We start from the raw sequence: 49,877 nt of genomic DNA, 5'->3' as shown, positions 1-49,877 counted from the left end.
GCCCGAGCCATCGGCGACGAAATAGAGGTCGCGGGTGCGGGCCGGGTTGGCGGCGGCCTCCAGCGAGGCGCGGCCGGGATTGGAGATCGGCCCCGGCGGCAGGCCCTCGATCACGTAGGTGTTGTAGGGCGAGGGCTGCGTGATCTCGCTGCGCTTGATCGGACGTCCGAGCGTCCCCTTGCCGCCGACGAGGCCATAAATGATGGTCGGGTCGGACTGCAGCTTGATCTTCTGCTTGAGGCGATTGACGAACACGGCCGCAACACGGCTGCGCTCGTCCGGCTTGCCGGTCTCCTTCTCGACGATCGAGGCCAGCGTCACCAACTGCTCAGGAGTCTTGACCGGCAGGTCCTGGCTGCGCCGTTCCCAGATCTCGGCGAGCACGCGCTTGTGCGCCTGCTGCATGCGCTGGATCACCTGGTCACGCGGGGTCCCGCGCGGGAACTTGTAGGTCTCGGGCAGCAGCGTGCCTTCCCGCGGCAATTCATGCACGCTGCCGGTGAAGATGTCGTTGTCGGTGAGCCGCGCCACGATCTGCTCGGAGGTCAAGCCCTCGGGAATTGTGACGGCGTGCTGGACCACCTTGCCCTCGACGATGGTGCCAATGACGTCGCGCAGGCTCGCGTTCTTCTGGAACGAATATTCACCGGGCTTGAGATCCGAGCTCGCCTTCAGCGCAGCCACAGCGCCGATGAACACCCATGGATTGACGTCGGTGACGCCTTCCTTGTTCAGGGTCTCGGCGATGTCGCGCTTGCCCGCACGCTGCGGGATGTTGACGACCTTGTCTTCCTTCAGCGGCCCCGGCGACTCCAGCACCTGCCGGCCGTAATAATAGGCCGCGCCGGCGCCGATCATGCCGATCAGGAGCAAGGTGATGATGGCGTTGCCGACCACGACGAACGGATTGCGCGCCCGCTCCGAACGCTTCGGCGGCGGCGGGACCTGCTCGGGCTCGAGCGCTGCCCGCGGACTCCGGGGCGAAATGGGCGGCCTTTCACTCATCGAAGCAACCTGAATCCTGCTGGTTCAATCGCAGCCTGACAATCGCTTGCCGAGCCAAATGCACGCGCCCACAGACATGACTATCGCCGAATACGGCAAAACGGTGGATTCGTCTCAAACGCAAACTATTGGGCCAGACGCCGGACGATCACCGACGCATTGGTACCGCCGAAACCGAAAGAATTCGACAAGGCGACGTTCACCTCGCGCTGCTTGGCTTTGTGCGGCACGAGATCGATCGCGGTCGCCACCGACGGGTTGTCCAGGTTGATGGTCGGCGGCACGACATTATCGCGAATCGCGAGGATCGCGAAGATCGCCTCGATCGCGCCGGCCGCGCCGAGCAGATGGCCGGTCGACGATTTGGTCGAGGACATCGCCACCTTGGAGGCGGCATTGCCGAGCAGCCGCTCCACCGCGCCGAGCTCGATCTCGTCGCCGAGCGGCGTCGAGGTACCGTGCGCGTTGATGTAGTCGAGATCGGACGCGGTCAGGCCGGCGCGCTTCAGCGCGGCCGACATGCTGCGGAAGCCGCCATCACCATCGGGCGACGGCGACGTAATGTGATAGGCGTCGCCCGACAGGCCGTAGCCGATCACCTCGGCATAGATCTTCGCGCCGCGGCGCCGGGCATGATCGAGCTCCTCGAGGACCAGGACGCCGGCGCCCTCGCCCATCACGAAACCGTCGCGGTCCTTGTCGTAGGGACGCGAGGCCTTCTCGGGCGTCTCGTTGAAGCCGGTCGACAGCGCGCGCGCGGCGTTGAAGCCGGCAATGCCGATGCGGCTGATCGGCGACTCGGCGCCACCGGCAACCATCACGTCGGCATCGCCGAGCGCGATCAGACGGGCAGCATCACCGACCGCATGCGCGCCGGTGGAGCAGGCCGTGACAACGGAATGGTTGGGGCCCTTCAGCCCATGCGCGATCGAGACGTAGCCGGAGGCGAGATTGATCAGGCGGCCCGGAATGAAGAACGGCGACACCCGGCGCGGTCCGCGCTCCTTCAGGAGGATCGCGGTGTCGGCGATACCGCTGAGGCCGCCGATGCCCGAGCCGATCATGGTGCCGGTCGCGCATTTGTCCTCTTCGGTCTCGGGATGCCAGTTGGCATCGTCGAGCGCCTGGCCGGCCGCGGCCATGCCGAAAATGATGAAGTCGTCGACCTTGCGCTGGTCCTTCGGCTCCATCCAGATATCAGGGTTGAAGCTGCCGTTGCTGCCATCGCCGCGCACCACTGTGCAGGCGTATTTGGTTTGCAGATCAGAGACGTCGAAGCTCTCGATCGCGCGAGCACCGCTTTCGCCGTTGAGGATACGTTTCCAGGTCGGCTCGACGCCGCAGCCGAGTGGCGACACCATGCCGAGACCAGTGACGACAACCCGCCTCATATCCGAAAACTCCGCATCGAAAGATTCACGGCCAATAACAAGAAACCGGCTGACCGCTGGGAAGCGGCCCGTCCGGTTTCAATGTTGTCCCCGCGAAAATGAAGAGCCTTAGCTCTTCGCGTTCTTCTCGAGAAACTTCGTGGCGTCGCCGACGGTGAGAATCGTCTCAGCGGCGTCGTCCGGAATCTCACAACCGAATTCTTCTTCGAACGCCATCACCAGCTCGACGGTGTCCAGACTGTCGGCGCCGAGGTCATCGATGAAGCTCGCTGCGTCGACAACCTTTTCGGGTTCAACACCAAGGTGTTCGACCACGATCTTCTTAACCCGCTCGCCAATGTCACTCATTGCATAACCTCGTGTTGTTCCCTGTAGACCCGACCCCCCGGGACGATACGAGCCGTCGTGGTCGTTGACTGCCTTCGCTTACGAACTTTGATTTGGCCCCATCTTAACCGATAGAGACCCGGCGAACGACGGCCAAGGCTCCGCATCGCCAATATACAGGGTTTCAAAAACCTGCAATGGCGTTCTTTGCCCATCCGTTGAAGGTCCGGTTATCATACTTCAACTGCCTTGACTACACGCCTCAATTCGCTCCGGAAACGGCCGTTTGCCGCATCCACACCAGCCATGTGGGCAGTGCGGAACGACGCGTCAGATCATGGCCATGCCGCCGTTGACGTGGATGGTCTGGCCGGTGACGTAGGCTGCTTCGTTCGAACTCAGGTAGACAGCGGCGGCCGCGATGTCCTCGGGGGTGCCCAGACGGGCTGCCGGAACCTTGGCCAGGATGGTCTCGCGCTGCTTGTCGTTGAGCGCATCCGTCATCGGCGTCTTGATGAAGCCGGGCGCGATGCAATTGGCCGTGACGCCCCGCTTGGCGTATTCGGCGCCCAGCGTCTTGATCATGCCGATCAGGCCGGCCTTCGACGCGGTGTAATTGCCCTGGCCGGGATTGCCGGTCACGCCGACGATCGACGTGATCGCGATGATGCGGCCGAAGCGCTTGCGCATCATCAATTTGGTGGCGGCGCGCGCCAGGCGGAAGGTCGCCGTCAGGTTGACGTTGATGACCTCATCCCAATCCTCGTCGCGCAGTTGAACGAACAGATTGTCGCGCGTGATGCCGGCATTGGCGATGAGGATGTCCACCTGGCCCATGGCGGCTTCCGCAGCCGGCACCAGTGCCTCGACCTCATCGGCCTTGGACAGATTGCAGGGCAGCACATGGGAGCGCTCGCCGAGCTTGCCGGCAAGCTCATCCAGCACTTCCTTGCGCGTCCCTGAAATCGCAACGGTCGCGCCCTGCGCATGCAGCGCCTGTGCGATCGCGCCGCCGATGCCGCCGGTCGCGCCGGTGACGAGCGCCTTTTTGCCAGTGAGGTCGAACATTGAGAAACTCCTCTAGCCCTGCATCGCAGCGGCCAATGCATCCTTGGCGGCGGCAATGTCGTTGGGACCGCCCACCGACACGCCAACAGCGCCGTCGGCGATACGCTTGACGAGACCCGTTAGCACCTTGCCGGCACCGATCTCGAAGAAACGGGTGACGCCCTGCCCCGCCATATAGGCAACCGACTCGCGCCAGCGCACCGTGCCGGTCACCTGTTCGACCAGCCGGCGGCGAATCTCGTCGGGATCCGTGATGGCGCTGGCCAGCACGTTCGACACCAGCGGCGCGGCCGGCGCCTTGATCGTGACCTTGGACAGCGCTTCGGCCATCGCGTCGGCCGCGGGCTGCATCAGCTGGCAATGGAACGGCGCGGACACCGGCAGCAGCATCGCGCGCTTGGCGCCCTTGGTCTTGGCGATCTCGACGGCGCGATCGACTGCGGCCTTGTCGCCGGAGACGACCACCTGCCCGCCACCATTGTCATTGGCGGCCTGGCAGACCTGCCCCTGAGCCGCCTCCTTGGCGACCTCCATGGCCGCGTCGTAGTCGAGGCCGAGCAGCGCGGCCATCGCGCCGGCGCCGACCGGTACGGCCTTTTGCATTGCGAGACCGCGGGTGCGAAGCAATCGCGCGGTGTCCGAAATCGTCAGGCTGCCGGCCGCAGCCAGCGCCGAATATTCACCGAGCGAGTGGCCTGCCACGAAGGCTGCATCCCGCCCCACGGAAAATCCAGCCTCAGCCTCCAGCACGCGCAGGGTCGCCACAGACACCGCCATAAGGGCCGGCTGGGCGTTCTCGGTGAGCTGAAGGGTTTCAGCCGGACCTTCCCAGATCGTCGCGGTCAGCTTCTCTCCAAGCGCGGCATCGACCTCGTCGAACACGGCGCGCGCCACCGAAAAAGCGTCAGCCAAGGCCTTGCCCATGCCAACCGCCTGGGAACCCTGCCCTGGAAATGTGAATGCTGCCGTCATCGGCGCGCTCCTGGATCACTCAAGTCGTGTGCTTCGAGAACCCGGCAGCCGTTGACGTCCGGCCCGAGCCTTGGTTCCCGACCATGCTCCGAAAGGGGCCGTAGACACTGTCCGGGGCCGGAATGTCAAGCCAAGATAGGAACTTCCGCCAGTCTTCGACCGGGGATGCGGCCCCCTAAAATCCGCCGTTGGTCTGGTTGGCGTCGACCGCCGCCCCCGCCCGCGCGCGTCGCGCGCTATTCACGAGCTTGCCAGGACGGTCATCCCGATCGGGCTTTGCGGTCGCAAGCCGCAGCACCGCGGCATAGCCCGGCTGCACCTCCATGCGGCCGGCGTGCCGGCTCTCGCTGAGCAGGCGGTGGACTTTCGGCAGATTGTAGCAGGGCACGTAGAACAGCAGATGATGCTCGAGGTGGTAGTTCACGTAATACGGCGCGATGAACAGACGCTCGAGAAAATTGGCGCGCGTGGTGCGCGTGTTGCGCAAGGGATCGCTGCTGTCGGGCACGACGGCGTGTTCGGCGATGTTGCGGATGCGGGTGATCACCATCATCCAGGTCAGAAGCGGCACCAGCCAGAGCAGCGGATAGGCCCACCACACGCCGGCAGCAACGCACGCGGCGAACATTGCAGCGTTGACGAGGCATTGCGGGCCGAGCTTCTCCCAGACATGAGCGGCGCGCTGGCGCCACGGCCAATTCGTAGGGCCGAGCGCATTGAGCAATTGCGCCTTGCGCTGCTGGTAGCCCGTCTGCCCGGTGAGGTCGCGAATGAACTTGCGGCGGTAGCTCAGCTTCGTGATCGGAAACGGCGCCGACAGCACCAGATCGGGATCATCCTCCTGCTGGGTGCGCGCGTGATGCTGGAGGTGATAACGCCGATAGCTGCGCGTCTCGGCAAAGAGCGGGTAGGCGCAGAACCACTGGCTCAGCATCAGGTTGGTTTTCTCGTCCGCGGACAGACAACCATGCGCACCGTCGTGCATCAGGATTGCAAGGCCGAGCTGGCGTGAGCCGATGATGGCAACAGCGAAGACGTAGGTCAGCGGATTGGGCCACCACGCGACCAATGCGATCGCGGCAACGATCAGCGCCCATGCGTGGGCGATCATCGCGACACCCTTCCAGGTCACGCGCTGCCGCACGTCGGCGAGTTGATCGTCGGTCAGGAAATCGCGAGCTCGCATCCGAAGCGCGGTCATGACCTAGCCCTCCTCGTTCCGCTGACTTGATGTGTCGCGCTCGTCGACGAGACGCAGGCGTGCCGCATCACCGGCGGGTTTCGCCTGCTCGCCGAGCACGCGCAGCATCTCGGCGCACAGCGCCTCGGGCGAACGGCCCATGGCATAGCCTTCGAGAATGATTCCGATGGCGACGGCCCAGAACCGCCGCGAGCTTTCGTCGGGCGCGCGCAGCGAGCGCCAGCCGTGGCGCTCGACCTGGCCCGCATAGGCGCGCGCGCCCTCAGCATGCAGGCGCTCGATGGTGCGCTCGACCAGCGGCGCCAGATCCTGGCGTCGCCGCGTCAGCGTCAGCGCCTCGGCAAAAAAGGCGATCGAATCGCTCGCCGTAACGGTCTCGGCCAATGCGTGGGTGTATTCCCGCGGCGTGCGCGCCTTCAGCGCCGCCTGTTCGGTCGCGCGCGCCAGATACAAGAGATCACGGCAGGCGCATTCGACGAACAGCGCCTCCTTGGTGCGGAAGTAATAGGTGATCTGGCTTGGGAACGCGTCCGCCGCGGCTGCGATGTCGGTGATCGCGGTGCCCGCCAGCCCCCGCTCCCGAAACAGCGGGCTCGCGGCATCCAGCAGCAGGGACCGCATTTTGCGGCCAGCCGAACGTGTCGCCCGCGCGGCGTGCTTGGGGTCTGCTGCCGCCTCAAGCGGCTCCTGCGCAGGCTTTTCCGCCATCAGATCCTCTCCCTGATTTATTTGTATGTCATACAAACAAATAGATCAAGCGCGATGTGGTATGGGAGGACCGGCCCTAGACAGCCGCCCCGCGGCAATCCGGACCGAAAGCATGGCCCGCAACCTTGCCAAGCCGGCCAAAATCCGTATAACGCGCGCATCCGCAGACCCCGGCCGGGAGCTGAACGGACGGTCTCAGCAAATCCTCAGTGATTTTGGTGTGGCAGGGCCAGTCGGCCCGTCGTCCCGTGTTTCCGCCTTCTGAGCTTGATCCCAGAGTCCTTTCCGAAGGTCTCTTAAGGGCTTGACGCCGGGTGATGCGCCAACACGAGGAAAGGACGACAATGGCTCTCTATGAGCATGTTTTTCTCGCGCGCCAGGACGCGAGCACGCAGCAGGTCGAAGAGCTGACTGCGCAGATGACCGGCATCGTCGAAGGTCTCGGCGGCAAGGTCACCAAGACCGAGAATTGGGGCGTTCGCTCCCTCACCTACCGCATGAACAAGAACCGCAAGGCGCACTTCGTGCTGCTCAACATCGACGCGCCGTCCGCGGCGATCGCCGAGATCGAGCGTCAGGAGCGCATCAGCGAGGACGTGATCCGCTATCTCAGCGTCCGCGTCGAAGAGCTCGAGGAAGGCCCGTCGGCGATGATGCGCAAGGCGGATCGTGATCGCGAGCGTGACGACCGTGGCGGTGGATTCCGCGATCGTGAAGGCGGCGGCTTCCGTGGCGACCGCGAAGGCGGTTTCCGTGGCGGTGACCGCGACGGTGGTGGCTTCCGCGGTGATCGCGGCCCGCGCCGTCCGCGCGAAGACGCTGAAACCACGACGGATGGGGAGTAAGAACAATGGCTGAAGCTGGTGCACGCCGCCCGTTTTTCCGTCGCCGCAAGAGCTGCCCGTTCACGGGAGCCAATGCGCCGAAGATCGACTACAAGGACTCCAAGCTGTTGATGCGTTACGTCTCCGAGCGCGGCAAGATCGTGCCGAGCCGCATCACCGCGGTGTCCGCGAAGAAGCAGCGTGAGCTCGCCCGCGCCATCAAGCGCGCGCGCTTCCTGGGCCTGCTGCCCTACGTCATTCGCTAAGACGAATCCGGCCGGCGGCGATCGCGCCGCCGGCCGCACTCTCTGGATTTCATAAGGCTTCCGGGTCGTCCGGTCGCCGATGGTTGGGGCGAAACGCCTCTAACCGCTCGAAGGGAGCGGGACAGCTGATGATCGTATTTGGACTGATAGCCCTGATCGCCGGCGCTGCGTCGGCCCTGATGTTCGCGTCGATCGTTTCGGGCGCGCTGATCTCGCTCGTCCTGTTCTATCTCGCGCCGCTGCCGCTGATGGTCGCCGCGATCGGCTGGGGGCCGCTCTACGCGAGCCTCGGCGGGATCGCCGCCGCTGTCGGCCTCGGCGCCATCTTTGGCCTACCCTATTGCCTTGCCTTTGCCGTCACCGTCGCATTGCCGGCCTGGTGGCTGGGCCATCTTGTCCTGCTCGGTCGGCACGTGGCGAGCGTGACAGCTGCCGCGGCCATCGCCGCGCCTGCCGAACCCGAGATCGAATGGTATCCGGTCGGCCGCATCCTGTTGTGGATTGCGGGCTTCGCCGCGCTGACCACGATCGCCGCCCTTCTCACGCTCGGCACCGATGCTGACAGCATTACCGGCACGCTGCACCGTGGCTTGACGCGCATCCTCCGCGCCACCGATCCGCAGGCTACAAGCGAGGCCGACCAGTTCATCGACGCACTGGTCCGCATCGCGCCGGCTGCCGCCGCCATCGTCTCGATGATGACGCTCACCCTCAACCTGTGGCTCAGCGCCAAGGTGACGGCGACATCGGGCCGGCTGCGCCGCTCCTGGCCGGATCTGAAGACGGCCGAATTGCCGGCGATGACGCTCGCGGTGCTCTGCATCGCGCTCGCCTTCTGCTTCACCGGCGGCCTGGTCGCGATCGTCGCGCAGATCACCACGGCGGCATTGATGATTGCCTACGCGCTGACCGGCTTCGCCGTGCTGCATACGCTGACACTCGCGCTGAAGAGCCGGACCTTCTGGCTCGGTTCAACCTATGCCGTCGTCGTCGTGTTCGGCTGGCCTGTGATCGCGATGGTGATCCTCGGGCTTGCGGATGCCGTGTTCGGCTTCCGCCAGCGTTTCCTGCGCAGCCATCAACCGCCCCCATTGCCGACCTCTTGAGTTCAACCCGAAACCTGAAAACCCAGAGCACTTCAAAGGAGAACGAATATGGAAGTCATTTTGCTGGAACGCGTGAGCAAGCTCGGCCAGATGGGCGAAGTCGTGAAGGTTCGCGACGGCTATGCCCGCAATTTCCTGCTCAAGCGCGGCAAGGCGCTGCGCGCCACTGCCGACAACAAGGCCAAGTACGACGGCATGAAGGCCGATCTCGAAGCGCGCAACCTCGCCTCGAAGGGCGAAGCCGCCAAGGTCGCCGAGAAGATCGAAGGCAAGAACATCATCGTGATCCGTCAGGCGTCGGAAGCCGGCCAGCTGTTCGGCTCGGTCACCGTGCGTGACGTCGTGATGGCGTTCGAGGCTGATGGCGTTTCGCTGTCCCGTCCGCAGGTGCAGCTCGATGCGCCGATCAAGACCATCGGCAAGCACTCGATCACCGTTGCGATTCACCCCGAGGTCGAGGTCGAGGTCACCGTGACCGTCGCGCGCAGCCAGGACGAGGCCGAGCGCATCAACCGCGGCGAGGACATCTCCACCCGCAACGAGGACCGCGACGCGGCAGCCGAGGCGATCGCCGCCGCCGGCGAGTTCTTCGATCCGGAAGCCCAGCACGACGAGGTCGCTCCGGCCCCAGCTGAGGAAGAGAAGTAAGGCCATAGGTCGTCATCCCGGGATGGTCCGATGGGCCGAACCTCAGGTGCGCAATTGCGCACCCGGGAATCTCGAGATTCCGGGTTCTCGCTTCGCGAGCCCCGGGATGACGGCCGTATAAATCAGCCCGGCTGCCTCAGGCGGCCGGGCTTTTCGTTTTTGTACCAACAATCTTCGCTCAGCATCGCGATCGCGGCGAGCGCGGTCGCGGTGTGCTTCTCGACGCCGCCGCGCAGTCAAGACGACGAAGGCCGCGCGGGACGCGGCCTTCGGGATCGATGGGATGTGCTGCTTAGCGCGAGATCGGCGGCGCCGGCGGGCCGGAGGATTCGGCCGGTGCGGGCGATGGAGCAGCAGTAGGCGCCGACGGCGCCGGTTCTGCCGGCTTGGCTGCCGGCTCGGCGCTGGGCGCGGGCTCGGCCGGTTTCGAAACGGCAGCTTCCGCAGGCTTCGGCGCAGCCGGTTCGGCCGGCTTGGCGGCGGCCGGCGCAGCCGGTGTCACCTGCGGTACCGGATCAGGGCGCAAAGCCGGTGTCTCGCTGGTGCTCGGCTCGACCTTGGCGCTCTCGGGCTTGGCCTCGGCCGGCTTCGCGCTGTCGGGCTTGGACTCGGAATCGACCTTCGCGCTCTCGCTCTTCGGCTCAATCTTGGGCTCGGTCTTAGGCTCGGTCTTGGGCTCGATCTTGGAGTCAACCTTGGGCTCAACCTTAAGCGCGCCGGCGTCTTCGCTCTCCGGCTTGGCGCGCTTGCTCAGCCGCTTGCCCTTGCGGCCCATCGGCGGCTGTTCGGTGGTCGCCTCGGGCTTTGCACCCTCTTTGGCGCCCTCCTCGCTCGGCCGCGCTGCGCGCTTCTGACGTCCCTCGGGCGCCGCCGTCGCGGCGCCTTCGCCCTCGGGCTTGGCAGCTTCCTGTCGCTGGCGGCGGCCCTGATGCCCAGGCGACTGTCCAGGATTCGTGTTGGCGTCCTTCTCCTTGGCGCCGTCCTTCTTCTCCTTGCCGTCCCTGCCGTCTTTCCCGTCCTTGGACTGATAGCGGGTGTCGGCGGCACCGTTGGAGACGAGGTAGGAGGCGAGCACGCCGGCCATGTCGGGGCTCGTGGTGTAGTGCTGGCGCAGGAAGCCTGGCAGCGAACCGGGCGCGACGGTCTTCAACAGCCCCCGTGGGCTCTTGTGGCAGGCATTGCAAGTCTGCGCGAAGATCTGGGATGGGGCCTTGCCGGCCTCGAGGTTCGTCGCCTGCGCCAGAACGGCATCGGAGGCGCCGAAGCCGATCAGAAACAGCACCGTGGCGAGGCTGAGCGCTCGGCTCGACATTCCCATCATCTCCATTGAAATCCGACAGATGCGGCCGGCATCCAGCGCGGCGGCGGTCACCTTTTAGCCGATTGCGCTGCGAATGGAAGCAGGCTCCAGGCGCAAGGATGTGATTAAGCGCCTCGGGAATATCTGCCGTGAACACAACGCAATAGCAGGGCTCGGACGCCCTCCCCAGATTTAGATGCAAACGCATAGGAACCCGAGCGGGCCCTGGGCGTCAGATGAACACAGGCCGGGTTAGTCACATCCCTTCGGGTTCGCTCGAGAGGAAGGTGTGGATGGACCGATTGTTGCGGAAATTCCTGTCTCAATTCATTCGCCGCGGGTCGATGACCGTGACCACGGCAACAGGATCGAAATTCACTGCCGGCAACGGGTCGGGCGAGCCGATCGCCGTGCGCTTCGTTACTGCAGACGCAGAGCGAAAGATCCTCGTCAATCCCGAGCTCGGGCTTGGCGAGGCCTATATGAACGGCGAATTCGTCGTCGAGCAGGGCAACATCGCCGATGTCCTCGCGATCCTGCTCGATCAAGCCGACCTGTTGCCGCGCTGGGCAAAACCCTGGTGGCATTTGCGCTATCTCGTCCGACACTTGAGACAGTTCAACCCCCGGGCGCGCTCGCGCAGCAATGTCGCCCATCACTACGATCTCGACGCGCGGCTCTATTCGCTCTTCCTCGACGCGGACAAGCAATATAGCTGCGCCTATTTCGAGACGCCTGACACCACGCTCGACGACGCGCAACTCGCCAAGAAACGCCACATCACCGCAAAGCTGCAGGTCAAGCCCGGCCAGCGCATGCTCGACATCGGATCGGGATGGGGCGGGCTCGGCCTCTATCTCGCCGAGATCGCAGGCGCCGATGTCACCGGCGTGACGCTGTCGACGGAGCAGTTGCAGGTTGCGAGTGCACGTGCCGCCGAAAAGGGGCTGACCCAACGAGCGCGCTTCCTGCTGCAGGATTATCGCGACATCGAGGGGCCATTCGACCGGATCGTGTCGGTCGGCATGTTCGAGCATGTCGGAGCCGGGTTCTACGATACTTATTTCCAGCGCTGTGCCGAGCTGCTCAGCGATGACGGTGTCATGTTGCTGCACTCGATCGGCCGCTCGCAGGGACCGGATTCGACCAATCCCTGGATCGCCAAATACATCTTCCCCGGCGGTTACATCCCGTCACTTTCGGAGGTGTTGCCCGCGATCGAGAACGCCGGGCTGTTGGTCTGCGACATCGAGATCCTGAGGCTGCATTACGCCGAGACGCTGAAGGCCTGGCGGGAGCGCTTCATGGCGCGGCGCGAGGAGGCCGTGCAGCTCTACGACGAGCGCTTCGCGCTGATGTGGGAATTTTATCTCGCCGCCTGCGAGATGACGTTCCGCAAGCAAGGCATGATGAACTTCCAGATCCAGCTCACCAAGCGCCAGGGCGTGGTGCCGATGACCCGCGACTATATCGCGCACGACGAAGCCCGGCTGCGCGCCCGCGAGAGCGGCGCCGAGCCGAAGCTGAAGCTCGCTGGTGAATAGGTTCTAGTGACGCAGGGTCGATATCTGGCAAGAGCGGTAAGACGCTGCCAACGCCAATTGCGCGCGCAGTTCGACGATGATCTCGGGTGCGACCGGCTGGCGCCTGACGTCGGGCCGCTCGGCGTGCTGCATGGCGGCAACCAACCCGGACAGCCACCGCCGGCTGCCTGCCTCGCTTCGCCAGATATGGTGCTGCCGTTCCGGCCGCATCGCTTGCCTCGCCTCCCTATTGAGCGGGTTCGAGATAATCCCCGGCCCGCCCGCCTGTTCCTCTCCTACCCCCGAAAGAATCCGGGGAGATGTGATCTGCTTCACATTCCCAAGGTCGGACCTGGCCTAGACCGTCGTCATGAGAAAGCAGACCCAAACCTCATTCGACGTCCAGGATGACCTCCGCACCGACTACGCGCTGATCGCGACCGGCGTGGGCGCGGCCCTGGTTGCGCTGGTTTATCTCCTGCTGGTCTGATTCCCGCACCGAAAACGCCAGCGCAGCGTTTCGCGCACCTGCAAATAGGTCTGCGGCGGGATTCATTAGGTTCACCCTATCCGGATTTTTCCGTGGCACGGTCGCAGCCAGTTCCGGTCCGGCGTTGAGTTCCGTGAAATTCCGTCAAGCGCGGCGACTGCCGTGGCCGCCAATCATCCACCGCTTTTAAGATCGGTTGATAGTGACGAAGTTTTAGCTTCCGCTTTGGCTTGCGGCGGCGCTTTATCCCGGCCCCGCATCCGCCGCAGAAAATTGCTATCGGTCGACCATGGCCCTGACTGATTCGAACGTCCTCAAACTCGCGCCCGAGCCCGGAACGCCCGCCTACCGAAGCGCGCCGCACAATATCGAGGCGGAACAGAGCCTTCTGGGCGCGATCCTGGTCAACAACGACGCCTTCTACCGGGTCTCTGACTTCCTGGAGTCGAAGCATTTCTTCGAGCCGCTGCACCAGACCATTTTCGAGACCGCCGGCAGCCTGATCCGGATGGGCAAGATCGCCACGCCCGTCACGCTGAAGACCTTCCTGCCCGCCGACACCGACGTCGGCGGCATGACCATCGGTCAGTATCTGGCGCGGCTCGCGGCCGAAGCGACCACCATCATCAACGCCCAGGATTATGGGCGTACCGTCTACGACCTGTCCTTGCGCCGCGACCTGATCGGCATCGGCGAAGACATGGTCAATGTCGCCTATGACGCCCCGGTCGACTTCCAGCCGCGGGCACAGATCGAGGACGCCGAGCGAAAGCTTTACGAGCTCGCCGAGTCCGGCCGCTATGACGGCGGCTTCCAGAAATTCTCGCAGGCACTCGCGGTCGCGGTCGACCTCGCGGCCAAGGCCTTCCAGCGCGACGGAAAGCTGTCCGGCATCTCGACCGGCATGCGCGACCTCGACACCAAGATGGGCGGCCTGCAGCACTCCGACCTCATCATCGTCGCAGGCCGTCCCGGCATGGGCAAGACCTCGCTGGCAACCAACATCGCCTACAATGTCGCACGAGCCTACGTTCCGGAACTCCAGGCCGACGGCACCACGAAGGCCGCCAATGGCGGCGTGATCGGCTTCTTCTCCTGCGAAATGTCGGCCGACCAGCTCGCCACGCGTATCGTGGCCGAGCGCACCGGTGTTCCCTCCTCCCACATCCGCCGCGGCGGCATCTCGGAAGCCGATTTCGACAAGATCCGGGAGGTCTCGATCGAGCTGCAATCGCTGCCCTTCTATGTCGACGCGACTGGCGGCCTGTCGATCGCGCAATTGATGGCGCGCGCACGCCGGCTGAAGCGGCAGAAGGGGCTCGATCTCCTGGTGATCGACTACATTCAGCTGCTCTCGGGCTCCAGCAAGCGCGCCAACGACAGCCGCGTGCAGGAAATCACGGAGATCACGACCAGCCTGAAGGCGCTCGCCAAGGAGCTCAACGTTCCCGTGATCGCGCTGTCCCAGCTCTCACGCCAAGTCGAATCCCGGGACGACAAGCGTCCGCAGCTCTCCGACCTGCGTGAATCCGGATCGATCGAACAGGACGCCGACGTCGTGCTGTTCGTGTATCGCGAGGAATATTACCTCGCGATGAAGGAGCCCCGCCCGGGCACGCCTGAACACGAGAAGTGGCAGCTGGACATGAGCCTTGCGCACGGAAAAGCCGAGGTCATCATCGGCAAGCAACGCCACGGCCCGACCGGTACCGTCGATCTGGCGTTCGAAGCCTCGGTCACGCGGTTCGGCGACCTCGCGCCTGATAGTCAGATGCCAGCTCGCAGCGGCAGCGACTACTAGCCTCCGGGTTGAACCGGACCTGCCTCTTGCGTAAAACGACGCCATGACCATGGCGTCCGACCCGAACATGATCCCGCAATCCGGCCTTCTCTCCGCGGAAGCCAACCAGGCTGCCGCGCTCGCTGCCTATGGCGGCGTGCTCACCGTCGATCTCGACGCCATCATCGCCAACTGGCGCAAGCTGGAGAAGACCGCCGTGCCGGCCGAGTGCTCGGCGGTGATCAAGGCCGACGCCTATGGCTGCGGCACAGCGCAGGTCGCGCAGGCGCTCAACAAGGCCGGCTGCAAGACCTTCTTCGTCGCCACCATCGAGGAGGCGCGCACCGCCCGCGCCGCGGTGCCCGACGCCACCGTCTACGTGCTCGGCGGCTATTTCCAGAACACCGGCGAGCACTACGCCAAGATCAACTGCCGTCCTGTCATCGGTGACCTCAACGAACTCGCCGAATGGGACGTGTTCTGCCGCCGCACCGGCTGGTCCGGCGGGGCCGCAATCCATATCGACACCGGCATGAACCGGCTCGGGCTGACGCTGACGGAGGCGCAGGCCATCATCCCCCGCATCAATGCCGGCGATCACGGCATCACGCTGGTGATGAGCCATCTGGTCTCCGCCGAGCAGCTCAACAGCCAGATCAACGCCAAACAGCTCGCGGCCTTCCGCGGCATCGCCAGCGAATTCTCCGGCGTGCCGGCTGCGCTCGCGAACTCCTCAGGCATCTTCCTCGGCGCGCCGTTCCAGTTCGACCTGGTCCGGCCGGGCGCCGCGCTCTACGGCGTCAATCCGACGCCGGAGGCCGACAATCCGATGCAACCGGTGGTCGACCTCAAGGCCCGCATCGTGCAGACCCGCTCGATCGAGCGCGGTGAGACCGTCGGCTATGGCGGCACCTGGTCCGCACGGCGGCCGACCAAGCTTGCGATCATCGCGGTCGGCTATGCCGACGGCTATTTCCGTGCCGCCAGCTCCAATGACGGCACGCGCGGCGCCGAGGTGATCGTCGCGGGCAAGCGCTGCCCGGTCGCGGGGCGCATCTCGATGGACCTGATCGCGATCGATATCACCGATCTGCCGCCGAACGCGGCGCGCCGCGGCCATATGGTGACGCTGCTCGGCGAGGGCCTCACCGTCGACGAGCTCGCGCATCATTTCGGCACGATCGGCTATGAGGTGCTGACCAGCCTCGGCCACCGCTACGCCCGCGTCTACAAGGGCGGCAACGTGGTCGAGCCGCTGGTGAAGCCGGAGCCCGCCAAGGCAGTCGAACAGCCGCCCTCCCCGCCACCGCTCGAGCAACCGCCGGCTCCGCCGCCACTGCCGAGCTGAACTTCTCGCCGCCTACTTCTTCCGGCTGTCCAGCGCCGCCTTGCAGGTTGAGGTGAGCTGGTCGCGCTTGCCGTTCAGGCAGGCGATGATCTTGCCGCCACCGGGCGCAATGCCGGCGCAGAATTTGTCGTAATCCGCCTTGCACGCACCGCGTGGATCGGCCGATTGTGCCGAAGCGGCCCCGGAGAACGCGACGACGAAGGCGAGAACGGCAAAGCTCAATTTGGACATTGGATCTCCGGTATGGGGCGGCAGGAGCCGGTAGCTCTACATGAAGATTGCGACATTCAACATCAACAACATCAATCGCCGCCTGCCCAATCTGCTCGCATGGTTGCGCGCGGCGAAGCCTGATGTCGTCGCGCTTCAGGAGTTGAAGGCAAGTGATGGCGAATTTCCGGCAGAAGCGATCGAAAAAGCCGGCTATGGCGCGGTCTGGCGCGGACAAAAGACCTGGAACGGCGTCGCCATCCTCGCCCGCAATGCCGAGCCCGTGCTGACGCGCGACCGCCTGCCGGGACGGCCTGATGACCATGAAGCGCGCTACATCGAGGCTGCCGTGCGCGGCGTCATCATCACCTCCATTTACCTGCCGAACGGCAATCCGCAGCCAGGGCCGAAATTCGACTACAAGCTCGACTGGTTCGCGCGGCTGAAGCGCCACGCCAAGACCTTCATCAGGCAGGATCTGCCCGTGGTGCTCGCGGGCGACTACAACGTTGCGCCCACGGAGATCGACATCTATCCGACGCGCTCGTGGGACAAGGATGCACTGATCCAGCCGAAGAGCCGTGCGGCCTTCGCCTCGCTTGTCGAACAAGGCTGGTGCGATGCGATCCGCTGTTTGCACGGTGAGGAGCGCATCTACACGTTCTGGGATTACAAGCGGAACCGCTGGCCGCGCGATGCGGGCTTGAGGCTCGATCATCTGTTGCTGAGCCCTGCCCTCGTCTCACGCCTGGCCAAGGCCGGTGTCGACAAGAAGGTTCGCGGCGAGGATGGGGCGAGCGATCACGCGCCGGCGTGGGTGGTGCTGAAGTAAGCGCGGGCCGCGCGCTCACCACAAATTGTTGCCGTCGATCATGTTGACCGGCACCGCTTCCAGATCGAAATCGTCGAACAGGCGGGCATTCACCGCCACCTTGGGGTTGTCGAAATCCGGCTTGCCGGTCGACCAGTCCGGCGACTCCGAATACGTGCCGCAGCCGCAATTCGCGCAATAGTGATGCTTGACTGCGCGGCTCCCCCACAGATAGGTCGCGACGTTGTCGGGGGGGGCGACAGCAGGCGAAACTGCGCCGGCGTGTAATAGGCCCACAGCGCGCCGCGTTTGGTGCAGAGCGAGCAGGTGCAGCGCGTCACGCTCGCAGGCGCTTCTGTCACCTCGAACACTGTCTCACCACAATGACAGCTCGCCTCGACCGGCATGACCCACTCCCCTTTTGTCAGGAGGTGGTCATAGCCCGCCCCTGCTGCCAACATGCTGTCAGCAGCAGGCAGCCTCTCACTTCGGGCGGGCCGCTGCCCGGGCAGAGGCCTGAACGCTGCCTTTCGAGGCCTCGCAGCTTGCGCTCGCGACCCTCAGCCGCGCGAACGGTGGCAAGCTGTTGGTGTTGGTGATGGAAATCCCGCCCTCCCCCGCCGTCATGATCTCGCCCTCGACCACCAACGTCTCGAAGCCGCTGATCTCGCCATGCGATGTTGTTGCCGAGGCGCCAGCGGACGTCGATCTGGACTTGGTCACAGTGCTGAACGAGCCGGAACCCGTCACGTCCTTTTTGGCCGCTGCCAGCACCCCGGTCAGCTCCCAGCCATAACCGATACCCTTGAAATCGATCACCAGATGCACGCGGTCGCCGGATGCGAACGAGCCGCTCAGGACGGCGTTGTCCCCCTTGTCAAACAGACTGCCGGCATCGCCGGCGAATTCACTGCAGCTGGTTGCGATCACGGTCCGGCGATCGCGGTTCGGCGCGTCGAGCAACAGCAGCCCGCCCGCGAAGACAACGGTCACCGCCAGGAGCGCAATCGTTCGGGCCGCCCAATCCAGCCGCTTGGATGTCACGCAATACCGCCTCCGCCAGGGTCACCTTCATCGTCTGTCGCCTCTGCGCCGAAGCCGGTTCATGGGACGACTGGCGACCGGTTGGCGGCCGGCGCTACACGTTTTGGCTCGTGGACAGGCGCTTTGCGTTGGCAGCCACGTGCTCGCGATAGCGCTGGACGACCGCAGCCGGCGTAGCGCCCGCAAGCACGCTGGCAATCGCCTCGAAAGCGGCCGCGACCTTCTCGCTGACCATCAGCACCGCCTCTTGTCCGGCAGCCTCATCGCCATGGCTGAGCCTTTCGCAGCGGAGCCGAACAACCTCGCCCGCTTCGACTGCGAGCATCGCGCCGGCAACCCAGGGAAAACCATTGTCGGATCCGCTAAGCACCGCGTGGCGATCGAGCGCGGAGAAGGAATGGTGGTCGGGCATCACGAACCTCAAGTTCTTTGAGCGAGGCTCGCATCAATACGCTTCAAATTCTAAGGATCACGCCGATGAACCGGTCGGATTGGCGATCGGCGTGACACCCGCAGTTAACTACGGAACTGCCGCCAGCTCACCATTCGCACTCGACCTCGGCGGCCGCTAAACTCTGCCGATTCTCGGAGCCCCGCCCTTGGCCTTTCTCTTCGTGCTCAGTGTCGGTCTGATCGCAGGCACCATTTCCGGCATCGTCGGCACGGGCTCGTCGATCATGCTGATGCCGGTGCTGGTCTATGCGTATGGACCGAAAGAGGCCGTGCCGATCATGGCGGTCGCCTCGGTGATGGCGAATTTCTCGCGGATTCTGGCATGGTGGCGCGAGGTCGACTGGCGCGCGTGTGCAGCCTATTCGGTCACGGGCATTCCGGCTGCTGTGCTGGGCGCACGGACGCTGCTCGCCCTGCCATCGCACGCGGTCGATCTCGCCATCGGCGTCTTCCTGATCGCGATGGTACCGGTGCGGCATTGGCTGGCGCGGCACGACCTCAAGGCCAACCTCTGGCATCTCGCCATCGGCGGCGCGGTCATCGGCTATCTCACCGGCATCGTAGTCTCGACCGGGCCGCTCAGCGTGCCGCTATTCCTGTTCTACGGCCTCTCAAGGGGCGCCTTCCTCGCGACCGAGGCCGCCGCCTCGCTTGGCCTCTACTTCGCAAAATCAGTGACGTTCGAGCGCTTCGGTGCACTGACACAGGAGGTCTTCGTCAAGGGCTTGATCGCAGGTTCCTCGCTGATGGCGGGCGCCTTCGTCGCCAAGCGCTTCGTGCTGCACCTGAAGCCGGAGATGTTTCGCCAGGTGATGGATGCGATCATGATCGCGGCTGGCCTGTCGCTGCTTTGGAATGCCGCGCAGCCGTAGCACTCAAGCGGCAAATTCCGGCGCGATCGACGGACTGTCCGTCAACAGCCGATCTCCGTTACCGCCAGCTTCCGCGAGCCCGCGCAGCACGGCGTCGAGCGGCTGCGGCTTGTGGTACAGAAAGCCCTGGCCGAGCCTCACGCCCATCTCGCGCATGGCCTGCGCCTGCTCGACCCGTTCGATGCCTTCCGCAACCAGGGTGAGTCCGAGCGTGCCCGCGAGCGAAGCGATGACGCCGACGATCGCCTTGTCCTCGGCACTCTCGGGGATTTCGCGGATGAACGCCTTGTCGATCTTGACCTTGTCGAGCGGAAACCGCCTGAGATGCGCGAGCGAGCTATAGCCCGTGCCGAAATCGTCGAGCGCAATGGTCGCGCCCAGGCGCCGCAGCCGGCGCAGCGTGTCGGATGCGCTGGCAATGTTGTTGATCAGCGAGCCCTCGGTGATCTCGAGCTCGAGCAACGAGGGCGCAACCGCGTAGCGCTTGCAAGTCTCGCGCAGCTCGGCGGCGAGCGAATGGTCGGCAAGCTCCGATGGCGGCAAATTGATCGCGATCCGTATCTGCGGCATGCCGGCTGCTGCGAGGCGTTGCAGCGCACGACAGGCGTCGGTCAGCACGTAGCGCGTCAGGCGCGCATTGTTGCCGCTGCGCTCGACCAGCGGCAGGAATTCGCCGGGGCCGATCACGCCGTGCTCGGGATGACGCCAGCGAATGAGCGCCTCGAGGCCGATGACGTCCTGGGTCACCAGGTCGACCTGGCTCTGATACCAGACCTCGAACTGCCCCTCTGAGAAGCCGGTCGGAATGGCAAGCTCCAGATCCCTGCGGCGGCGATAGTCGCGCTGGAGTTCTTCGTCCAGCACAGCGACGGTGCCAGGCGCCTTGCTCTTGGCGTGGTAGAGCGCGATGTCGGCGAGCGCGGGCAGGTGCGACAATTCAGGATCGCCGGCGCGGCGCACGGCAAGGCCGATGCTGGCGCGCGGCACGACCTGCTTGTCATGCAGCATGATCGTATCGGAGATCGCCGCCAGCAATTGCTGCGCGAAAGCCCGTGCGACCGCTTCGTTACTGACCTCAGGCCTGATGACCACGAACTCGTCGCCGCCGAGCCGCGCGACCCAATCTTCCGCTTCGACCGTGCCACGAAGCCGCTCCGAGATCTGGACCAGAAACTTGTCGCCGGCGTCGTGACCAAAAGTGTCGTTGATGCCCTTGAAATCATCGAGATCGATGAAGCAAAACGCGATCAGCGCATCCGGAGAGCCTGCATCCCGGCTCAACGCCACCAGGCGCTCGGACAGGGTGCGGCGGTTGGGCAGCCCCGTCAGTGGATCGTGCGAAGCCATGTGGCCAAGGCGATCAAGCGCGCCCGAGGTCGTGTGCTGCATCGCGTTGAAGGCGATCGCGAGCTGGCCGAGTTCATTGGACGATTTGACATCGGCGGGATAAGCGCGGCCATCCTGCTTGCTGCGCTGGATCGCCGACATCATCGCAGCCAGCGGCTTGCCGATGAAAATGTTGGCGGAGATTCGCATCGCGATCACGGTCGCGAGCGTTCCGAGCAGACCGACGACGAGAAGCAACCCCAGCCTGCCGCCAGCGCCCATATAAAGGCTCGCGTAGGAATAGGCGATCACGATGCGACCGGCCTGGACGGCCATGTTGCCGTTGCTGTAGTTGATCGGGCGCGAGACTTCCGCGAGCGCCTGGACCGCGGGCCGCGCCACCACGCGGGCGATCACGACGCCGGTGTCATCGTAGACCGCGGCAGCGGCTATGGTTTCGTCGTGCATGATCTCGTTGAGCACGCCCGTGACCTGGTCGTAGCGCATCTTCCAGAGCGGCTCGGCGATCAGCCCGGCGCGGCTCTCGGCGACGCGGGCAATGCGGGCATCGAGCTGCCTGATCTGCGACCAGAAGCTCGAGACCTCGACGCCGGCCGACGCGAGCAGCTGCACCAACAGCAGCACCGGCACGGTCGCCCAGATCATCGCGCGAACGACCGAACGGGATGGCGGCGGCTTGGTCGGATCGTTCATTCCGTCAGCGTCCAGCATCATTCACCGGCGCTGCCTGGAGGCGATAGCGAGGAGATCAGAGCCTCCACGGAGAAGTCGTATTGGCCGCAACGTCCTGCCTTGGCCCTGAACTGCGCAAAGTCGATCCGGTCGAAGGCACGAGTGGCGATCAGCGCAGCGACGGAGGTGAGATTGTCGCGCGTGATCGCCGACGTCTTGACCTCGACATGCGACGAGGTGGCCGCGAAATCGCAACCGTCGGCAAAGTCGCGGAGCAGCACGATCGACCAGCCGCCAAGCAGGAAGTGGCCGCCATCGGTCAGCAGCAGGCGACCGGCCTTGATTTCGCGCAGCGCGTCCTCCGACCAGTTGAGGCCAACCACCTGGATATCTTCGCCCGGCCCGATGCCGGCGGCTGCGACAGCCTTCAGCGCGCCGAGCGCCATCGGGTCGTTGCCGGCCCAGATCCCTGCGGGACGAATGCCCTTGCGCTGCGCCCAGCCGAGATAATTGGCAGCGACCTGCTCCGCTTCCGACTGCGTCCAGTTGGCGAACAGCATCCGATCCAGGACCACGTCGGGCGCGGCAGCGATGGCGAGCTGGAGGCCGGCGTTGCGGGCGATCGAAGCCGGCGTGATCTCGTCACCACCAATCGCGAGGAGATGGATCTTGCCGTCGGGGCTCTGCCATTTTTCGTTGCGGGCGGCGCCGATCAGTGCATTCGCCATCCGCGCGCCGGCGGTCGTGAGGTCGGTCGTGATGTCGCCGAGCCAATTCTTGAGAACGCGGCGCGGCGGTCCAAGACGTTTGGCATCCTCGCCGATCAGCGAATTCGACAGCAAAAGCGTCTTGATCCCCGCGGCTTCGGCGGCCTCCAGGATCGGAACGGCGGCAGATTCTTCGTTCGAAAGAATGAGGAAGTCGGGCTTATCCGCGCGCGCGACCACGCCAAGGCCGAGCTCCTGCATGGTGCGGTAATTGCGCTCGCTGGTCAGCACCTCGACCTTGGCGTCAAGCTTGCGGCCGGCGGCCTGCATGGTCTGGGCGACCATGTCCCAATAGACCTCGCCGGTCTTGCCGGGGCTCACGAAGACGATGTTGAGGTGCTTTGCATCGGACGCGACGGCGCTGCCGATCGGCACGCACAAGCCGCAAGCCATGCCCATTGCGAGCAATATGCGTAAGACTACCGACATTCTTACCGCCACCCCATCTTGGTTCCGAAACTGGACCCGGGGCGACTAACATTTGGCAAAGTCTGAAGCAGCACGGCTCCGTAGAGCTAACAAAGGGTGTACCGGCTATCCGGAATTTCGCGCATTGAAGCGCTTGTGGGCGCGCTCGCAGCCCACCGTTCCGTGCTATCAGCACGTCTGAAACCTGGACTCACCATCCTCATGGCCAAGAACACGCTTTCCTTCGTCTGCCAGAACTGCGGCGCGGCCTATAACCGCTGGCAGGGCAAGTGCGAGTCCTGCGGCGAGTGGAATACGCTCGCCGAGGAGGACCCGACCGGCAGCGTGCCGGTGTCGATCCGCTCAAAGCGCAAGGGCCGGACCTTTGCGCTGGAGAGCCTTGCCGGCAAAAGCCCGGATGCGCCGCGAATGTCCTCAGGGATGACCGAGCTCGACCGCGTCACCGGCGGCGGCTTCGTGCGTGGCTCGGTGCTGCTGGTCGGCGGCGATCCCGGCATCGGCAAATCGACGCTGCTGACGCAGTCGACCAGCATGATGGCGCGCGCCGGCCACCGCATCGTCTATATCTCCGGCGAAGAAGCCATCGCCCAGGTGCGGCTGCGCGCCGAACGGCTCGGGCTGTCGGATGCGCCGGTGCAGCTCGCGGCCGAGACTTCAGTGGAAGATATCATCTCGACGCTGTCCGAAGGCACGGTGCCGCGGCTGATCGTGATCGACTCGATCCAGACCATGTGGACCGACACGGTGGAATCGGCACCCGGCACCGTCACTCAGGTGCGCGCCTCGGCGCAGGCGCTCATTCGTTTCGCCAAGAAGACGGGAGCTGCCATCATCCTGGTCGGTCACGTCACCAAGGACGGCCAGATCGCGGGCCCCCGCGTGGTCGAGCACATGGTCGATGCCGTGATGTCGTTCGAGGGCGAAGGCTCGCAGCAATTCCGCATCCTGCGCGCAGTCAAGAACCGCTTCGGTCCGACCGACGAGATCGGCGTGTTCGAGATGACCGGCCTTGGCCTGCGCGAAGTCACCAACCCCTCCGAGCTGTTCCTGTCCGAGCGCGATCTCGGCACGCCCGGCACCGCAGTCTTCGCGGGCATCGAAGGCACGCGGCCCGTTCTGGTCGAATTGCAGGCGCTGGTGGCGCCGACCTCGCTGGGTACGCCGCGCCGGGCCGTGGTCGGCTGGGACCAGAGCCGGCTCTCGATGGTGCTGGCGGTGCTGGAGGCCCATTGCGGGGTCAAGCTGTCCGGCCACGACGTCTATCTGAATGTCGCGGGTGGGCTGCGCATCCACGAGCCGGCGGCCGATATGGCCGCGGCCGCCGCGCTGGTGTCGTCCCTGGTTAATGCGCAGTTACCCTCCGACGCCGTTTATTTTGGCGAGATTTCGCTCTCCGGCGTGATCCGCCCGGTGGCGCAAACCCCTGCAAGGCTCAAGGAAGCGGCCAAGCTGGGCTTCAAGCGCGCCGTGCTGCCCGAATCGGCCCGCGGCGGCGATGCTGGCGGTGACGCCGGACTGACCCTGAACGCGGTCAACAGCCTGACGACCCTGGTCGCAGAGATCGCCGCAAAGGGCTCTCGCCGCGGCGACTCAGCCCCGGCAGCAGAGAAAAATGCCACACCGGCAAGATTCCGCCGTGGAGAGGGTTAGGTGGAGGTGACGCCAAGCGCCCCCGCCGCTATACAGCCGTCACAAAAGCAGCATGGGATTGCGTGGTTGCGGCCTTGCCGGGAACGTCGTCTGGCCTTCTGTTAGGGCGGCGGCCAAACACCGATTCGCTGAGCACCCTTTGAGCGTACGAGCGGACCAGACCAGCCGATGCCAGTTACACTCCTCGACCTGATCCTGCTCGGTGTGATGCTGATTTCGGGCCTGCTCGCCATGGTCCGCGGCTTCATGCGCGAAATCCTCTCGATCGCAGCCTGGGGCACTGCGGCGATCGTGACGCTGTACTCGTTTTCCAAACTGCTGCCGACCGCCAAGACCTATTTCAACAACGACATGGTCGCGAGCGTGGTCGTGGTCGCCGGCGTGTTCATCGGCACCCTGGTCGTGGTCTCCGTGATCACGGTCCGGATCTCCGACATGATCCTGGATTCGCGCATTGGCGCGCTGGACCGCACCCTCGGCTTCCTGTTTGGCCTCGCTCGCGGGCTTTTGATCGTCGTTGTCGCCTTCCTGTTCTTCACCTGGCTGGTGCCGGACAAGCAGCGCCCAGACTGGGTCAGCGGGGCCAAGTCCCGCGTGGTGCTCCAGGGAACCGGGGATTGGCTGATGTCCCTCTTGCCTGACGACCCCGAGAACACCATCTTGAAGAGATTCAAGAAAAACAAACCAGATGATGATCAAGCTGATACCGACCAGCAGCCTTCGGGCAGTGGCGACGGCTACAGCAAACCGGCTCGTGACAGCCTGAAGAAGCTGATCGAGAAACCTGCGGCGCGTTGATTGAGCCCTAAAGAGAGGCGCGGACGAGATGCGACACCCTGATCAGGACGCCCACACTGAACTCGATCCCGGCTCCGCCGCGCTAGAGCTTCAGGACGACCTGGATGGGGACACGGTCCGAGAGGAATGCGGCGTCTTCGGCATTTACGGACATCCCGAAGCTGCCGCCATCACGGCGCTCGGCCTTCATGCTCTTCAGCATCGCGGACAGGAAGCCGCCGGCATCGTCTCCTATGACGGCAGCCGCTTCCACAGTGAGCGCCGCCTCGGTCTCGTCGGCGACACCTTCTCCCGCCGCGAGGTGATCGACCGCCTGCCCGGCAATACGGCGGTCGGCCACGTCCGCTACGCCACGACCGGCGCCACCATCCTGCGCAATGTGCAGCCGCTGTTCGCCGAGCTCAATGCCGGCGGCCTCGCCGTCGCTCACAACGGCAACCTCTCCAACGGCCTGACGCTGCGCCGCGAGTTGGTCAAGAACGGCGCGATGATGCAGTCGACCTCCGACACCGAGGTGATCCTGCACCTGGTCGCGCGCTCCAGGCGCGCCCGCTTCATCGAGCGCTATATCGACGCGCTGCGCGAGATCGAAGGCGCCTATGCGCTGGTCTCGCTCACCAACAAGAAGCTGGTCGGCGCGCGCGATCCGCGCGGCATCCGCCCGCTGGTGCTCGGCGATCTCGACGGCTGCCCGATCCTGACGTCGGAGACCTGCGCGCTCGACATCATCGGCGCCCGCTTCGTCCGCGACATCGAGCCGGGCGAAGTCATCGTGTTCGACGAGCACGGCCAGGACATCCACAAGCCGTTTCCGCCGATAGCGCCGCGCCCCTGCATCTTCGAATACATCTATTTCTCGCGCCCGGATTCCATCGTCCACGGCCGCTCGGTCTACGAGGTGCGCAAGGCCTTTGGCGCCCAGCTCGCGCGCGAGAGCCATGTGCCTGTCGACGTCGTGGTGCCGGTGCCCGACTCCGGCGTCCCTGCCGCGGTCGGCTACAGCCAGCATTCGGGCGTGCCGTTCGAGCTCGGCATCATCCGCAACCATTATGTCGGCCGCACCTTCATCCAGCCGACGCAGGCGATCCGTGAGTCCGGCGTGCGCATGAAGCACTCGGCCAACCGCGCCGCGATCGAAGGCAAGCGCATTATTCTGATCGACGACTCGTTGGTGCGAGGCACCACCTCGAAGAAGATCGTGCGCATGATGCGCGATGCCGGCGCCAAGGAAGTGCACTTCCGCCTCGCTTCGCCCCCGATCCTCTATCCCGATTATTACGGCATCGACCTGCCGGATCGCGGCGGCCTGTTGGCCGCGACGCATTCGCTGGAGGAGATGCGCGAGCTCATCGGTGCCGACTCGCTCGCCTTCCTGTCGATCGACGGCATGTACCGCGCGATGGGCGAGCCCGGCCGCGACCCCGCCAATCCGAAGTTCGCGGATCACTGCTTCACCGGGGCCTATCCGACCCACCTCACCGACCAGACCCAGACCGAGCCGCAACCGCGGCAGCTGTCGCTGCTGGCGGAGGCAAGCTGACGCGGGAGCGCGCCGATGCAGACGATCATCGCTATTCTCTGCGGAGTGCTTTTGGTCGGCTTCATTGTCTTCGCCTTCAGGCAGGGTATGAAGGTAACACCCAACAGGTCGGAAAACGGAACGAGCAACGATATTAAGCAACTGACCCGCGACAGCTAAGGCTCAGAGACAATAATTATGTCATGCCGGGCTTGTCCCGGTTACGCATGTCTGTAAAACCCGCCGCGAAGACGTGGATACACGGACATGACCAAGCCCCTCGCCAATCGCATCGCTCTCGTCACCGGCGCCTCGCGCGGCATCGGCTTTGCCACGGCCCTCGCGCTGGCAAAGGCCGGCGCGCATATCGTTGCCACCGCGCGCACGCAAGGCGGGCTTGAGGAGCTCGACGATGAGATCCGGAAAGACGGCGGCAGCGCCACCTTGGTGCCTCTCAACCTCACCGATTCCGACGGCATCGCGCGGCTGGGCGCCGGCCTGCACGAGCGCTACGGCAAGCTCGACATCCTCGTCGGCAATGCCGGCGTGCTCGGCCCCTCCTCGCCGATCGGCCATATCGAGCTGAAGACATTCAACGACGTCATGGCCGTGAACGTCTCCGCGAACTTCCAGCTGATCCGCTGCATGGAGCCGCTGCTGAAGCAGTCCGATGCCGGGCGCGCCGTTTTCATCACCTCGGGCGCCGCCAACAAGGCGACCGCCTATGTCAGCCCCTACGCCGCCTCGAAGGCTGCGCTGGAGACGCTGGCGCGCGCCTGGGCGCAGGAGACCGCGAACACGGCCATCCGCGTCAATTTGTTCAATCCGGGCCCGATCCGCACCCGCATGCGCGCCACGCTGATGCCGGGCGAGGATCCCGCCACGCTCGACACGCCCGAGCAGGTCGCCGAATTCATCGTTCCGATGTGCGCGCCCGATTGGACCGAAACCGGCAAGTTCTACGATTACAAGACGCGCAGCTTGATGAGCTTCCGCGCGCCGGTATGACGCTGCCCCCACGTCGGCATCCGCTGAAATAGCGTCTCAACGCATCTTGCCCAAAAGTTAACCGACGGATGACGCTACGACGCAGCGTCATCCAGCTTTAGGTGCATTGCCGCCGTCCTCGGGACAGGCTACGGAACTTGCCGGACCAAGGCTCCGAAAGAGAGCCGTCCCATATATTTGACATCGGAGGAAACCCTTTATGACGACGACGTTCGCGCGCCGCTCTGCGGCCTTTCTGGCCTGTGCCGCCGTTTTCGGTTTTGCATCATCCGCCTACGCCCAGGACAAGACCGTCACGATCGGCGTGCTCAACGACATGTCGAGCCTCTACGCCGATATCGGTGGCCCCGGCTCCGTGGTGGCGGTGAAGATGGCGGTGGAGGATTCCGGTCTGGCTGCCAAGGGCTGGAAGATCGAGGTCGTCAGCGGCGACCACCAGAACAAGCCGGACATTGGCGTCAACATCGCGCGGCAGTGGATCGACACCCAGAAGGTCGACATGATCACCGACACGCCGAACTCCGGCGTGGCGCTGGCGGTCAGCAATGTTGCCAAGGAAAAGAACGTCGTCCTGCTCAACAATGGCGGTGCCAGCGCCGACCTCACCGGCAAGGCCTGCAACGCCAACACCATCTCCTACACCTACGACACCTACATGCTCGCCAACGGCACCGGCAAGGCGCTGACCAAGGCCGGCGGCGATAGCTGGTTCTTCCTGACCGCCGACTATGCCTTCGGCGCCGCGCTCGAGCGCGATACCAGCGCAGTTGTCACCGCAAACGGCGGCAAGGTGCTCGGCGGCGTCAAGCATCCGCTCAACACGTCGGACTTCTCGTCCTTCCTGCTCCAGGCGCAGAACTCCAAGGCGAAGATCGTCGGGCTTGCCAACGCCGGCGGCGACACCACCAACGCGATCAAGCAGGCGGCCGAATTCGGCATCGTCGAGGGAGGCCAGAAGCTTGCAGCGCTGCTGCTCTTCATCAACGACGTCCACTCGCTCGGCCTCAAGACCGCGCACGGCCTGACCTTCACCGAATCCTTCTACTGGGACCTCAACGATGCCACGCGTGCCTGGTCGAAGCGCTTCCAGGAAAAGACGGCCAACAAGGCGATGCCGTCGATGACGCAGGCAGGCAACTATGCCGGCGTGATCCATTACCTCAAGGCGCTCGAGGCGCTCGGCGGCAATCCGCATGACGGCGCCAAGGTCGTCGCCAAGATGAAGGAAATCCCGACCGACGATGCGCTGTTCGGCAAGGGCCCACTGCGCGAAGACGGCCGCCGCATCATCCCGGCCTATCTGTTCGAGGTGAAGAAGCCTGAGGAGTCGAAGGGTCCCTGGGATTATTACAAGCTGGTCGCGACCATCCCGGCAGAGGATGCCGCCCGTCCGCTCAAGGACAGCGAATGTCCGCTGGTGAAGAAGTAACCGCGCAGCGGTCGCGTATCGCCTCTACAACACGGTGCCCGGGTTTATCCCGGGCATCTACGTTTCATGCCAGGGAACATCTACCGTAGGCTGGGCAAAGCGAAGCGTGCCCACGTTCACTCTCGAGGTCGAGGAGGTGGTGGGCACGGCGCCTAGGCGCCTTTGCCCACCTTACGAGATCGGCCTCGTGACTGCGAGTGCCCGCACTGCAATCGCCACGCACACCACCATCAGCGCCGCTGCAAGCAGGAACGGCGCGCCAGGCAGATGCAGCGGCGCGCTGGCGCCGATGAAATACGAGAACGTCAGCGTGAACAGGAAAGGGCCGACGAGCTGCGACACGCTCTGGACGCTCGTGTTGGCGCCCTGCAACTGGCCCTGCTGATCGGGCGCAACGAGCCGCGTCATCAGCGACTGCATCGCGGCGCCGGAGATGCCCCAGAGCGACAGCACGGGAATGCCGAGCCAGGAAAGCGGTCCGGTCGGCGCAGCGCCCAGGATCACGAAGCCGATCGCCCCACAGCACAGGCCCATCACCAGCGCATTGCGTTCGCCGAACAGGCGCACGATCGGCCCGATCGCGAGCCCCTGCACCACCATGGCGCAGATGCCCACCATCGCGAGCGTCAGGCCGACGGTCTTGGAATCCCAGCCGTAGCGATAGGTCGCATAGAGCACGAAAGTCGAGGGCAGCACGACGTGCGCCACTTGTGCGATGAAATTGACGATCGACAGCGCCGCCAGCGTCGCATTGGAGCGCAGCAGGCGCAGCGCGCCGACCGGATTGGCGCTCCGCCAGTGAAACGAGGCGCGCTTCTCCGGCGCGAGCGATTCCGGCAGGATCATCAGGCCGTAGAGCGCGTTGGCGAAACTCAAGCCGGCCGACGCCCAGAACGGTAGCCGCGGATCGATGTCGCCGAGCAGACCGCCCAGCGCCGGGCCGAGAATGAAGCCGGCACCGAATGCCGCACCGATCTTGCCGAACACCGCGGCACGCCGCTCCGGCGGCGTGATGTCGGCGATATAGGCAAAGGCAGTCGAGATACTGGCCGAGGTGATACCTGATATCACGCGGCCGACAAACAGCCAGGTCAGCGACGGCGCGAGCGCCATCAGCACGTAGTCGGCAGCGAGCCCGAAATTCGACAGCAGCACCACCGGCCGACGCCCGAACCGATCCGACAGAGCCCCCAGCAGCGGCGAGAATACGAACTGCATCAGCGCCCAGGCGGTACCAAACAAGCCGAAGATTCGGGCCGCGTGCGCGGTGTCGTTGTCGACGAAGCCCTCGATCAGCCTCGGCAGAACCGGCATGATGACGCCAAGCGCGACCATGTCGAGCAGGATGGTGACGAAGATGAATGCAACAGCACCGCGCCGGACGGGCGCAGCGCCCTGCGCTATCGCCTCACCGGCCTCGCGGTTCACGACGGCCGCTTGCGCTTGTGGGCAAACGGATTGGCCTTCTCGCGCAGGGTAATGCGCACCGGCGTGCCCGGCAGGTCGAAGGCCTCACGCATCGAGTTGATGAGGTAGCGCAGGTAAGACTGCGGCACCGCGTCCGCGCGCGAGCAGAACAGGACGAAGCTCGGCGGCCGCGCCTTGGTCTGGGTGATGTAGTTCAGCTTCAGCCGGCGACCCGACACGGCCGGCGGCGGATTGGCCTGGATCGCCTGCTCGAACCAGCGATTGAGCGCGGATGTCGGCACGCGCCGGTTCCAGAGCGCATAGGCGTCCTGGATCGCCTGCATCAGGCGATCGATGCCCTCGCCCATCAGGCCGGAGACGGCGACGATCGGCACGCCCTTGAGCTGTGGCAGCCAATGGTCGGCGTCGCGGCGCAGACCCGAAATCGCGCCGCCACCCTTGGTTTCCATCAGGTCCCATTTGTTGACGGCAAGCACAACCGCGCGGCCCTCGCGCTCGATCAGATCGGCGATTCGCAGATCCTGTTCCTCGAAGCGATTCTGCGAATCCATCACCATCACGACGACTTCGGCGAAGCGCACCGCCCGCAGCGCATCGGCGACCGAGAGCTTCTCCAGCTTTTCCTCGATGCGCGAGCGCCGGCGAAGGCCTGCGGTGTCGAACACTCTGAACTCGCGGCCCTTCCAAACGATCTCGACGGCGATGGAATCGCGTGTCGTGCCAGCTTCCGGGCTCGTCAGCAGGCGCTCCTCGCCGAGCAGATGGTTGATCAGGGTCGACTTGCCCGCATTGGGACGACCGACGATGGCCACCCGGATCGGGCGCGTCGCGGCCTCTTCCTCGGAGATCGGCTCGTCGTCCTCGGTCTCATCCTCCTCGACAGGCTCCGGCATCAGCTTGGCAAGCGCGTCGTAGAGTTCGCCCATGCCCTCGCCATGCTCGGCGGAGATCTGGATGGGATCACCCAGCCCAAGCGCAAAGGATTCCATCGCCCCGGCATCGCCATGCTTGCCTTCGCTCTTGTTGGCGATCAGCAGCACCGGCTTGTTGGCCTTGCGGGCGAAATCGGCGAATGCACGGTCCGTCGGCGTGAGCCCGATGCGGGCATCGATGACGAAGAACAACGCGTCCGCTTGCGCAATTGCGGTCTCGGTCTGCTCCTGCATGCGTGCAGTCAGCGAGCCCTTGGCGCCTTCATCAAGTCCGGCGGTGTCGATGATGGTGAATTCGAGGTCGCCGAGCCTGGCATCGCCCTCGCGGCGGTCGCGGGTGACGCCGGGCAAATCATCGACAAGCGCGAGCTTCTGTCCGACCAGGCGGTTGAACAGCGTCGACTTGCCGACATTGGGCCGGCCTATAATGGCGATCGTAAAGGACATCGGTCATTCGTGCGCCGCGGAGGCTGCGCCTGTCAATTCGGTGAAAAATATCAGCGCGAGAAACTGCCGCTGGGCATCGGCGCCGGGAAGGCCCCCTGCGTCTGCTGTTGCTGGGTGGTCTGCGCCGGTTGTGCCGAAGGCTGTGCGGCTTGCTGATCCGGCGGGGGCGCAGTGGTTCGTTTGCGAACGATCTTGTGCTTCGGCGGCGGGGCGGCCTGCGCCGGTGCTGCCTCGGGCTGGGCCTCGCCGTCGACCTCGCCGGCCGGCGCCTCAGCCGGAGCGGCAGCGGTGGAGGCCGGTCGCGTGGTCTTCTTGCCCTTGGCCGATTTTGACGATTTCGCGGGCTCGGCGGGCGGCGGCTCTGCCGGCAGTGCCGCGACGCCCGGGGCATTCGCGTCCTGTTGCTGCTGCGCCCCCTTGTACAATTCCTTCGGCACACCCTGCTCGAGACCCGGCACGCCCTCAGGGAAGACAGGCTTGCGGTCGCCCGGCAGCTTCTTCTTGGTGTCGAGCCAGTCCATCAGATCGCTCGGATCAAATCCGCCGCTGGAGCAGCCGCCCAGGAGGCCCGTGAAGGCGATCAGGACGGCGGCTGCAGTCAAACGTGGCGTGCGGCGCATATCAGTATCTCGTCTCAGCTCTCGGGACCGTCAGCTCAGCTGCTCTGGTTCAGCTCTTGGCGACGGGCGGCAGCAGGGCCTGAAGCGCCTCGGAACGCGAGCGCAGGCTTGGCGGCGTTTCGCCGTCCTCGGCGATTGCGTCGACCCATTTGCGGGCCGCGGCCATGTCGTTGTTGCGCCAGGCCGACAGCGCCAGCAGCTCGCGGGCGCTGTGGCGGAAGGTCGACTTGGGTTCGGCGGATGTTTCCAGCCGCTGCTGGATGTCGGCGTAGCTCGCGCTGTCCACCAGCAGGCTCGCCGCGCGGATCTTCGCCACATCCTGCCACTCGCTGCCGACACTACGGTCGGCGGCGATGTCGTCATACATCTTCGCCGCCGCCTTGGGATCGCGGGCCGATGCCTCCGCAGCGGCGCGGAGCCGCGACAGGGTGCGATAGCCAAACGGGGCCTTGGCAGCGAGATCGGCGAAAGCGGTTTCGGCCTCCGCGTGCTTGCCCTGCTCCGACAGCTCGACAGCCTTTTCGAACGTAGCGCCGGCCTCGGCGGCCTTCTTGGCCTCCAGATACTGGTAGCCGCGCCAGCCGCCGACGGCCGCCACGATCAGCACCATCAGGGCGATGAAATAGAGGGAATATTTGTCCCACAGCTTTTTGAGCTGCTCGCGACGTACTTCCTCGTCGACTTCGTCAAATAATTCAGACACTTAAGATAATCCCATGCCCGGCCGGGAGCACGCGCCAGATCGCGCGCGCCGAAAGCCCGTCCCCACGTGGCGGCGGCGATACCCTATCGATATGGCGGTGGCAAGGCAAAGCAAGGCCGATCAAGGCGTTAACGCGCGATCCGGGATAGTCCAGGGATGCGGGAAGTCCCTACCAGAGCTCCCGCAACTGCCGCTTCAGCACCTTGCCATTGGCGTTACGCGGCAGGGGATCGGCGGTGATCACCATCGTCTCCGGCACCTTGTAATCGGACAGCCGCTCGGCGCACCAGGCCCGCAAGTCGTCGCTGCCGACCGGTGTGCGCGTGACCACGACCGCGTGGACGCGCTCGCCAAGCACCGGGCATGGCTTTGCGATGATTGCGCTCTCGACCACGGCGGGATGGCCGGCCAGCACCGATTCGACCTCGGCCGAATAGATCTTGAGGCCACCGCGATTGATCATGTCCTTCTGCCGATCGAACACGCGGACGAAGCCATCGGCATCCACAGAGCCGAGATCGCCGGAGTGCCAAAAGCCGGCGGTAAAGCTCTCGGCCGTCGCTTTTGGGTTGTTCCAGTAGCCCTTGATGACAGAGGCACTCTGGATCCAGAGTTCGCCGATCTCGCCGGGTGGAAGTTCGCGGCCATCCGCTCCCATCGCGATGATCCGCGCCCCCGGACACGGCAGTCCGACGCTGTCGATATGGCTTGCCGTCAGCTCGCCCGGCATGATGGTGGACGGCGACGTCGTCTCGGTCGCGCCATAGCAATTTGCAAGCTTGAGACCGGGAATTGTCGCCTTGAGCTTCTCGATGGTCGCAACGGGCATCGGCGCGCCACCGAAGCCACCAATGCGCCAGCTCGAGAGATCATAGCTGTCGAAATCGGGCTGCAGCAGGCAGAGATTGTACATCGCCGGCACCATCACCGTGTAGGTGACGCGCTCGCGCGCCGCGAGCTTGAGGTAATCGGCCGCCTTGAATTCCGGCATGATGATCAGCGCGCCACCGCAGCAGATCATCGTCGTGATGTTGGCGACGACGCCGGTCACGTGACCGAGCGGGACGGCAGCAATCGAGCGATCGGCCGCCGTCAATTCCAGGCAGGACACGAATACCATCGAGGAATGTACGATGTTGCAATGGGCCAGCATGGCGCCCTTCGGCTTGCCTGTCGTGCCAGAGGTGTAGAGGATCATCGCGGTGTCCTCCTCGCGGACATCCACCGGCGTCGGGGCCGGCGCATTGTCCGCCAGCACGGAGAAGCGCGAAAGCTTCGTATCATCAGCGACGGCGATGCGGTGAATCACATCAGGGACATCGCGCGCATCCGGCAGCCGTTCAGCGAGCGCCATCTCGTGGATCAGGAGCTTGGCACCGCAATCGGCGAGCACATAGGCGATCTCCGGCTTCTGCTGACGCGTGCTCAGCAACACCGTCACCAGCCCTTCATGCGCGGCGGCGAACAGCAACAGCGGAAATTCGATGCGATTGCCGAGCAGGATCGCAACGCGGTCGCCGCGTTGCAGCCCGAGCTTGCGAAAACCTGATGCAATCCGCGCCGCCTGCTCCACCGTTTGCCGCCAGCTCAGCCGGACATTGCCGCAGACAAGCGCTTCGCCGTCGCAGTTGCGCGCCGAAACGTCCGCTATCATGGCCCACAAGCTGGAAGGCCGATCGACGAAGGCCGGCACCACCCGATCGCCGAAACGCGCCTCGGACCGCATCGGCGGAATCTGAGATCGTGACCAGTCCATCGCAGAGCCCTCGTCTTGTTGCTTTTGTCACCTCCCGCACACGGGCAGGAGGTGATGTCTTCCACTGATCGGCCTTTATTGTTTGCGTATGATCTTGTCGGAAAACCGCTGCACGCTTTGCGCTAACGCGGCCCTCCGGGTCCGGATCATGCTCTAGCCACCCATGACGGGAACGCCGATCACGACAGGGTGGAACGCAAAGGCGAGCGCCAGATAGGCGACGATGCCGACCGCGAGCGCAATCAGATCGTTGGTGACGCCGCCCACCGGAATCGGCGGGCCGCCGGGGTCCTTGCGATGCTTCAGCGAAATGCGGTCATACACGCCCCACCCCAGGAACGAGCCGAACAGAATGATCGAGCCAAGATCGCCATTGGCGAGCAGATGCGCGAACGCCCATAGCTTGATGCCGGCGAGCATTGGATGCTTCAGCGTCGCATAGATGCGCCCGCGCAGGTAGGAGGCGACCACCAGGATGACGGCAGGCAGCATCAGCGCGACCGTGATGTGCTTCATTGCCTTGGGCGGATGCCAGATGTCGATCCAGCCGGTCGCGCGATAGTGTGCAAAGCCCCAGACGATCAGCGCCAAGCCCGCAAGCGAGACGACCGAATAGAGGATCTTGTAGGTCCCCTCGCCGAGCTGCGCGATCGCCTGCGCGCGCGCGTCTCGCTTCGTTGTGAAAACATGGGCGGCGAAAAACAGCACCAGCCCCAGGATCATGACCACCAGATCCACGACATCCTCCCCTTAACCAGCGCCCCCGCCTCTGAGGTATCATCGATTGGCCGCCGGTCGCAACTGATGCGCTATTTGCCGAGCTCGCGATTGTCGACATAGCGGATCGCGATCGGGCGCCCGGCTAGCGCTCCACCGAGGCCGCTGGTGAATTTCAACGGCAGACAGGCGTTCAGCGATGAATTGATCGCGTCGAGATAGGAGGTCCGCGTATCGGCCGGAACGCCCGCGGTCACGTATGTCAGGCGTGGCGGGCCGATCAGGCCGCCGGTCTTGTTGAAGCTGAATCGCACCGACATCTGCAGCCCCGTCCGCGCATGATCCGACGGCGGCGACCAGCAGGTGCGCAGTTCGGCGAAGAGGTCGCCGATCGTATCGAGATCATGGTCCGGCTTTTGATACTTGGCTCGATCAGCCTCCGCGGGCACGCTCTCGATCGTGAGCTGAAGGTTCTGGCCGTAGGGATAGTCCATCTCGGGAATGCACGGCCCGGGCTCGAGCGGGCTGCAATAGGAGGGCGTGCATGGCCGGCCGTCGAGCACACTACACGGCTCTTGCGCAAACGGGATCGGATTGATCTGGCGGCGCTGCGCGTCGGCGGCGACGGTCGAAATCGCCAACAGTGCAAAAAAGAGAATGCCGCGCCACATGCTTCGAGCCCGCGATATCACGCGAACAAACGTGGCATCGTTGCTGGCAGCGTCAAGCCTGCGCGCGTTCACATGCTCGCGCTTAAGCCGTCGGGCTCGGCCCTAGCCCTTCTTCTTGACGTCCTTGACGTTGGTGAACTCGATGCCCTCGGCGCGCTCTTTGGTGTAGCCGAGGTAGAACTCGTTCCGCGCCAGGTACACGGGATCGCCGTCGACGTCGTCGGCGATGCTGGAGGTGTTGGCGGCGATGAAAGTGTCGAGTTTCTTGCGATCCTCCGAGGAGACCCAGCGCGCGAGCTGGAACTCGCTCACCTCGAACTCGACCGGCAATGAATATTCCGCTTCGAGCCGCGCCTTGAGCACGTCGAGTTGCAGCGCGCCGACCACACCGACCAGCGCCGGCGCGCCGTCGCGCGGACGAAACACCTGGACGACGCCCTCTTCCGACATCTGCTGAAGCGCTTCCTTCAGCTTCTTCGCCTTCATCGCGTCGGTGAGACGGACGCGGCGGACGATTTCGGGTGCGAAGCTCGGCACGCCGACGAAGTTGAAATCCTCACCCTCGGTCAAAGTATCGCCGATGCGCAGCGTGCCGTGGTTGGGAATTCCGACGACGTCGCCGGCAAAGGCCTCGTCCGCCACCGAACGATCCTGGGCAAAGAAGAATTGAGGGCTCGACAGCGGCATGCTCTTGCCGGTGCGCACCAGCTTGGCCTTCATGCCGCGGCTGAGCTTGCCGGAGCAAAGGCGCGCGAACGCAATGCGATCGCGGTGGTTCGGATCCATGTTCGCCTGGATCTTGAACACGAAGGCGCTCATGCGCGGATCGGTCGCCTCGACCTTGCGCTGGTCGCTGTCCTGCGCGCGCGGCTCGGGCGCGAACTTGCCAAGGCCTTCGAGCAGGTCGCCGACGCCGAAATTGCGCAGCGCGCTGCCGAAATAGACCGGCGTCAGGTGGCCCTCGCGGAACGCCTCAAGCTCGAATGGCTTTGAGGCTGCGGTGACGAGCTCCAGCTCGTCCTTCACGGCGGCGGCGTCGAGATTGGCATTAAGCTTGGCGAGCTCGGCGATTTCGATCTGCTGCGCCGCGCCAGTCTTGGCGCCGCCGCCTTCGAGCAGGCGGACGCCGCCGTTGATGACGTCATAGGTGCCGAGGAAGTCCCGGCCCCGGCCGACCGGCCAGGTCATCGGCGTCGTGTCGAGCGCCAGCGTCTTCTCGATCTCGTCGAGCAGCTCGAACACGTCGCGGCTCTCGCGGTCCATCTTGTTGATGAAGGTGATGATCGGGATATCGCGAAGACGACACACCTCGAACAGCTTCCGCGTGCGCGCCTCGATGCCCTTGGCGGCGTCGATCACCATGACGGCGGAATCGACCGCCGTGAGTGTGCGGTAAGTGTCTTCCGAAAAGTCTTCGTGGCCGGGCGTATCCAGCAGGTTGAAGACGAGGCCCTCGAACTCGAAGGTCATCACCGAGGTCACGACCGAGATACCGCGCTCGCGCTCGATCTTCATCCAGTCCGAACGGGTGTTGCGCCGCTCGCCCTTGGCCTTGACCTGACCGGCGAGGTTGATGGCGCCTCCGAATAGGAGGAGCTTTTCGGTCAGCGTGGTCTTGCCGGCGTCCGGGTGCGAAATGATCGCAAAGGTGCGCCGCCGCGACACTTCTGCGGCAAGCGTGGAACGGGCCGGCGATTCGGCTGTGGTGGCTGCAATGTCGGACATGGCGGGAGCGTTTGGCAGGGAAAATGGGAGGGATCAAGCCTCATTTGGTGATTGCGCGGCCCTTCGGCCAGCCCCATATCGGCCTTGGCCATACTGGCCTTGGGGGGAGGACGACCTCCCTGCTCATCAGCATATCGGTCCGCGGGGACGACCCTGCCTTGATTGGAGGGTCGTCATGGCCTGGAGCGTCCTGTTCGTCGCCGGTCTTCTCGAGATCACCTGGACGATTGGCCTGAAATATACCGAGGGCTTTTCCAGGCTGGTTCCATCAGTCATCACGCTCGCAGCCATGGCCGGCAGCGTGATCCTGCTCGGCATTGCCCTGAAGTCCCTGCCCGTCGGAACGGCCTATGCGGTCTGGACCGGCATCGGCGCGGTCGGCACCGCCACGCTCGGAATCTTCCTGTTCGGCGAGCCGGCCACGGCGCTTCGCCTTGCCAGCATCGGGCTGATCGTGGCCGGCATCGTCGGGCTGAAGCTCGTTACTTGAAGATCTGGACCGCCCACCAGCTCAGCGCTGCGACGATCGCCGAGGCCGGGATCGTGATCACCCAGGCATAGACGATCGAGCTCGCCACGTTCCAGCGCACCGCCGAAACACGACGAGCCGCGCCGACGCCGACGATGGCACCGGTGATGGTGTGGGTGGTCGAGACGGGAACGCCGAGGAAGGTCGCGATGAACAGGGTCGCCGCGCCGCCGGTCTCGGCACAAAAACCCTGCATCGGCGTCAGCTTGGTGATGCGCAGGCCCATGGTGCGAACGATGCGCCAGCCACCCATCAGCGTGCCCAGGGCCATGGCCGCCTGGCAGGACAGCACCACCCAGAACGGCACCGAGAATTCGCTGCCGAGATGGCCCTGCGAATACAGCAGCACGGCGATGATGCCCATCGTCTTCTGCGCGTCGTTGCCGCCGTGGCCGAGCGAATAGAGCGAGGCCGAGGCGAATTGCAGGATGCGAAAGGCGCGGTCGACCGCGAACGGCGTCGAGCGTACCGAGAGCCATGACACGATCGCGACCAGCATCATCGCAAGCAGGAAGCCGACCAGCGGCGAGAGCACGATCGCCAGCACCGCCTTGGTGAGCCCACCCCAGACCGCCGCCGATAGTCCGGCCTTCGCCATGCCGCCGCCGACGAGGCCACCGATCAGCGCATGCGAGGACGACGACGGAATGCCAAGCCCCCAGGTCACGAGATTCCAGACGATAGCGCCGACCAGCGCCGCGAAAATCACCTGGGCGTCGACGATCGCGGGATCGATGATCCCGGTGCCGATCGTCTGGGCGACATGCAGGCCGAACACCATGAAGGCGACGAAATTGAAAAACGCCGCCCAGAACACCGCGAATTGCGGCCGCAACACGCGGGTCGAGACGATGGTCGCAATCGAATTGGCAGCGTCGTGCAGGCCGTTCAGGAAGTCGAACAGCAGCGCGACGGCGATTAGTCCGACCAGGACGGGAAGACCCAACGCAGCATCCACGGCGCGGCCCCGCCCTATACTTGCTCGATGACGATGCTGTTGATCTCGTTCGCGACGTCGTCGAAGCGATCGGCCACCTTTTCAAGGTGATCGTAGATCTCGACGCCGACGATGAAATCCATCGTGCTGCCGTTGCGGTGCTTGAGGAAAAGCTCCTTCAGGCCGATGTCGTGAAGGTCGTCGACGCGGCCCTCGAGCTTGGTTAGCTCCTCCGTGATCGCGGTCAGCATCGCCACGTTCTTGCCGATCTCCTGCATCAGCGGCAGCGCACGGCCCACCAGATTGGCGCACTCGATCAGCAGCGCACCGATCTCGCGCATCGGCGGCTCGAAGGTGCGGACCTCGAACAGCATCACGGCTTTGGCCGTCTGTTGCATCTGGTCGATGGCATCGTCCAGCGAGGTGATCAGGTTCTTGATGTCGCCGCGGTCGAATGGCGTGATGAAGGTGCGGCGCACCGCCGTCAGCACCTCACGGGTGATGTTGTCAGCGTCGTTCTCGAACTGGCTGACGCGCTGGCAATAGACCGGCGTCTCCTCGCCACCGTTCAGCACGCCCTGAAGCGCGATCGCCCCCTGGATCACCGTCTTCGCATGGCGGTCGAACAAGTCGAAGAACCGTTCTTCCTTGGGCAGGAAAGCGCGAAACCAACGCATCATGGGGATAGACTACCGGTTGGAAATGGTCCGGCCCAAGGGGCCGTCATGAAACTGTCATAGACCATTTTCGAGCCGCGCGCGTGCCACCTCACGCCCGCGGAGCCGGATCATCCACCGCTTTCACGAGACGATTATTTTTACATCAAATCAACGACTTAGAGGGATCGGCGGAAGTAATGCGCGATTTCACCGATCACGCCGCGGCGGAAGGTGAGCACGCAGATCACGAAGATCGAGCCCTGGATCACCGTCACCCACTGGCCGAAGCCCGCCAGATATTGTTGCATGGCGATGATCACGAAGGCGCCGACCACGGGACCGAAAATGGTCCCGAGACCCCCGACCAGGGTCATCAGCACGACTTCGCCGGACATCGACCAGTGCACGTCGGTGAGCGAGGCGTTCTGTGCCACGAACACTTTTAGCGCGCCGGCGAAACCTGCCAGCGTCCCCGACAGGACAAACGCCAGGAACTTGTACTGGTCGGTCCGATAGCCCAGTGAGATCGCACGCGGCTCGTTCTCGCGGATCGATTTCAGGACCTCGCCGAACGGCGAGTTGATGATCCGGTAGATCAGCAGGAAGCCGGCGAGGAAGCCGACGAGCACGACATAGTAGAGCACGGTCGGCTTGGACAAATCGAGCACGCCGAACATGTGCCCCTGCGGAATGCCCTGGATGCCGTCCTCGCCATGCGTGAACGGCGCCTGGAGGTAGATGAAATAAAGGAGCTGCGACAGCGCCAGCGTGATCATCGAGAAGTAGATGCCTTGGCGGCGGATCGAGATATAGCCTGTGATGATCGACAGCACGAACGCCGCGGCGATGCCGACGAGGACGCCGAGCTCCGGCGGCAGCGCCCACACCTTCAGCGCATGCGCACTGCAGTAGCCGGCCGTGCCCATGAACATCGCGTGGCCGAACGACAACAAGCCGCCATAGCCGATCAGAAGATTGAAGGCGCAGGCCAGCAGCGCGAAGCACAGCGCCTGCATCACGAAGAAGGGGTAGATGCCGCTGAATGGCACGGCCGCGAGCAGCACCGCCATCACCACGAACAAGACCATCTCGTCACGCATCGCGCGCGGCGTGACCGGCAGCGTATCGTCCGTCAAGGCTGTCATATCAGGCTGCCCTTCCCGTCAATCCCGTTGGCTTCACCAGGAGCACAAGCACCATCAGCACGAACACGACGGTGTTGGAGGCCTCAGGGTAGAAATATTTGGTCAGGCCCTCGATCACACCGAGCGCAAAGCCGGTGATGATGGAGCCCATGATTGATCCCATGCCGCCGATCACCACCACCGCAAACACCACGATGATGAGGTCGGCGCCCATCAGCGGCCGCACCTGGTTGATCGGCGCCGACAGCACGCCGGCGAGCGCGGCCAGGCCGACGCCGAGGCCGTAGGTGAGCGTGATCATGCGCGGCACGTTGATACCGAAGGCGCGCACCAGCGTCGGATTTTCCGTGGCGGCGCGCAGGTAAGCGCCAAGCCGCGTCTTCTCGATCAGGAACCAGGTTCCTAGACACACGACCAACGAAAATACGACAACCCAACCGCGATAGATCGGCAGGAACATGAAGCCGAGATTCATGCCGCCCTTGAGCTGGTCCGGAATGGCGTATGGCAGCCCGGAGGAGCCGAAATAGTTCTGGAACACGCCCTGCACGATCAGCGCGATGCCGAAGGTCAGCAGCAGGCCGTAGAGATGATCGAGCCCGGTCAGGAATTTCAGCATGGTCCGTTCCAGGATCATGCCGAAGATGCCGACAATAATAGGTGCCAGCAACAGCGCCCACCAGTAACTGATGCCGCCGACGTTCAGCAGGAAATAGGCGGCGAACGCGCCCATCATGTAAAGCGCGCCATGGGCGAAATTGATGATGTTGAGCATGCCGAAGATGACGGCGAGCCCGAGACTGAGCAGCGCGTAGAACGAGCCGTTGATCAGTCCCACCAGTAGCTGTGCGTAGAGAGCCTGCATCGATCCAGCACCCAGTCCCTTCGGCGTTCCCTAAAGTCATGCCCGCCGGCTCACCGCCGGCGAGCTGTTGGTCTTACTTCTTGAGCAGCGCGCACTTGCTCTCGGACAGCGGCGTGAAAGCCTGGTCGCCCGGCACCGTGCCGACGAGCTTGTAGAAGTCCCACGGTCCCTTGGACTCGGAGGGCTTCTTCACCTCGAACAGATAGGCGTTGTGGATGGTGCGGCCGTTGGGCTGGATCTCGCCCTTGCCGAACAGATCGTCTTCGGTCGGCATCGACTTCATCTTCTCGACCACCTTGACGCCATCATGCGGATTGCCGCCGAGCGCTTCGAGCGCCTTGAGATAGTGGCGCACGCCCGCGTAAACGCCCGCCTGAACCATGGTCGGCATCGCACCGTTCTTCATCTTCTCCGAGAAGCGCTTGGAGAAAGCCCGGGTCTTGTCGTTCATGTCCCAATAGAAGGTCTCGGTGAAGTTCAGGCCCTGTGCGGTCTCCAGCCCGATCGCCTTGACGTCGGTGAGGAACAGCAGCAACGCCGCGAGCTTCTGCCCACCCTTGCCGATGCCGAACTCGGCAGCCTGCTTGATCGTGTTGGTGGTATCACCACCGGCATTGGCAAGGCCGATGATCTTGGCCTTGGAGGCCTGCGCCTGCAGCAGGAACGAGGAGAAATCCGGCGTGTTGAGCGGATGCTTGACCCCGCCGACCACCTTGCCGCCATTGGCGGTGACGACCGCGGTGGTATCGCGCTCCAGCGCCGCACCGAAGGCGTAGTCCGCAGTCAGGAAGAACCAGGTGTCGCCACCGGCCTTCACCAGCGCCTGGCCTGTGGTGTGGGCCAGCATATAGGTGTCGTAGGTCCAGTGCACGGTGTTGGGCGAGCACTGCGCGTTGGTGAGGTCCGAGGTCGCAGCTCCCGAATTGATGTAGACGCCGTTCTTTTCCTTGACGACATTGTTGACGGCGAGCGCCACGCCGGAGTTCGGCACGTCCACGATGATGTCGACCTTGTCGACGTCGAACCACTGCCGCGCGATTGCGGTGCCGATGTCGGGCTTGTTCTGGTGGTCACCCGAGATGATGTCGATCTTCCAACCCTTCGCGCCCAGGCCGGAATCTTCAACCGCCATCTGCGCTGCGAGCGTCGAGCCGGGGCCGCCGAGGTCGGCATAGAGACCGGACTGATCGGAAAGTGCACCGATCTTGACCGCCTTGTCCTGTGCGAATGCGGCGCCAGCGGTGGTCACGGCCAATGCCGTGCCGAGCAACAACGATGCAATCGACTTTTTCATGCTACTTCCTCGTCAATGTTCTCGTGACTATTCGACTCTTGGCCGTACTAGACGCCGAGATAGGTGTGGAGCTTGTCCATATTGGCGGCAAGCTCTGCATTGGAAAATCCGTCAATGATCTTGCCGTGCTCGACGACATAATAACGATCGGCGACGGTGGATGCGAAGCGGAAGTTCTGCTCGACCAGGAGGATCGTGAAACCTTCCTTCTTGAGCCTCGCAATGGTGTGGCCGATCTGTTGAATGATGACGGGTGCAAGGCCTTCGGTCGGCTCGTCCAGCATCAGGAAGCTCGCGCCGGTGCGCAGGATGCGCGCAATCGCGAGCATCTGCTGCTCGCCGCCGGACAGCTTGGTGCCCTGGCTGCTCAGCCGCTCCTTCAGGTTCGGAAACAGATCGAAGATCTGCTCGAGCGGCAATCCACCTGCACGCACCACCGGCGGCAGAAGCAGATTCTCCTTCACGTCGAGGCTCGAGAAAATTCCCCGCTCTTCCGGGCAGAACGCGATACCCATGCGCGCGATCTTGTCGGAGGTCGCGCGGATAATCTCCTGGTTGTTGAATTGGATCGAGCCGGCACGTTTGCTGATGATGCCCATGATCGACTTCAGCGTGGTGGTCTTGCCGGCGCCGTTGCGCCCGAGCAGCGTAACGACCTCGCCCGCATTCACGTCGAAATTGATCCCGTGCAAGATGTGGGACTCGCCGTACCAGGCCTCCAAGTTGCGGACCTGGAGGATGTTGCCGCCAGTTGCAGCCTTCACTGGTGCCTCGGCCATTGCAGTCTCAGGCATGACCGGCTCCCAGATAGGCTTCCTTGACGCGCTCGTCCTTGGTGAGCTCGGAATAATGGCCCTGGGCGAGCACCTGCCCGCGCGTCAGCACGGTGATGATATCGGAAAGATTGGCGACGACGCTCAAATTATGCTCGACCATCAGGATGGTGTATTTCGCCGAGATACGCTTGATCAGCGCGGCGATCTTGTCGATGTCCTCGTGACCCATGCCAGCCATCGGCTCGTCCAAGAGCATCATCTCCGGATCGAGCGCGAGCGTGGTTGCGATCTCGAGCGCGCGCTTGCGCCCGTAGGCCATCTCGACCGCAGGCGTATCGGCAAACTCGCTGAGGCCGACATCGTTCAGCAGCTCGCGCGCCCGGTCGTTGAAGCGGTTGAGCACGGACTTGGAGCGCCAGAAATCGAAGGAGCTGCCGTGCTGCCGCTGGAGCGCGACACGAACATTCTCCAGCGCGGTGAGATGCGGAAACACCGCCGAGATCTGGAACGACCGTACCAGCCCCAAGCGGGCCACGTCGGCAGGCGCCATCGCCGTGATGTCCTGTCCCTTGTACAGGATTTTTCCGGCAGACGGTTTGAGGAACTTGGTCAGAAGATTGAAGCACGTCGTCTTGCCCGCACCGTTCGGGCCGATCAACGCGTGAATACTCCCACGGCGAACCTTGAGCGCAACGTCGCGGACGGCGAAGAAGCCCGCGAACTCCTTGGTCAAGCCTTCCGTTTCGAGAATGAACTCATCGGCCAAACAGATTTCCCCCTGCCCGCGCGATACGCGTGGCTGTCCTTGTTAATTCGACGTTCCGGAGGCCTTGGAGCCTGTCCCGGAACACCGCCTCCGGGCGCGGAATATGCCGGAGGTGACGGGTGTTAGGCAAGGCGGAAAGCTGAGCAGGTCAGGCCTTTGGCTGGGAGTCTTATGCTCCCTTAGTTGGAGGCTTTGTCATGTCGCCTGCCGGCTTCCCGGCTCGCAAGACACCGGTCATCAAGTCGTCGTTAACGGTCTTTGCTTCCGCGCGCCAGCCTTCATCAAAAATTTTCCCGAGAACGAGATCATGCCCGGGTTTCATTCGCCGGGAATATTGTTTTGGATTTCGCCAGCGCTGCTCCCTCCGTCGTCAAGTCGATCAAGCAACGTGACCTGCTCAACGCGTGGCTGAGACTTTATGCGCGCCATCAGGCTGCCCCCGCGATCTGGGAGTATCAGCCCGCGCGCCTCGAGGAGGAGCTGTCCGATCTCATCTACTACACGGTGGACCATTCGACGCCGACGCCGCGCCTGACCATCCAGAGCGAGGGCACGCGGATCTCCCGCGCCTACGGCCATACCGGCAAGGGAATCCTGCTCGAGGACTATGTCGGTCCGCGGCTCGCGCCTTTCGTGATGCCGGTCTATCACGAATGCATCATGCGCGGACTTCCGGTCTACAGCGTCGCCGATGTCGACGACATCTACGGCCGTGTCGTCGCCTATGAGCGGCTGCTGCTGCCTTTCCTGACCGACGACAAGGTCAGCCACGTCATCGCCTCGCTCAAGACCTTTTGCGAGGACGGCGGCTTCGAGATCAAGAATCTGCTGCGTGGAAATGACGCGCTGCCGCGGCCGAAGCTGCGCACGGTGATCGACCGCGACCTGTTTCACCGCGCCCCCGGCCGCATTGCGTCCGCGGAGATCGTCGAATTCGCGGATCAGTCCGGCCCCGGCGTCACCGCCGAGATCATCGAGCTGAACTAGCGCTCTGATCTAGCTCTTGCGCGCCTTCCCGCCGACTTCCTTGTCGTAGATGTCAGGCTTGAAACCGACCAGGAGTTTGCCGCCAATTTCGAGCACGGGACGCTTGATCATCGATGGTTGCGCTAGCATCAGCGCCAGCGCCTTTTTCTCGGTCAGACCTCCCTTGTCGGAATCGGGGAGCTTCTTGAAAGTGGTGCCGGCACGATTGAGCAGCGTCTCCCAGCCGAGCTTGTCGCTCCATTGCTTGAGCTTGTCCTTCTCGACGCCAGCGGCCTTGTAGTCGTGGAACTCGTAGGCGACGCCGCGGGTGTCGAGCCAGGCGCGGGCCTTCTTCATGGTGTCGCAGTTCTTGATGCCGTAGATGATGTTGGGCAAGACGATCCTCGCGCGTGCGTCGTGACGTGCTGCGGCGTTGTACGAAACTCCGGATCGCGCGACAATATTACCAACGACGCTTTCGACTTCTTCCGAACGGATACACCATGCACGTCACCCACGATCCCGCCGCATCCGCCTCGCCGACCATCGACTTCAATACGTTCCTCGCGGTCGATATCCGCGTCGGCACCATCGTCGACGCAAAACCGTTTCCCGAGGCGCGCAAGCTGGCCTGGCGGCTGTGGATCGACTTCGGCCCTGCCATCGGCGTGCGCAAGAGCTCGGCGCAGATCACCGAAAACCATCCGCTCGAAACGCTGGTCGGCCAGCAGGTCGCCGCCGTCGTCAATTTCCCGCCGCGCCAGATCGGACCTGTCGTCTCCGAGGTGCTGACGCTCGGCTTCCCGGATGCCGACGGCAAGGTCGTGCTGATGCAGCCGGGCAAGCCGGTGCCGAACGGCGGACGGCTGTTCTAGACCGCAACGCCTTCGTAGGTCGCCATCGCCTCATGCCTTAAGGCCCAGCTCTCCAAGGCTTGACCTGGATCCCCTCCGCCAATATAAATGACTGACTGATCGTTTTTTATATGGATCAGGCCCTGTTCTGACTGATCCCGGCTTTTCCCAAAACGAACGATCTGTCAGCTATTTATGGACGGGACGGATGCCCAAGATCAGCGACAAAAAGCGTGAGGACCGACGACAGCAGATCCTCGAAGCGGCACTGGCCTGCTTCTCCGAGGACGGATTTCACCAGACCGGCATGGCCGACATCGTGAAGCGGTCGCGGTTGAGCCATGGCGCCGTCTATCTCTACTTCCAGAGCAAGGACGATCTGATCGAGGCCCTCGCCGACGACCGACATCGCCGCGAGACCATCCTCAATTCGGTCGCGCAAGGATCCGGCGATCCGATCGCCGGACTGCACGCACTGGTGAACGTCTACGCGCAATGGCTCACCGATCCCGCCGGCGAAGCACGGCGCCGCGTCGGCATCCATGGCTGGGCCGAGGCGCTGCGCAACCGCCGCGTTCGCAGCAGCGTTGTCGAGGGAATCGACATGCCGCGGGCGTTGATCGTGGCGCTGGTCGAACGCGGCCAGCACGACGGCCTGATCAAGCGCGACATCGGCGCCGATGCGATTGCCCGCGTGCTGATCGCGATCTTCCAGGGCTTCGTGCTGCAAAGATGCTGGGGCGAGGATTTTGACGTCGCAGCCTGCATGGCGACCGTCACCACCGTGATCGACGGCTTCCGCACGACCACGCCCGATGTGAAGCGGCGAACCAGGGCGTAAACGATGTCCTGGATTCACGAGCTTTTCGCCGGTGGCGGTGTCGGCCTTGTCGCGGGGGTGGCTTCGGGCTTCAGCGGCACGAGTCCCGGCGGCGGCCTCGTCATCTTCAGTGTGCTGCTGCTCGGCGCCGAGCAGCACGTCGCCCAGGGCACGTCGCTGATCACGCAGATACCGCCAACGGGCCTCGCCGGCGTGCGCCGCTATTGGGAGAGTGGCAATCGCAGCCCGTGGCCATGGATCTTCTGGATCGGCATCGGATTCCTGATCGGAGGCGCGGGCGGCGGTTATGCCGCGACGGCCGTCTCCGACGCGGTCCTGCAATGGACCTATGTCGCCTATCTCGCCGCGCTGATCGCTCTGCTGATCCTGCGTCGCGACCGCAAGGACAGCGGCAGCGACACTGATAATCAGGATCGCCTGCCCTGGCTCCCCCTGCTCCTCATCGGCGTACTTGCCGGCTTCTCCTCCGGCTTCATGGGCATCGGTGGCGGGCTTGCGATCACCGTCGGCCTCGTCGCCGGCTTGCGCGTGCCGCAGCATCAGGCGCAACTCGTCAGCCTGATCTTCTCGGTCGTTCCAACCAACATTCCGGCAGCCTGGATCTACTGGAGCAAGAGCCTTATGGTCGGCTGGCCGGCGATCATCGGAATTGTCGCCGGCCTCTGGGTCGGGACCGATCTCGGCGCCCGCGCCGCCAACAGCGTCAGCAAGGCGGTGCTGCGCCGGAGCATGATCGCCCTCGTCGCCCTGATGGCGCTCTACATGACCTACAAGGCGCTGCCCTAGATTCAGGGTCGCTTCGGAATGTTCAAGCCGCGCTGTACGGCCGGACGCGCCAGCCCACGCTCGAGCCAGGCACCGACCGACTTGAACTGGCTGAACTCAACGAGATCGCCAGCACCGTAGAAGCCGATGAGATTGCGCACCCAGCCGAGCATCGAGACATCGGCGATGGTGAAATCGTCATCCATGAAACATTGCCGGCCGGAAAGATGCGCCTCCATCACGCCGAGCAGGCGCTTGGACTCGCTCACGTAGCGGTCCCGCGGTCGCTTGTCCTCAAAATCCTTGCCGGCGAATTTGTGGAAGAAACCGACCTGGCCGAACATCGGCCCGATGCCGCCCATCTGGAAGTGCAGCCACTGGAGGGTCTGATAGCGCCGCGCGGCATCCTGCGGCAGCAGCTTGCCGGTCTTCTCGGCCAGATATTGCAGGATCGCACCGGACTCGAACAGCGGCAGCGGCTTGCCGCCGGGACCGTTGGGATCGAGGATCGCCGGGATCTTGCCGTTCGGATTGAGCGAGAGGAATTCCGGCGTCTTCTGGTCGTCCTTGCCGAAATCGACGAGATGGACCTCGTAAGGCAGCCCGATCTCCTCCAGCATGATCGAGACCTTGACGCCATTCGGCGTCGGCAGCGAATAGAGCTGAAGCAATTCGGGATGCTGGGCGGGCCAACGCTTGGTAATCGGAAAGGCGGACAAATCAGACATCGGAACCCCGGACGCTTGCGTGAGATTCCGGTTAATCTAGGCGAGCCGGGAGATGGCGCAAGCCCGGGTCGTCGTCACACCGATATCTGTCGAAGGATTCCCGGATCACAAGGGCCGCAGTAGATGACTGGTCGCGTAGACCGCATCGCGTTGGGCGCGCTGCTCGATGAAAAGCTGCCCGGTGACGAGCAATGCTCCGATGAAAACGAGCGTGAGCATGGCGGTCGCGAACTGACTGGCATCATTCATCGCGCGAGCTTCTCTCAATTCGGTTCGCACGGGGAACGCAGACCGGCCATCGCCAGTTCCTGTACACCTCAAATAATTTGCCTGTTTTTCCCGAATGCTTGAACCGCTGGCCACGTCAGTAGTTGATCTCCATGCGCAAACCGCGCGGATCGATCTCATCGCCGCCGACGCGTTCCGTGCTGTCGCGCGCCGCAGCTGCGCAGGCGCAGGCGTCAATGAGATCGTCGCGGCCTATGCCGGTGCCATGGCGCTGCGTCAACCATTTCGGCAAGCGCGCGAAGCCGCGCTGCACCAGCAGCGCAATGCGCTGCTCGCACCCTTCCGCCGATGTCTTCGTGGCGAGCCGGGCTCGCCCAGCGAGATCCCAAAAGATCAATTCCGGATGCGCCTCGCCGACTGTGGCCTGCCGCTCCGGCGTCATGATCTCGTCGACGTCTTTGATCTTGTCTCTGATGTTCCAGAGCTGTGCTGAGACGCCCCTCCCCTTACCTTCGTGCTCCCAGTAATGCCTGTTGGCCGCAGCCATGTTGGGAAATGT

At 64.1% G+C, this 49,877-nt stretch carries 53 protein-coding genes and 1 pseudogene (1 of these 54 running past the window's edge); 20 read left to right on the top strand and 34 right to left on the bottom strand.

Annotation, left to right across the window (positions count from 1 at the left end; genetic code table 11):
* The 7 genes from mltG to Q0687_RS15295 all read right to left on the bottom strand — a co-directional run.
* Nucleotides 1-1,005 (bottom strand): endolytic transglycosylase MltG (gene mltG / locus Q0687_RS15325; RefSeq protein ID WP_298878040.1); only part of this gene is annotated, 1,005 nt, incomplete at its 3' end.
* A gap of 125 nt (nucleotides 1,006-1,130) precedes the next feature.
* Nucleotides 1,131-2,396 carry a beta-ketoacyl-ACP synthase II gene (fabF, locus tag Q0687_RS15320; protein ID WP_298878039.1) on the bottom strand — a complete coding sequence of 422 codons (1,266 nt, stop codon included), beginning with the start codon at nucleotides 2,394-2,396 and terminating at the stop codon, nucleotides 1,131-1,133.
* A 108-nt stretch (nucleotides 2,397-2,504) separates the two neighbouring features.
* On the bottom strand, nucleotides 2,505-2,744 hold the full coding sequence (locus tag Q0687_RS15315; RefSeq protein WP_008130699.1) for an acyl carrier protein: 240 nt from the start codon (nucleotides 2,742-2,744) through the stop codon (nucleotides 2,505-2,507).
* A 309-nt stretch (nucleotides 2,745-3,053) separates the two neighbouring features.
* Nucleotides 3,054-3,791 carry a 3-oxoacyl-[acyl-carrier-protein] reductase gene (gene fabG / locus Q0687_RS15310; RefSeq protein ID WP_298878037.1) on the bottom strand — a complete coding sequence of 246 codons (738 nt, stop codon included), beginning with the start codon at nucleotides 3,789-3,791 and terminating at the stop codon, nucleotides 3,054-3,056.
* A 12-nt stretch (nucleotides 3,792-3,803) separates the two neighbouring features.
* Nucleotides 3,804-4,763, bottom strand: coding sequence for an ACP S-malonyltransferase (fabD, locus tag Q0687_RS15305; protein ID WP_298878035.1), 960 nt, complete (start codon nucleotides 4,761-4,763; stop codon nucleotides 3,804-3,806).
* A 175-nt stretch (nucleotides 4,764-4,938) separates the two neighbouring features.
* Complete coding sequence (locus tag Q0687_RS15300; RefSeq protein ID WP_298878033.1) at nucleotides 4,939-5,964, bottom strand: fatty acid desaturase family protein; 1,026 nt, start codon at nucleotides 5,962-5,964, stop codon at nucleotides 4,939-4,941.
* Between the two features lie 3 nt (nucleotides 5,965-5,967).
* Nucleotides 5,968-6,672: a TetR/AcrR family transcriptional regulator C-terminal domain-containing protein gene (locus Q0687_RS15295; RefSeq protein ID WP_298878031.1), complete on the bottom strand. Its 705-nt coding sequence runs from the start codon at nucleotides 6,670-6,672 to the stop codon at nucleotides 5,968-5,970.
* A 344-nt stretch (nucleotides 6,673-7,016) separates the two neighbouring features.
* Between Q0687_RS15295 and rpsF the strand changes: the two genes are divergently transcribed.
* From rpsF to rplI, 4 genes are all read left to right on the top strand, one after another.
* On the top strand, nucleotides 7,017-7,517 hold the full coding sequence (gene rpsF / locus Q0687_RS15290) for a 30S ribosomal protein S6 (RefSeq protein WP_027535223.1): 501 nt from the start codon (nucleotides 7,017-7,019) through the stop codon (nucleotides 7,515-7,517).
* 5 nt (nucleotides 7,518-7,522) lie between these two features.
* Nucleotides 7,523-7,762, top strand: coding sequence for a 30S ribosomal protein S18 (rpsR, locus tag Q0687_RS15285; protein ID WP_007592020.1), 240 nt, complete (start codon nucleotides 7,523-7,525; stop codon nucleotides 7,760-7,762).
* 128 nt (nucleotides 7,763-7,890) lie between these two features.
* Entirely contained in the window at nucleotides 7,891-8,868 is a 978-nt protein-coding gene (locus Q0687_RS15280; protein ID WP_298878028.1) for a DUF2232 domain-containing protein, read from the top strand.
* Nucleotides 8,869-8,916: 48 nt separating this feature from the next.
* Nucleotides 8,917-9,516, top strand: a complete 600-nt coding sequence (gene rplI, locus Q0687_RS15275) for a 50S ribosomal protein L9 (RefSeq protein WP_298878026.1) — start codon at nucleotides 8,917-8,919, stop codon at nucleotides 9,514-9,516.
* Nucleotides 9,517-9,808: 292 nt separating this feature from the next.
* On the opposite strand, the gene Q0687_RS15270 is transcribed toward rplI, so the two are convergent.
* Entirely contained in the window at nucleotides 9,809-10,828 is a 1,020-nt protein-coding gene (locus Q0687_RS15270; RefSeq protein ID WP_298878025.1) for a hypothetical protein, read from the bottom strand.
* 281 nt (nucleotides 10,829-11,109) lie between these two features.
* Here Q0687_RS15270 and Q0687_RS15265 point away from each other — a divergent pair, with 281 nt between their 5' ends.
* A complete protein-coding gene (locus tag Q0687_RS15265; RefSeq protein ID WP_298878023.1) occupies nucleotides 11,110-12,360 on the top strand; it encodes a cyclopropane-fatty-acyl-phospholipid synthase family protein in 1,251 nt (416 codons plus the stop codon).
* A gap of 3 nt (nucleotides 12,361-12,363) precedes the next feature.
* On the opposite strand, the gene Q0687_RS15260 is transcribed toward Q0687_RS15265, so the two are convergent.
* The gene (locus Q0687_RS15260) at nucleotides 12,364-12,492 is read right to left on the bottom strand and encodes a hypothetical protein (RefSeq protein ID WP_298878021.1); all 129 of its coding nucleotides are present in this window, start codon (nucleotides 12,490-12,492) and stop codon (nucleotides 12,364-12,366) included.
* Between the two features lie 626 nt (nucleotides 12,493-13,118).
* Between Q0687_RS15260 and Q0687_RS15255 the strand changes: the two genes are divergently transcribed.
* Both Q0687_RS15255 and alr read left to right on the top strand, forming a co-directional pair.
* Nucleotides 13,119-14,630: a replicative DNA helicase gene (locus Q0687_RS15255; protein WP_298878020.1), complete on the top strand. Its 1,512-nt coding sequence runs from the start codon at nucleotides 13,119-13,121 to the stop codon at nucleotides 14,628-14,630.
* A gap of 49 nt (nucleotides 14,631-14,679) precedes the next feature.
* Nucleotides 14,680-15,957: an alanine racemase gene (gene alr / locus Q0687_RS15250; protein ID WP_298878056.1), complete on the top strand. Its 1,278-nt coding sequence runs from the start codon at nucleotides 14,680-14,682 to the stop codon at nucleotides 15,955-15,957.
* 12 nt (nucleotides 15,958-15,969) lie between these two features.
* On the opposite strand, the gene Q0687_RS15245 is transcribed toward alr, so the two are convergent.
* On the bottom strand, nucleotides 15,970-16,188 hold the full coding sequence (locus Q0687_RS15245; protein ID WP_298878018.1) for a cysteine rich repeat-containing protein: 219 nt from the start codon (nucleotides 16,186-16,188) through the stop codon (nucleotides 15,970-15,972).
* 40 nt (nucleotides 16,189-16,228) lie between these two features.
* Here Q0687_RS15245 and Q0687_RS15240 point away from each other — a divergent pair, with 40 nt between their 5' ends.
* Nucleotides 16,229-16,999: an exodeoxyribonuclease III gene (locus Q0687_RS15240; protein ID WP_298878017.1), complete on the top strand. Its 771-nt coding sequence runs from the start codon at nucleotides 16,229-16,231 to the stop codon at nucleotides 16,997-16,999.
* Between the two features lie 15 nt (nucleotides 17,000-17,014).
* On the opposite strand, the pseudogene Q0687_RS15235 reads toward Q0687_RS15240, so the two are convergent.
* The 3 genes and pseudogenes from Q0687_RS15235 to Q0687_RS15225 all read right to left on the bottom strand — a co-directional run bounded on the left by Q0687_RS15235 (nucleotide 17,015) and on the right by Q0687_RS15225 (nucleotide 18,434).
* Nucleotides 17,015-17,385 (bottom strand): annotated as a pseudogene (locus Q0687_RS15235) (GFA family protein).
* A 76-nt stretch (nucleotides 17,386-17,461) separates the two neighbouring features.
* A complete protein-coding gene (locus tag Q0687_RS15230; RefSeq protein WP_298878015.1) occupies nucleotides 17,462-18,022 on the bottom strand; it encodes a hypothetical protein in 561 nt (186 codons plus the stop codon).
* A 94-nt stretch (nucleotides 18,023-18,116) separates the two neighbouring features.
* A complete protein-coding gene (locus Q0687_RS15225; RefSeq protein WP_298878013.1) occupies nucleotides 18,117-18,434 on the bottom strand; it encodes a hypothetical protein in 318 nt (105 codons plus the stop codon).
* Nucleotides 18,435-18,621: 187 nt separating this feature from the next.
* Here Q0687_RS15225 and Q0687_RS15220 point away from each other — a divergent pair, with 187 nt between their 5' ends.
* On the top strand, nucleotides 18,622-19,347 hold the full coding sequence (locus tag Q0687_RS15220; RefSeq protein ID WP_298878011.1) for a sulfite exporter TauE/SafE family protein: 726 nt from the start codon (nucleotides 18,622-18,624) through the stop codon (nucleotides 19,345-19,347).
* Nucleotides 19,348-19,350: 3 nt separating this feature from the next.
* Here the strand turns inward: Q0687_RS15220 and Q0687_RS15215 are convergent, their stop codons facing one another.
* Both Q0687_RS15215 and Q0687_RS15210 read right to left on the bottom strand, forming a co-directional pair.
* Nucleotides 19,351-21,405 (bottom strand): EAL domain-containing protein, encoded by a 2,055-nt coding sequence (locus Q0687_RS15215; RefSeq protein WP_298878054.1) that lies wholly within the window; start codon nucleotides 21,403-21,405, stop codon nucleotides 19,351-19,353.
* Complete coding sequence (locus tag Q0687_RS15210; protein ID WP_298878009.1) at nucleotides 21,405-22,562, bottom strand: ABC transporter substrate-binding protein; 1,158 nt, start codon at nucleotides 22,560-22,562, stop codon at nucleotides 21,405-21,407. Before Q0687_RS15210 ends, Q0687_RS15215 begins: the two co-directional genes overlap by 1 nt.
* A 201-nt stretch (nucleotides 22,563-22,763) precedes the next feature.
* Here Q0687_RS15210 and radA point away from each other — a divergent pair, with 201 nt between their 5' ends.
* The 6 genes from radA to Q0687_RS15180 all read left to right on the top strand — a co-directional run bounded on the left by radA (nucleotide 22,764) and on the right by Q0687_RS15180 (nucleotide 28,966).
* On the top strand, nucleotides 22,764-24,212 hold the full coding sequence (radA, locus tag Q0687_RS15205) for a DNA repair protein RadA (protein WP_298878007.1): 1,449 nt from the start codon (nucleotides 22,764-22,766) through the stop codon (nucleotides 24,210-24,212).
* Between the two features lie 168 nt (nucleotides 24,213-24,380).
* Nucleotides 24,381-25,010: a CvpA family protein gene (locus Q0687_RS15200; protein WP_298878004.1), complete on the top strand. Its 630-nt coding sequence runs from the start codon at nucleotides 24,381-24,383 to the stop codon at nucleotides 25,008-25,010.
* Nucleotides 25,011-25,038: 28 nt separating this feature from the next.
* Complete coding sequence (gene purF, locus Q0687_RS15195; RefSeq protein ID WP_298878002.1) at nucleotides 25,039-26,550, top strand: amidophosphoribosyltransferase; 1,512 nt, start codon at nucleotides 25,039-25,041, stop codon at nucleotides 26,548-26,550.
* Nucleotides 26,551-26,565: 15 nt separating this feature from the next.
* Complete coding sequence (locus tag Q0687_RS15190; RefSeq protein ID WP_298878000.1) at nucleotides 26,566-26,709, top strand: hypothetical protein; 144 nt, start codon at nucleotides 26,566-26,568, stop codon at nucleotides 26,707-26,709.
* 87 nt (nucleotides 26,710-26,796) lie between these two features.
* Nucleotides 26,797-27,537 carry an SDR family NAD(P)-dependent oxidoreductase gene (locus Q0687_RS15185; protein ID WP_298877998.1) on the top strand — a complete coding sequence of 247 codons (741 nt, stop codon included), beginning with the start codon at nucleotides 26,797-26,799 and terminating at the stop codon, nucleotides 27,535-27,537.
* Nucleotides 27,538-27,736: 199 nt separating this feature from the next.
* Nucleotides 27,737-28,966 carry an ABC transporter substrate-binding protein gene (locus Q0687_RS15180; protein ID WP_298877996.1) on the top strand — a complete coding sequence of 410 codons (1,230 nt, stop codon included), beginning with the start codon at nucleotides 27,737-27,739 and terminating at the stop codon, nucleotides 28,964-28,966.
* Nucleotides 28,967-29,137: 171 nt separating this feature from the next.
* Here Q0687_RS15180 and Q0687_RS15175 read toward each other — a convergent pair whose 3' ends face one another.
* From Q0687_RS15175 to Q0687_RS15140, 8 genes are all read right to left on the bottom strand, one after another.
* Nucleotides 29,138-30,394, bottom strand: a complete 1,257-nt coding sequence (locus Q0687_RS15175; protein ID WP_298877994.1) for a TCR/Tet family MFS transporter — start codon at nucleotides 30,392-30,394, stop codon at nucleotides 29,138-29,140.
* Nucleotides 30,391-31,773: a ribosome biogenesis GTPase Der gene (der, locus tag Q0687_RS15170; RefSeq protein ID WP_298877992.1), complete on the bottom strand. Its 1,383-nt coding sequence runs from the start codon at nucleotides 31,771-31,773 to the stop codon at nucleotides 30,391-30,393. The genes Q0687_RS15175 and der overlap by 4 nt, the downstream gene beginning before the upstream one ends.
* 50 nt (nucleotides 31,774-31,823) lie before the next feature.
* Entirely contained in the window at nucleotides 31,824-32,393 is a 570-nt protein-coding gene (locus tag Q0687_RS15165) for a hypothetical protein (protein WP_298877990.1), read from the bottom strand.
* A gap of 49 nt (nucleotides 32,394-32,442) precedes the next feature.
* Nucleotides 32,443-33,096, bottom strand: a complete 654-nt coding sequence (locus tag Q0687_RS15160; RefSeq protein ID WP_298877988.1) for a tetratricopeptide repeat protein — start codon at nucleotides 33,094-33,096, stop codon at nucleotides 32,443-32,445.
* A gap of 169 nt (nucleotides 33,097-33,265) precedes the next feature.
* Complete coding sequence (locus tag Q0687_RS15155) at nucleotides 33,266-34,852, bottom strand: class I adenylate-forming enzyme family protein (protein WP_298877986.1); 1,587 nt, start codon at nucleotides 34,850-34,852, stop codon at nucleotides 33,266-33,268.
* 153 nt (nucleotides 34,853-35,005) lie between these two features.
* Nucleotides 35,006-35,590 (bottom strand): NnrU family protein, encoded by a 585-nt coding sequence (locus Q0687_RS15150; RefSeq protein ID WP_298877984.1) that lies wholly within the window; start codon nucleotides 35,588-35,590, stop codon nucleotides 35,006-35,008.
* Between the two features lie 71 nt (nucleotides 35,591-35,661).
* Nucleotides 35,662-36,240 (bottom strand): hypothetical protein, encoded by a 579-nt coding sequence (locus Q0687_RS15145; RefSeq protein WP_298877983.1) that lies wholly within the window; start codon nucleotides 36,238-36,240, stop codon nucleotides 35,662-35,664.
* Nucleotides 36,241-36,342: 102 nt separating this feature from the next.
* Nucleotides 36,343-37,965 (bottom strand): peptide chain release factor 3, encoded by a 1,623-nt coding sequence (locus Q0687_RS15140; protein ID WP_298877982.1) that lies wholly within the window; start codon nucleotides 37,963-37,965, stop codon nucleotides 36,343-36,345.
* A gap of 175 nt (nucleotides 37,966-38,140) precedes the next feature.
* Between Q0687_RS15140 and sugE the strand changes: the two genes are divergently transcribed.
* Nucleotides 38,141-38,455: a quaternary ammonium compound efflux SMR transporter SugE gene (sugE, locus tag Q0687_RS15135; RefSeq protein WP_298877980.1), complete on the top strand. Its 315-nt coding sequence runs from the start codon at nucleotides 38,141-38,143 to the stop codon at nucleotides 38,453-38,455.
* Here sugE and Q0687_RS15130 read toward each other — a convergent pair.
* The 7 genes from Q0687_RS15130 to Q0687_RS15100 all read right to left on the bottom strand — a co-directional run bounded on the left by Q0687_RS15130 (nucleotide 38,448) and on the right by Q0687_RS15100 (nucleotide 44,936).
* Nucleotides 38,448-39,452: an inorganic phosphate transporter gene (locus Q0687_RS15130; protein ID WP_298877979.1), complete on the bottom strand. Its 1,005-nt coding sequence runs from the start codon at nucleotides 39,450-39,452 to the stop codon at nucleotides 38,448-38,450. The genes sugE and Q0687_RS15130 overlap by 8 nt on opposite strands.
* Before the next feature lie 14 nt (nucleotides 39,453-39,466).
* Complete coding sequence (locus Q0687_RS15125; protein ID WP_298877976.1) at nucleotides 39,467-40,111, bottom strand: DUF47 domain-containing protein; 645 nt, start codon at nucleotides 40,109-40,111, stop codon at nucleotides 39,467-39,469.
* 155 nt (nucleotides 40,112-40,266) lie between these two features.
* Nucleotides 40,267-41,235 carry a branched-chain amino acid ABC transporter permease gene (locus Q0687_RS15120; protein ID WP_298877974.1) on the bottom strand — a complete coding sequence of 323 codons (969 nt, stop codon included), beginning with the start codon at nucleotides 41,233-41,235 and terminating at the stop codon, nucleotides 40,267-40,269.
* Nucleotide 41,236: 1 nt separating this feature from the next.
* Nucleotides 41,237-42,100 carry a branched-chain amino acid ABC transporter permease gene (locus tag Q0687_RS15115; RefSeq protein WP_298877972.1) on the bottom strand — a complete coding sequence of 288 codons (864 nt, stop codon included), beginning with the start codon at nucleotides 42,098-42,100 and terminating at the stop codon, nucleotides 41,237-41,239.
* Nucleotides 42,101-42,173: 73 nt separating this feature from the next.
* Nucleotides 42,174-43,394 carry an ABC transporter substrate-binding protein gene (locus Q0687_RS15110; protein ID WP_298877971.1) on the bottom strand — a complete coding sequence of 407 codons (1,221 nt, stop codon included), beginning with the start codon at nucleotides 43,392-43,394 and terminating at the stop codon, nucleotides 42,174-42,176.
* 47 nt (nucleotides 43,395-43,441) lie between these two features.
* The gene (locus tag Q0687_RS15105) at nucleotides 43,442-44,188 is read right to left on the bottom strand and encodes an ABC transporter ATP-binding protein (RefSeq protein WP_298877970.1); all 747 of its coding nucleotides are present in this window, start codon (nucleotides 44,186-44,188) and stop codon (nucleotides 43,442-43,444) included.
* Nucleotides 44,181-44,936 carry an ABC transporter ATP-binding protein gene (locus tag Q0687_RS15100; protein WP_298877968.1) on the bottom strand — a complete coding sequence of 252 codons (756 nt, stop codon included), beginning with the start codon at nucleotides 44,934-44,936 and terminating at the stop codon, nucleotides 44,181-44,183. The genes Q0687_RS15105 and Q0687_RS15100 overlap by 8 nt, the downstream gene beginning before the upstream one ends.
* A 339-nt stretch (nucleotides 44,937-45,275) precedes the next feature.
* Between Q0687_RS15100 and Q0687_RS15095 the strand changes: the two genes are divergently transcribed.
* Nucleotides 45,276-45,923 carry a hypothetical protein gene (locus Q0687_RS15095; RefSeq protein ID WP_298877966.1) on the top strand — a complete coding sequence of 216 codons (648 nt, stop codon included), beginning with the start codon at nucleotides 45,276-45,278 and terminating at the stop codon, nucleotides 45,921-45,923.
* A gap of 9 nt (nucleotides 45,924-45,932) precedes the next feature.
* Here the strand turns inward: Q0687_RS15095 and Q0687_RS15090 are convergent, their stop codons facing one another.
* Entirely contained in the window at nucleotides 45,933-46,298 is a 366-nt protein-coding gene (locus tag Q0687_RS15090) for an ArsC family reductase (RefSeq protein WP_298877964.1), read from the bottom strand.
* A 107-nt stretch (nucleotides 46,299-46,405) separates the two neighbouring features.
* Between Q0687_RS15090 and Q0687_RS15085 the strand changes: the two genes are divergently transcribed.
* From Q0687_RS15085 to Q0687_RS15075, 3 genes are all read left to right on the top strand, one after another.
* On the top strand, nucleotides 46,406-46,777 hold the full coding sequence (locus tag Q0687_RS15085; RefSeq protein ID WP_298877962.1) for a tRNA-binding protein: 372 nt from the start codon (nucleotides 46,406-46,408) through the stop codon (nucleotides 46,775-46,777).
* Nucleotides 46,778-46,964: 187 nt separating this feature from the next.
* Complete coding sequence (locus Q0687_RS15080) at nucleotides 46,965-47,597, top strand: TetR/AcrR family transcriptional regulator (RefSeq protein ID WP_298877960.1); 633 nt, start codon at nucleotides 46,965-46,967, stop codon at nucleotides 47,595-47,597.
* A 3-nt stretch (nucleotides 47,598-47,600) separates the two neighbouring features.
* A complete protein-coding gene (locus Q0687_RS15075) occupies nucleotides 47,601-48,383 on the top strand; it encodes a sulfite exporter TauE/SafE family protein (protein ID WP_298877958.1) in 783 nt (260 codons plus the stop codon).
* A 2-nt stretch (nucleotides 48,384-48,385) separates the two neighbouring features.
* Here Q0687_RS15075 and Q0687_RS15070 read toward each other — a convergent pair whose 3' ends face one another.
* The 3 genes from Q0687_RS15070 to Q0687_RS15060 form a co-directional block, all read right to left on the bottom strand.
* Complete coding sequence (locus Q0687_RS15070; protein WP_298877956.1) at nucleotides 48,386-49,090, bottom strand: glutathione S-transferase N-terminal domain-containing protein; 705 nt, start codon at nucleotides 49,088-49,090, stop codon at nucleotides 48,386-48,388.
* A 105-nt stretch (nucleotides 49,091-49,195) separates the two neighbouring features.
* A complete protein-coding gene (locus Q0687_RS15065) occupies nucleotides 49,196-49,339 on the bottom strand; it encodes a hypothetical protein (RefSeq protein ID WP_298877953.1) in 144 nt (47 codons plus the stop codon).
* A gap of 115 nt (nucleotides 49,340-49,454) precedes the next feature.
* Nucleotides 49,455-49,877, bottom strand: partial view of a DUF429 domain-containing protein gene (locus Q0687_RS15060; protein ID WP_298877952.1) — the 3' portion only. 243 nt of this gene lie beyond the right edge of the window; 423 of the gene's 666 nt are visible here — the last part of the coding sequence; the start codon falls outside the window, past its right edge; its stop codon occupies nucleotides 49,455-49,457.

This window comes from uncultured Bradyrhizobium sp. (genome assembly GCF_936928535.1).
In the GTDB taxonomy this organism is placed as follows: Bacteria; Pseudomonadota; Alphaproteobacteria; order Rhizobiales; family Xanthobacteraceae; genus Bradyrhizobium.
This window is presented reverse-complemented; position numbering and strand designations above follow the sequence as displayed.

Excerpts from the sequence above, each read along its gene's own strand:
- Q0687_RS15215 (WP_298878054.1), bottom strand. The coding sequence starts at position 21,405 with ATGCTGGACGCTGACGGAATGAACGATCCGACCAAGCCGCCGCCATCC.
- Q0687_RS15300 (WP_298878033.1), bottom strand. The coding sequence starts at position 5,964 with ATGACCGCGCTTCGGATGCGAGCTCGCGATTTCCTGACCGACGATCAA.
- Q0687_RS15200 (WP_298878004.1), top strand. The coding sequence starts at position 24,381 with ATGCCAGTTACACTCCTCGACCTGATCCTGCTCGGTGTGATGCTGATT.
- Q0687_RS15070 (WP_298877956.1), bottom strand. The coding sequence starts at position 49,090 with ATGTCTGATTTGTCCGCCTTTCCGATTACCAAGCGTTGGCCCGCCCAG.
- Q0687_RS15245 (WP_298878018.1), bottom strand. The coding sequence starts at position 16,188 with ATGTCCAAATTGAGCTTTGCCGTTCTCGCCTTCGTCGTCGCGTTCTCC.
- Q0687_RS15315 (WP_008130699.1), bottom strand. The coding sequence starts at position 2,744 with ATGAGTGACATTGGCGAGCGGGTTAAGAAGATCGTGGTCGAACACCTT.
- Q0687_RS15115 (WP_298877972.1), bottom strand. The coding sequence starts at position 42,100 with ATGCAGGCTCTCTACGCACAGCTACTGGTGGGACTGATCAACGGCTCG.
- rpsF (WP_027535223.1), top strand. The coding sequence starts at position 7,017 with ATGGCTCTCTATGAGCATGTTTTTCTCGCGCGCCAGGACGCGAGCACG.
- Q0687_RS15240 (WP_298878017.1), top strand. The coding sequence starts at position 16,229 with ATGAAGATTGCGACATTCAACATCAACAACATCAATCGCCGCCTGCCC.
- Q0687_RS15165 (WP_298877990.1), bottom strand. The coding sequence starts at position 32,393 with ATGCGCCGCACGCCACGTTTGACTGCAGCCGCCGTCCTGATCGCCTTC.
- fabG (WP_298878037.1), bottom strand. The coding sequence starts at position 3,791 with ATGTTCGACCTCACTGGCAAAAAGGCGCTCGTCACCGGCGCGACCGGC.
- Q0687_RS15210 (WP_298878009.1), bottom strand. The coding sequence starts at position 22,562 with ATGTCGGTAGTCTTACGCATATTGCTCGCAATGGGCATGGCTTGCGGC.
- purF (WP_298878002.1), top strand. The coding sequence starts at position 25,039 with ATGCGACACCCTGATCAGGACGCCCACACTGAACTCGATCCCGGCTCC.
- Q0687_RS15125 (WP_298877976.1), bottom strand. The coding sequence starts at position 40,111 with ATGATGCGTTGGTTTCGCGCTTTCCTGCCCAAGGAAGAACGGTTCTTC.
- Q0687_RS15265 (WP_298878023.1), top strand. The coding sequence starts at position 11,110 with ATGGACCGATTGTTGCGGAAATTCCTGTCTCAATTCATTCGCCGCGGG.
- rplI (WP_298878026.1), top strand. The coding sequence starts at position 8,917 with ATGGAAGTCATTTTGCTGGAACGCGTGAGCAAGCTCGGCCAGATGGGC.
- Q0687_RS15085 (WP_298877962.1), top strand. The coding sequence starts at position 46,406 with ATGCACGTCACCCACGATCCCGCCGCATCCGCCTCGCCGACCATCGAC.
- Q0687_RS15120 (WP_298877974.1), bottom strand. The coding sequence starts at position 41,235 with ATGACAGCCTTGACGGACGATACGCTGCCGGTCACGCCGCGCGCGATG.
- Q0687_RS15180 (WP_298877996.1), top strand. The coding sequence starts at position 27,737 with ATGACGACGACGTTCGCGCGCCGCTCTGCGGCCTTTCTGGCCTGTGCC.
- Q0687_RS15190 (WP_298878000.1), top strand. The coding sequence starts at position 26,566 with ATGCAGACGATCATCGCTATTCTCTGCGGAGTGCTTTTGGTCGGCTTC.
- Q0687_RS15185 (WP_298877998.1), top strand. The coding sequence starts at position 26,797 with ATGACCAAGCCCCTCGCCAATCGCATCGCTCTCGTCACCGGCGCCTCG.
- Q0687_RS15260 (WP_298878021.1), bottom strand. The coding sequence starts at position 12,492 with ATGCAGCACGCCGAGCGGCCCGACGTCAGGCGCCAGCCGGTCGCACCC.
- Q0687_RS15295 (WP_298878031.1), bottom strand. The coding sequence starts at position 6,672 with ATGGCGGAAAAGCCTGCGCAGGAGCCGCTTGAGGCGGCAGCAGACCCC.
- fabD (WP_298878035.1), bottom strand. The coding sequence starts at position 4,763 with ATGACGGCAGCATTCACATTTCCAGGGCAGGGTTCCCAGGCGGTTGGC.
- Q0687_RS15145 (WP_298877983.1), bottom strand. The coding sequence starts at position 36,240 with ATGTGGCGCGGCATTCTCTTTTTTGCACTGTTGGCGATTTCGACCGTC.
- Q0687_RS15140 (WP_298877982.1), bottom strand. The coding sequence starts at position 37,965 with ATGTCCGACATTGCAGCCACCACAGCCGAATCGCCGGCCCGTTCCACG.
- alr (WP_298878056.1), top strand. The coding sequence starts at position 14,680 with ATGGCGTCCGACCCGAACATGATCCCGCAATCCGGCCTTCTCTCCGCG.
- Q0687_RS15225 (WP_298878013.1), bottom strand. The coding sequence starts at position 18,434 with ATGCCCGACCACCATTCCTTCTCCGCGCTCGATCGCCACGCGGTGCTT.
- radA (WP_298878007.1), top strand. The coding sequence starts at position 22,764 with ATGGCCAAGAACACGCTTTCCTTCGTCTGCCAGAACTGCGGCGCGGCC.
- Q0687_RS15280 (WP_298878028.1), top strand. The coding sequence starts at position 7,891 with ATGATCGTATTTGGACTGATAGCCCTGATCGCCGGCGCTGCGTCGGCC.
- der (WP_298877992.1), bottom strand. The coding sequence starts at position 31,773 with ATGTCCTTTACGATCGCCATTATAGGCCGGCCCAATGTCGGCAAGTCG.
- Q0687_RS15080 (WP_298877960.1), top strand. The coding sequence starts at position 46,965 with ATGCCCAAGATCAGCGACAAAAAGCGTGAGGACCGACGACAGCAGATC.
- Q0687_RS15155 (WP_298877986.1), bottom strand. The coding sequence starts at position 34,852 with ATGGACTGGTCACGATCTCAGATTCCGCCGATGCGGTCCGAGGCGCGT.
- Q0687_RS15255 (WP_298878020.1), top strand. The coding sequence starts at position 13,119 with ATGGCCCTGACTGATTCGAACGTCCTCAAACTCGCGCCCGAGCCCGGA.
- fabF (WP_298878039.1), bottom strand. The coding sequence starts at position 2,396 with ATGAGGCGGGTTGTCGTCACTGGTCTCGGCATGGTGTCGCCACTCGGC.
- Q0687_RS15105 (WP_298877970.1), bottom strand. The coding sequence starts at position 44,188 with ATGCCTGAGACTGCAATGGCCGAGGCACCAGTGAAGGCTGCAACTGGC.
- Q0687_RS15065 (WP_298877953.1), bottom strand. The coding sequence starts at position 49,339 with ATGAATGATGCCAGTCAGTTCGCGACCGCCATGCTCACGCTCGTTTTC.
- rpsR (WP_007592020.1), top strand. The coding sequence starts at position 7,523 with ATGGCTGAAGCTGGTGCACGCCGCCCGTTTTTCCGTCGCCGCAAGAGC.
- sugE (WP_298877980.1), top strand. The coding sequence starts at position 38,141 with ATGGCCTGGAGCGTCCTGTTCGTCGCCGGTCTTCTCGAGATCACCTGG.
- Q0687_RS15075 (WP_298877958.1), top strand. The coding sequence starts at position 47,601 with ATGTCCTGGATTCACGAGCTTTTCGCCGGTGGCGGTGTCGGCCTTGTC.
- Q0687_RS15110 (WP_298877971.1), bottom strand. The coding sequence starts at position 43,394 with ATGAAAAAGTCGATTGCATCGTTGTTGCTCGGCACGGCATTGGCCGTG.
- Q0687_RS15270 (WP_298878025.1), bottom strand. The coding sequence starts at position 10,828 with ATGTCGAGCCGAGCGCTCAGCCTCGCCACGGTGCTGTTTCTGATCGGC.